This is a genomic window from Hanamia caeni (assembly GCF_003721595.1).
GTDB classification, from domain to species: domain Bacteria; phylum Bacteroidota; class Bacteroidia; order Chitinophagales; family Chitinophagaceae; genus Ginsengibacter; species Ginsengibacter caeni.
Genome location: NZ_RJJR01000013.1, coordinates 57672 through 115342 on the forward strand (window position 1 = coordinate 57672; position 57671 = coordinate 115342).

General features: G+C 39.8%; 51 protein-coding genes (1 of these 51 only partly in view). 21 read left to right on the plus strand and 30 right to left on the minus strand.

Annotation, left to right across the window (positions count from 1 at the left end):
- Positions 1–98 precede the first annotated feature (98 nt).
- Complete coding sequence (gene porK, locus EFY79_RS15095; RefSeq protein ID WP_123121561.1) at positions 99–1385, minus strand: T9SS ring complex lipoprotein PorK/GldK; 1287 nt, start codon at positions 1383–1385, stop codon at positions 99–101.
- Positions 1386–1963: 578 nt separating this feature from the next.
- Between porK and uvrA the strand changes: the two genes are divergently transcribed.
- On the plus strand, positions 1964–4876 hold the full coding sequence (gene uvrA / locus EFY79_RS15100) for an excinuclease ABC subunit UvrA (RefSeq protein ID WP_123121562.1): 2913 nt from the start codon (positions 1964–1966) through the stop codon (positions 4874–4876).
- On the opposite strand, the gene EFY79_RS15105 is transcribed toward uvrA, so the two are convergent.
- From EFY79_RS15105 to dtd, 6 genes are all read right to left on the minus strand, one after another.
- Positions 4864–5862, minus strand: a complete 999-nt coding sequence (locus EFY79_RS15105; protein ID WP_123121563.1) for a hypothetical protein — start codon at positions 5860–5862, stop codon at positions 4864–4866. The genes uvrA and EFY79_RS15105 overlap by 13 nt on opposite strands.
- Positions 5863–5937: 75 nt before the next feature.
- Positions 5938–6336 carry a GNAT family N-acetyltransferase gene (locus tag EFY79_RS15110; RefSeq protein WP_233578028.1) on the minus strand — a complete coding sequence of 133 codons (399 nt, stop codon included), beginning with the start codon at positions 6334–6336 and terminating at the stop codon, positions 5938–5940.
- 192 nt (positions 6337–6528) lie between these two features.
- Positions 6529–7800, minus strand: coding sequence for a replication-associated recombination protein A (locus tag EFY79_RS15115; RefSeq protein ID WP_123121565.1), 1272 nt, complete (start codon positions 7798–7800; stop codon positions 6529–6531).
- A gap of 24 nt (positions 7801–7824) precedes the next feature.
- Positions 7825–9069 (minus strand): hypothetical protein, encoded by a 1245-nt coding sequence (locus tag EFY79_RS15120; protein ID WP_158605224.1) that lies wholly within the window; start codon positions 9067–9069, stop codon positions 7825–7827.
- Positions 9070–9168: 99 nt separating this feature from the next.
- Positions 9169–9501 carry a nucleotide pyrophosphohydrolase gene (locus EFY79_RS15125; RefSeq protein ID WP_123121567.1) on the minus strand — a complete coding sequence of 111 codons (333 nt, stop codon included), beginning with the start codon at positions 9499–9501 and terminating at the stop codon, positions 9169–9171.
- Between the two features lie 81 nt (positions 9502–9582).
- Positions 9583–10035 carry a D-aminoacyl-tRNA deacylase gene (dtd, locus tag EFY79_RS15130; RefSeq protein WP_123121568.1) on the minus strand — a complete coding sequence of 151 codons (453 nt, stop codon included), beginning with the start codon at positions 10033–10035 and terminating at the stop codon, positions 9583–9585.
- Between the two features lie 184 nt (positions 10036–10219).
- Between dtd and EFY79_RS15135 the strand changes: the two genes are divergently transcribed.
- On the plus strand, positions 10220–13636 hold the full coding sequence (locus EFY79_RS15135; RefSeq protein WP_262684572.1) for a vitamin B12-dependent ribonucleotide reductase: 3417 nt from the start codon (positions 10220–10222) through the stop codon (positions 13634–13636).
- Between the two features lie 90 nt (positions 13637–13726).
- On the opposite strand, the gene EFY79_RS15140 is transcribed toward EFY79_RS15135, so the two are convergent.
- The 6 genes from EFY79_RS15140 to deoC form a co-directional block, all read right to left on the minus strand.
- Positions 13727–14581 (minus strand): ABC transporter ATP-binding protein, encoded by an 855-nt coding sequence (locus EFY79_RS15140; protein WP_123121569.1) that lies wholly within the window; start codon positions 14579–14581, stop codon positions 13727–13729.
- Positions 14582–14644: 63 nt separating this feature from the next.
- Positions 14645–15382, minus strand: a complete 738-nt coding sequence (locus tag EFY79_RS15145) for an MlaE family ABC transporter permease (RefSeq protein ID WP_123121570.1) — start codon at positions 15380–15382, stop codon at positions 14645–14647.
- A 13-nt stretch (positions 15383–15395) separates the two neighbouring features.
- Positions 15396–17741, minus strand: coding sequence for an NADP-dependent malic enzyme (locus tag EFY79_RS15150; protein WP_123121571.1), 2346 nt, complete (start codon positions 17739–17741; stop codon positions 15396–15398).
- A 79-nt stretch (positions 17742–17820) separates the two neighbouring features.
- Positions 17821–19020, minus strand: coding sequence for a M20 metallopeptidase family protein (locus EFY79_RS15155; protein WP_317128042.1), 1200 nt, complete (start codon positions 19018–19020; stop codon positions 17821–17823).
- Between the two features lie 102 nt (positions 19021–19122).
- Positions 19123–19554 (minus strand): hypothetical protein, encoded by a 432-nt coding sequence (locus EFY79_RS15160; RefSeq protein WP_158605225.1) that lies wholly within the window; start codon positions 19552–19554, stop codon positions 19123–19125.
- A 115-nt stretch (positions 19555–19669) separates the two neighbouring features.
- Entirely contained in the window at positions 19670–20332 is a 663-nt protein-coding gene (deoC, locus tag EFY79_RS15165; RefSeq protein WP_233578029.1) for a deoxyribose-phosphate aldolase, read from the minus strand.
- A 27-nt stretch (positions 20333–20359) separates the two neighbouring features.
- On the opposite strand from deoC, the gene EFY79_RS15170 reads away from it, so the two are divergent.
- The 7 genes from EFY79_RS15170 to EFY79_RS15200 all read left to right on the plus strand — a co-directional run bounded on the left by EFY79_RS15170 (position 20360) and on the right by EFY79_RS15200 (position 26169).
- Positions 20360–21736: a trans-sulfuration enzyme family protein gene (locus EFY79_RS15170; protein ID WP_233578030.1), complete on the plus strand. Its 1377-nt coding sequence runs from the start codon at positions 20360–20362 to the stop codon at positions 21734–21736.
- A 39-nt stretch (positions 21737–21775) separates the two neighbouring features.
- Positions 21776–22228 carry a GNAT family N-acetyltransferase gene (locus EFY79_RS15175; protein WP_199727553.1) on the plus strand — a complete coding sequence of 151 codons (453 nt, stop codon included), beginning with the start codon at positions 21776–21778 and terminating at the stop codon, positions 22226–22228.
- 88 nt (positions 22229–22316) lie between these two features.
- Positions 22317–23582 carry an NADP-dependent isocitrate dehydrogenase gene (gene icd / locus EFY79_RS15180; protein ID WP_123121574.1) on the plus strand — a complete coding sequence of 422 codons (1266 nt, stop codon included), beginning with the start codon at positions 22317–22319 and terminating at the stop codon, positions 23580–23582.
- A 52-nt stretch (positions 23583–23634) separates the two neighbouring features.
- The gene (locus EFY79_RS15185; RefSeq protein ID WP_123121575.1) at positions 23635–23844 is read left to right on the plus strand and encodes a type II toxin-antitoxin system VapB family antitoxin; all 210 of its coding nucleotides are present in this window, start codon (positions 23635–23637) and stop codon (positions 23842–23844) included.
- The gene (gene vapC, locus EFY79_RS15190) at positions 23822–24247 is read left to right on the plus strand and encodes a type II toxin-antitoxin system VapC family toxin (protein ID WP_123121576.1); all 426 of its coding nucleotides are present in this window, start codon (positions 23822–23824) and stop codon (positions 24245–24247) included. The genes EFY79_RS15185 and vapC overlap by 23 nt, the downstream gene beginning before the upstream one ends.
- Positions 24229–25467 carry an NADP-dependent isocitrate dehydrogenase gene (locus tag EFY79_RS15195; RefSeq protein ID WP_123121577.1) on the plus strand — a complete coding sequence of 413 codons (1239 nt, stop codon included), beginning with the start codon at positions 24229–24231 and terminating at the stop codon, positions 25465–25467. The genes vapC and EFY79_RS15195 overlap by 19 nt, the downstream gene beginning before the upstream one ends.
- A gap of 333 nt (positions 25468–25800) precedes the next feature.
- Positions 25801–26169 (plus strand): response regulator, encoded by a 369-nt coding sequence (locus tag EFY79_RS15200; protein WP_123121578.1) that lies wholly within the window; start codon positions 25801–25803, stop codon positions 26167–26169.
- Positions 26170–26210: 41 nt separating this feature from the next.
- On the opposite strand, the gene EFY79_RS15205 is transcribed toward EFY79_RS15200, so the two are convergent.
- From EFY79_RS15205 to EFY79_RS15225, 5 genes are all read right to left on the minus strand, one after another.
- Positions 26211–26828, minus strand: coding sequence for an ABC transporter ATP-binding protein (locus EFY79_RS15205; protein ID WP_123121579.1), 618 nt, complete (start codon positions 26826–26828; stop codon positions 26211–26213).
- A complete protein-coding gene (gene lpxA / locus EFY79_RS15210) occupies positions 26818–27615 on the minus strand; it encodes an acyl-ACP--UDP-N-acetylglucosamine O-acyltransferase (RefSeq protein ID WP_123121580.1) in 798 nt (265 codons plus the stop codon). Before lpxA ends, EFY79_RS15205 begins: the two co-directional genes overlap by 11 nt.
- Before the next feature lies 1 nt (position 27616).
- Positions 27617–29038: a bifunctional UDP-3-O-[3-hydroxymyristoyl] N-acetylglucosamine deacetylase/3-hydroxyacyl-ACP dehydratase gene (locus EFY79_RS15215; RefSeq protein WP_123121581.1), complete on the minus strand. Its 1422-nt coding sequence runs from the start codon at positions 29036–29038 to the stop codon at positions 27617–27619.
- 74 nt (positions 29039–29112) lie between these two features.
- Positions 29113–30165 (minus strand): UDP-3-O-(3-hydroxymyristoyl)glucosamine N-acyltransferase, encoded by a 1053-nt coding sequence (lpxD, locus tag EFY79_RS15220; RefSeq protein ID WP_123121582.1) that lies wholly within the window; start codon positions 30163–30165, stop codon positions 29113–29115.
- A gap of 44 nt (positions 30166–30209) precedes the next feature.
- Complete coding sequence (locus EFY79_RS15225; RefSeq protein ID WP_123121583.1) at positions 30210–31418, minus strand: HD domain-containing protein; 1209 nt, start codon at positions 31416–31418, stop codon at positions 30210–30212.
- Between the two features lie 133 nt (positions 31419–31551).
- Here EFY79_RS15225 and porX point away from each other — a divergent pair, with 133 nt between their 5' ends.
- Positions 31552–33117 carry a T9SS response regulator signal transducer PorX gene (gene porX, locus EFY79_RS15230; RefSeq protein ID WP_123121584.1) on the plus strand — a complete coding sequence of 522 codons (1566 nt, stop codon included), beginning with the start codon at positions 31552–31554 and terminating at the stop codon, positions 33115–33117.
- Positions 33118–33141: 24 nt separating this feature from the next.
- On the opposite strand, the gene EFY79_RS15235 is transcribed toward porX, so the two are convergent.
- Positions 33142–33738: a riboflavin synthase gene (locus tag EFY79_RS15235; protein WP_123121585.1), complete on the minus strand. Its 597-nt coding sequence runs from the start codon at positions 33736–33738 to the stop codon at positions 33142–33144.
- 97 nt (positions 33739–33835) lie between these two features.
- Here EFY79_RS15235 and rpsU point away from each other — a divergent pair, with 97 nt between their 5' ends.
- The 3 genes from rpsU to EFY79_RS15250 all read left to right on the plus strand — a co-directional run bounded on the left by rpsU (position 33836) and on the right by EFY79_RS15250 (position 35465).
- Positions 33836–34033: a 30S ribosomal protein S21 gene (rpsU, locus tag EFY79_RS15240; RefSeq protein WP_123121586.1), complete on the plus strand. Its 198-nt coding sequence runs from the start codon at positions 33836–33838 to the stop codon at positions 34031–34033.
- Positions 34034–34104: 71 nt separating this feature from the next.
- Positions 34105–35007, plus strand: a complete 903-nt coding sequence (locus EFY79_RS15245; RefSeq protein ID WP_123121587.1) for a tyrosine-type recombinase/integrase — start codon at positions 34105–34107, stop codon at positions 35005–35007.
- 158 nt (positions 35008–35165) lie between these two features.
- Entirely contained in the window at positions 35166–35465 is a 300-nt protein-coding gene (locus tag EFY79_RS15250) for an HPF/RaiA family ribosome-associated protein (RefSeq protein WP_123121588.1), read from the plus strand.
- Between the two features lie 62 nt (positions 35466–35527).
- Here EFY79_RS15250 and bshA read toward each other — a convergent pair whose 3' ends face one another.
- Positions 35528–36661, minus strand: coding sequence for an N-acetyl-alpha-D-glucosaminyl L-malate synthase BshA (bshA, locus tag EFY79_RS15255; protein ID WP_123121589.1), 1134 nt, complete (start codon positions 36659–36661; stop codon positions 35528–35530).
- Between the two features lie 148 nt (positions 36662–36809).
- On the opposite strand from bshA, the gene EFY79_RS15260 reads away from it, so the two are divergent.
- A complete protein-coding gene (locus EFY79_RS15260; RefSeq protein WP_123121590.1) occupies positions 36810–37586 on the plus strand; it encodes a TerC family protein in 777 nt (258 codons plus the stop codon).
- A gap of 24 nt (positions 37587–37610) precedes the next feature.
- Here the strand turns inward: EFY79_RS15260 and EFY79_RS15265 are convergent, their stop codons facing one another.
- A complete protein-coding gene (locus tag EFY79_RS15265; RefSeq protein WP_123121591.1) occupies positions 37611–38636 on the minus strand; it encodes a quinone-dependent dihydroorotate dehydrogenase in 1026 nt (341 codons plus the stop codon).
- 173 nt (positions 38637–38809) lie between these two features.
- On the opposite strand from EFY79_RS15265, the gene EFY79_RS15270 reads away from it, so the two are divergent.
- Positions 38810–39052 (plus strand): DUF6364 family protein, encoded by a 243-nt coding sequence (locus tag EFY79_RS15270; protein ID WP_123121592.1) that lies wholly within the window; start codon positions 38810–38812, stop codon positions 39050–39052.
- A complete protein-coding gene (locus EFY79_RS15275) occupies positions 39042–39470 on the plus strand; it encodes a type II toxin-antitoxin system VapC family toxin (protein ID WP_123121593.1) in 429 nt (142 codons plus the stop codon). Before EFY79_RS15270 ends, EFY79_RS15275 begins: the two co-directional genes overlap by 11 nt.
- Before the next feature lie 29 nt (positions 39471–39499).
- Here the strand turns inward: EFY79_RS15275 and EFY79_RS15280 are convergent, their stop codons facing one another.
- Complete coding sequence (locus EFY79_RS15280) at positions 39500–40480, minus strand: Gfo/Idh/MocA family protein (protein WP_123121594.1); 981 nt, start codon at positions 40478–40480, stop codon at positions 39500–39502.
- Between the two features lie 78 nt (positions 40481–40558).
- Entirely contained in the window at positions 40559–41614 is a 1056-nt protein-coding gene (locus EFY79_RS15285) for a phosphotransferase enzyme family protein (RefSeq protein WP_123121595.1), read from the minus strand.
- 119 nt (positions 41615–41733) lie between these two features.
- Here EFY79_RS15285 and EFY79_RS15290 point away from each other — a divergent pair, with 119 nt between their 5' ends.
- From EFY79_RS15290 to EFY79_RS15305, 5 genes are all read left to right on the plus strand, one after another.
- Positions 41734–43272, plus strand: a complete 1539-nt coding sequence (locus EFY79_RS15290) for an arylsulfatase (protein WP_123121596.1) — start codon at positions 41734–41736, stop codon at positions 43270–43272.
- A 284-nt stretch (positions 43273–43556) separates the two neighbouring features.
- On the plus strand, positions 43557–45995 hold the full coding sequence (locus EFY79_RS15295) for a glycoside hydrolase family 95 protein (protein ID WP_123121704.1): 2439 nt from the start codon (positions 43557–43559) through the stop codon (positions 45993–45995).
- Between the two features lie 119 nt (positions 45996–46114).
- Positions 46115–46546, plus strand: coding sequence for a formylglycine-generating enzyme family protein (locus EFY79_RS15300; RefSeq protein WP_262684594.1), 432 nt, complete (start codon positions 46115–46117; stop codon positions 46544–46546).
- A complete protein-coding gene (locus EFY79_RS21910; protein WP_262684596.1) occupies positions 46510–46620 on the plus strand; it encodes a hypothetical protein in 111 nt (36 codons plus the stop codon). The genes EFY79_RS15300 and EFY79_RS21910 overlap by 37 nt, the downstream gene beginning before the upstream one ends.
- A 38-nt stretch (positions 46621–46658) precedes the next feature.
- Positions 46659–48971, plus strand: coding sequence for a glycoside hydrolase family 20 protein (locus tag EFY79_RS15305; protein WP_123121597.1), 2313 nt, complete (start codon positions 46659–46661; stop codon positions 48969–48971).
- A 54-nt stretch (positions 48972–49025) separates the two neighbouring features.
- Here the strand turns inward: EFY79_RS15305 and EFY79_RS15310 are convergent, their stop codons facing one another.
- The 7 genes from EFY79_RS15310 to scpB form a co-directional block, all read right to left on the minus strand.
- Entirely contained in the window at positions 49026–49754 is a 729-nt protein-coding gene (locus EFY79_RS15310; protein WP_123121598.1) for a glucosamine-6-phosphate deaminase, read from the minus strand.
- 125 nt (positions 49755–49879) lie between these two features.
- Positions 49880–50926 carry a Wzz/FepE/Etk N-terminal domain-containing protein gene (locus EFY79_RS15315; RefSeq protein WP_123121599.1) on the minus strand — a complete coding sequence of 349 codons (1047 nt, stop codon included), beginning with the start codon at positions 50924–50926 and terminating at the stop codon, positions 49880–49882.
- Between the two features lie 6 nt (positions 50927–50932).
- The gene (locus tag EFY79_RS15320) at positions 50933–53290 is read right to left on the minus strand and encodes an SLBB domain-containing protein (protein ID WP_123121600.1); all 2358 of its coding nucleotides are present in this window, start codon (positions 53288–53290) and stop codon (positions 50933–50935) included.
- A 48-nt stretch (positions 53291–53338) separates the two neighbouring features.
- A complete protein-coding gene (locus EFY79_RS15325; protein WP_233578031.1) occupies positions 53339–54289 on the minus strand; it encodes an NAD(P)H-dependent flavin oxidoreductase in 951 nt (316 codons plus the stop codon).
- Positions 54290–54404: 115 nt separating this feature from the next.
- Positions 54405–55655, minus strand: a complete 1251-nt coding sequence (locus tag EFY79_RS15330) for an NAD(P)/FAD-dependent oxidoreductase (RefSeq protein WP_123121601.1) — start codon at positions 55653–55655, stop codon at positions 54405–54407.
- A gap of 67 nt (positions 55656–55722) precedes the next feature.
- Positions 55723–56934, minus strand: a complete 1212-nt coding sequence (lysA, locus tag EFY79_RS15335) for a diaminopimelate decarboxylase (RefSeq protein WP_123121602.1) — start codon at positions 56932–56934, stop codon at positions 55723–55725.
- 92 nt (positions 56935–57026) lie between these two features.
- Positions 57027–57671, minus strand: the 3' portion of a protein-coding gene (gene scpB, locus EFY79_RS15340) for an SMC-Scp complex subunit ScpB (protein ID WP_123121706.1). The gene runs 3 nt beyond the window's last position; the window shows 645 of its 648 coding nt (coding positions 4–648); its start codon lies beyond the right edge, outside the window; it ends in the stop codon at positions 57027–57029.

Consider the following 57671-nt stretch of genomic DNA (forward strand, 5'->3'; position numbering starts at 1 on the left):
AATGCCTATATTAATTACTTTTAAAATAACAATTAATACAGGCAGTAAAATGTTGAACTAAAATTTTTCTATGAAATATTATTTAATGATATTTTAATTTATTTTTTGCCTTTTTTGCTGGTTGCTGGCGGCAAGTCAATTACACAGCGGAATCCGATATATGACTTGGCCGTATCCTGATATTCGAAAGTGCGGGTGCTGGTACGAAGAAAAAATCCAACATCTTTCCAACTTCCGCCGCGAATAACTTTACGTTTCATTCGGGGGGCATCCTGGTCTTTTGCATTCCATCTTACGTCCGGGTTCATATCAGATTGAAAATTGTAGCTTCCTTCATAATAAAGAGATGATGTCCATTCTGCTACGTTTCCTGCCATACAGTATAGTCCAAAGTCATTTGGCCAGTAAGCATCCGCTCTTACAGTGTAAAATCCGCCATCTTCAGGATAATTACCTCTGCCTGGTTTGAAGTTTGCCAGTAAACATCCTTTTCTGTTTCTCAGGTAAGGGCCGCCCCATGGATATGGAGTTTGTGATCTTCCACCTCTTGCCGCATATTCCCATTGAGCTTCCGTTGGCAGCCTGAAATTAGTTTCAGTAGCTCTGTTCTTGCTGATCAAATAAGAATTTAAAGTTTCTGTTCTCCATTCGCAGAAAGCATTTGCCTGCTTCCAGTTTACGCCTACCACCGGATAGTTTCCAAATGCAGGGTGGTTGTAATATTGCTTGGCCATCGGCTCATTATACGAATATGCGAAATCTCTTACCCAAACCAATGTATCAGGGTAAATCGGAATGTCTTTCTTGATGATAAAAGTGCTACGTGGTACATTCGGATCCTTATTTCCTGCCGCTGCAGCATAATCAAAAGTTTCAGAATGATATACCAGCTTATTAGCGTCAATCTCTTTTTTACCAAATATCCGGTTGTCAGGGGTAACGATGATAGCATCAATTTTCTCTAATGTTGCTTTGTCGTTCCACTTGATGGTTTTCATTTTTGCCTGGTCTATATATTCATTTCCATCGGCGCCTTGTTTTACGAATCCCATTAATTTAGCTGCGATAGAATCACGAACGTAATTCGTAAACTGACGATATTCATTATTGGTAATTTCTGTGGCATCCATCCAGAAACCACTGATTGACACCTGTTTGTTTCGTGCTGTAAATGTGTAGTTCACATCTTCATCGCTTGGGCCCATGTGGAAAGTTCCCGGCGGAACGTAAATCATTCCGGGAGGTTTTGGTAAAATATACCGGCCTGCCGGAGCCACCCCATGAAGCTGGCCATCGTTAGGCAGTCCTTTGGATTTTCCAAATTTACCACAACCGGCCAGGATAACTGCTGCAATTAGCATTGAAGTGAGAAATGTAACTTTCATATTTTTTACATTGAAGGGTAAGGACAAATGTAGTGTTTATTAAGTTTTTTTGTTCGTCTTACCTGCCACTTCCCGGATATTTCCAAAGGAAGCGTGCAGTATTTAACGATGAGTAATTTTAATTATTGTAAAAATGAATCAAATTAATTTCAAATATTCTTTTTATTAATTGCAGTAACCCAAAAAACAATTATACGATACATTTTAATAAACGCCTTTCATATAATGGTTAGTTCTAAGCAGTCAAAGAAACAATAAAACTACGAAAAAACAATTGTAAAATACAACAGCTAAATTTTTTTTTCCAGTGTCCAACTTATTCCCGGGTTTCAGTGCATCAGGTTTTATATCTTTTACCGTTCAGCACATTTATTAGCTATTGGATTACAAATGTTTATCTCCTTTATATGATTGTCCGTATTCCGTTATAAGGATTTTTTAAGAAACTATTATTAACGTGAAAATAACAAAATAAGAATTCCCAATAAATGTTGCTTTACTGGAAAAATGTATTTAAAAAGAACTGTTAATGCTCTCAAATAAAGTGCCATTAAATTGTAAATTTGTCAGCCTCAATTATGGCCAATAAAAAGGAAACAGAAACAGCAGAAATTTTTACGGAGAACGAAAATATTGAAGTGTTTGGCGCCCGCGAACATAACCTCAAGAATATTGATATTGCTATCCCTAAAAATCAACTGGTGGTAATTACCGGAATTTCGGGTAGTGGTAAATCCTCCCTGGCTTTTGATACTATTTTTTCTGAAGGCCAGAGGCGGTACATGGAAAGTTTTTCGGCATATGCCCGCCAATTTCTGGGCGATATGGAAAGGCCGGATGTAGACAAAATCACGGGACTTTCCCCCGTAATTTCCATCGAGCAAAAAACCACGAATAAAAATCCCAGGAGCACCGTTGGCACTGTCACGGAAGTTTATGATTTCCTGCGGTTGCTTTTTGCCCGGATAGGCGAAGCCTTTAGCTACAATACAGGAAAAAAGATGGTAAAGTGGAGCGAGGAAGAAATAGTTGAAAATATCTTGCAAAGGTTTGACAGCAGCAAAATAACAGTATTAGCACCGCTCGTCAGAGGAAGAAAAGGGCACTACCGCGAACTGTTTGAAGAAATCCGCAAAAAAGGATTTTTAAAAGTACGTCTTGATGGAGAAATTAAAGACCTGGTTCCAAAAATGCAAACGGACAGGTACAAAATTCATGATATAGAAGTAGTGGTAGACCGGCTTGCGGCAAAAAAAGAACAAAGAGTTAGATTAAGCGAAAGCGTTCAGAAAGGATTACAACTCGGCAACGGGTTATTATTTTTATTGCTGAACGACGAAAATCAGGTCGTTCAATACAGCAGGCAGTTAATGTGCGAAGCATCAGGCATTAGCTACGAAGAACCTTCCCCCAATGCATTCTCCTTTAACTCTCCTTACGGCGCTTGCCCCACTTGTAAAGGGTTGGGAAATGTGTACCAGGTAAATATGGAAGCGATTATTCCTGATAATACGCTGAGTATAAACGAAGGTGCGATAGCCCCATTGGGAGAAGAACGGGAAGCTTTTGTTTTTAAACAGGTTCAGCAGCTTTCCAAAAAATATAAGTTCAGTTTAGACAAGCCTGTAAAAGATTTACCGGCGAAAGTTATGAATCTCGTTTTGTTTGGAAATGAGAATAAAAATAAACAAGACGATGCTGAAGGCTTTTCTTTCGATACTGATAAACCCTATTCGGATACCGATTATGAGGGAGTGGTAAATATGATAAACCGCTGGTTTCATTCAGATAATACCAGTGAGGGGATGAGAGGCTGGGTGGAAAAATTTATGATTCTTGAGAAATGCCCTTCATGCGGCGGGCAACGATTAAAGAAAGAAAGCCTCTGGTTTAAAGTGGACGATAAAAATATCGCCGAGCTTTCTGAAATGGACCTGGTAAAATTGCTCGGATGGTTTAATGGAATTGAAAAAAGGCTAACAGAAAAACAAAATATAATCGCAAGGGATATCCTGAAAGAAATCAGGGAACGGATTCAATTTCTGCTTGATGTCGGGCTGACGTATCTTTCCCTAAACCGCCCTACCAAAAGCCTTAGTGGTGGTGAGTCGCAGCGAATCAGGCTTGCTACCCAGATAGGATCGCAATTGCAGGGAATCACCTATATTCTTGATGAGCCAAGCATTGGCCTACATCAGCGGGATAACCATCAGTTGATAAAGGCGTTAAAGAATTTAAGAGATATCGGCAACAGCGTATTAGTGGTGGAACATGATAAAGATATAATGCTTGCCGCCGATTATCTTGTGGATATTGGCCCGGACGCCGGAAAGCATGGCGGAGAAGTGGTGGCCAAAGCAACTCCGCGCAATTTTCTGAAATTAGAAACCCTTACCTCTTCCTATCTCAACGGTGAAGTTGAAATCAAAATTCCTTCTTCGAGACGAAAAGGCAATGGCCATTCCCTTGTGTTGAAAGGCGCTTCAGGCAATAATTTAAAAGAGGTTACTGCTACATTTCCTCTGGGAAAATTTATTTGTGTTACCGGCGTAAGCGGCAGCGGAAAATCTACCCTCATAAATGAAACTTTATACCCGATACTAAGCGTTCATGCTTATAAGAGTAAAATGACTCCCTTGCCTTTTAAAAAAGTAGAAGGCCTGGAATATATTGATAAAGTAGTGGAAATAGACCAATCGCCCATTGGCCGCACTCCGAGGAGTAACCCAGCTACTTACTGTGGATTTTTTACAGATATAAGAACACTTTTTGCCGCGATACCCGAAGCAAAAATCCGTGGTTATAAACCCGGCCGTTTTTCATTCAATGTAAAAAGCGGCCGTTGCGATGTGTGCCAGGGCGGAGGAATGAGGGTTATTGAGATGAACTTTCTTCCTGATGTGTACGTTGAATGTGAAAAATGTAATGGCAAAAGGTATAACCGCGAAACGCTTGAAATACGATACAAAGGAAAATCTATCAGCGATGTTTTGGAAATGACCGTTGATGAAGCGGTCGAATTTTTTCAGAATGTACCTTATCTCTACAGAAAAATTAAGGTGTTGCAGGAAGTAGGCCTCGGGTATATTTCGCTGGGTCAAAGCGCGGTAACGTTAAGCGGCGGCGAAGCTCAGCGTGTAAAACTGGCTACCGAATTAAGTAAGAGAGATACCGGCAAAACTTTTTATATTTTGGATGAACCTACCACAGGTTTACATTTTAGGGATATCCAACACCTGGCTGATGTGCTTAATAAGTTGGTAGACCGTGGAAACACAGTGTTGGTAATTGAGCATAATATGGATATCATAAAAATTGCTGATCATATCATTGATTTGGGGCCCGAAGGTGGAGAAGCAGGTGGAGAAATTCTGTTTGAAGGCACCCCTGAAAAACTTCTTGAGATTAAAAGAAGCTTTACTGCTGAATTTTTAAAATCAGAACTTAAACCTGTCAAAAAACTCAAGGGTTCTGCTTATCAGAATGTGTGAGGGCATTTCATTCGTTCTGCTGCGTGCCTGTCATAGCTGTTTTCAAATATTGGCCCAAGGCGGAATCCAAATTTTAAAAAAGTAGTGAAATATGAATCGTTCTGATTCGGGTTTCCACGTTGCGTGCCCGGAGAATTGCGGGTAAGCCCCGGATTTACAATGGCAAACACTTTATCAGAAATCTGCCTGGCAACCGCCGCATCACGTGCGGTGAGGTATTTATTATACAAGTCGGGATTCACATACGTGGTGCTTACATCGTCGATATAATCTGTAAATGATTTTCTCAACAGGATTTCAAAACTCACATTCACCCTGTCTGAAATAAAATATTTTAGCCCTAAGCCCATCGGGATATTTATCTGGTTTAATGAATATTCCTTTCTTTCAGGATACTCGGCAAAGCCTTCTCCTTCGGTATGCAAAGGCCTTAGGTAATACCAAACTTTGTCACCGTATTGATCCGTTAAAGAACCTTGTGGATTGAAATGAAAATATCCCACTCCCAGAACTCCGTAAGGCAAAATGCGGGGTTTGAAATCAGGCTCGTATAAATTTAAAAGCAATGTCGGAAAAACTTCAAAAGCAACATATGCTTCAGCGATATTGGTTCTGAAATCCAGGTTTCTTTGTTTACGGTAAAGTTCATCGTTCCCTTCTGTATTGATAATATTGTCTTTTCCTGAAAGTTTTCCGTATTGCGCAGCAAATCGAATTCCTAACCATTCGTTAGGATAGCACGCGACAAAACCACCGGTCATTATTTGGGTTAATGGGAAATTAATGTCTTTTACAAATCTTTTGCCTTTTCCTCTATGGCCGCCGAGGTCGCCCAGGAAGAAGGAGGGGCCTACATTGAAACCCACTTCATAGCGAGCCTTTTCGCCACTGATGATAAAAGATTGTGAATAGCTTTGGCGTGAAAACAGGCAACTTATGATTAGTATGAAATACGCTGGCCAGATGCCTTGAATACGTTTTTTCATAGCTTGACTTGTTTTAGGATGAATGTTAACTGCCGGTTTTACTCCGGCAACGTCATCCCATAAACGGCCAACTATTTATTTTATTGCTTTGTTAACTTTTAGTACCATACGAATGTGCTCAATTCCATCTTCAAGGTAGATTTCACTTTGCTGAACAAAACCAAACGATTCGTAAAATTTTTTCAGGTAATACTGCGCGCTTACCTTGATGGCAGTTTGTCCGAATAGCGTGTAAATTTCACTGATTGATTTTTGCATCAATTCCTTACCTATGTTTCTTTTTCTAAACGAGGGAGACGTTAGCACCCGGCCGATTGATGCCGCATGATCATACGAAATTCCTTTAGCAAGGAGCCGCGTATAAGCGATCAGGTTTTCATCCTTCCAGGCCATGAGGTGGTAGGCTTTTAAATCTTTATCATCACAATCCTGGTATACACAATTTTGTTCAACTACAAAAACTTCGTTTCTCAATTGAAGTATTTTATAGAGTTCAAAATTGGTTAAGTCAGTAAAATATTTGCATTGCCAGGTAATCATATGGAATGGGAAATGGTGATGGAAATTCAAAATAAAAAATCCGGTTATTTATTAGTTTACTGTAAGCATTCGTTCGTTTGAATATCGGTTTAAAATAAAAAAATTCAATTATTTGTTCGTTCACTGTCAATAACCATATTTCTCTTTCCACCTGGCCTTCAAAAATTTTCTGATCTCTTCTTCCCTTGCATTTTTTCCGGGGTTGTATAAAACAGTGTTTTTTATTTCATCAGGAAGAAATTCCATATCGGCAAAATTGTTTTCAAAGTTGTGCGCATATTTATAATTTTTGCCATAGTCCAGGTTCTTCATCAGTTTGGTTGGCGCATTCCTGATAGCCAGGGGAACCGGCAGATCGCCAAATTGTTTCACCAATGATTCAGCTTTGCCGATGGCTGCTACGGCTGCATTACTTTTAGGAGAGGAAGCAAGATAGGAGGTGCATTGCGATAAAATGATTTTTGATTCAGGATAGCCAATCATATTTACCGCCTGGAAAGTATTAGTTGCTAAAACCAACGCCGTCGGATTGGCGTTGCCGATGTCTTCGCTGGCAAGAATCACCAATCTTCTCGCAATAAATTTTACATCTTCGCCGCCCTCGATCATTCGCGCCAGCCAATACACTGCTGCATTGGGATCGCTGCCGCGAATAGATTTGATAAAAGCAGAAATGATGTCATAATGTTGCTCTCCTTTTTTATCATAAAGCGCGACTTTTTGCTGCGCCGCACTGATAACCTGTTCGTCAGTTATTTCAATGTCTTTTTTTTCTTTTGATGAAAGCTGATCAACCGTTAATTCGAGAAGATTCAACAACCGCCGCGCATCGCCGCCTGATAAATTGATCAACGCTTCCGTTTCTTTGATTTCTATGTTTTGTTGGGAAAGAACGGTATCTTTTGTTATAGCTTCATTCAACAGTTTAATCAGGTCCTTTTTATCCAGTGGCTTTAAAATATAAACCTGGCAACGACTGAGCAAAGCGGAGTTCACTTCAAACGAGGGATTTTCAGTGGTGGCGCCAATCAGCGTAATTATTCCTTTTTCTACAGCGCCTAACAAAGCGTCCTGCTGGCCTTTATTGAACCGGTGAATTTCATCAATAAAAAGAATGGCATTTTCTTCATGCTTTGCTTTTTCTATCACTTCGCGCACTTCTTTTACGCCTGATGAAATGGCGCTTAAAGTATAAAATGGAACATGTAATGTATGAGCAATAATATTGGCAATCGTGGTTTTGCCAACGCCGGGCGGCCCCCAAAGGATCATTGACGGAATTTTATGATTTTCCAATGCGGTGCGCAACACACTTCCTTTGCCGGTCAAATGTTGCTGACCAATTAATTGGTCTAATGTCTCCGGCCTCAATCTTTCTGCTAATGGGGTTGTTGCCAATTATTGAATTATTAAATGATTGAATTAATTCTTAACCGAAAGGTAAGGCATCAAATCTTTCAGCGTTACAGGCTCATTTTTATCGTCAATCTCTATCACCACGCAATAACCATTTGCTCCACCGGCCTGTAGCAGGCCATTTACTAATTTTTCCTGGTCGCTTTCAATTCGTTTTCCATTCCAGATTTCTTTGGTACACAAGCAGCCTTCTGTCGGAGTTAAAGGATAATACGGCTTACCGGCATAATAGTTTGGATCAATGGTAGTTCCATGCGCAATAATTTCTGTGCGACCTGCAAGGCCCGCATAGTAAATCTCATACAAAGGCAGAAAATCGGTTAAGTTTTTGGGTATCAGCCGGCGATAATAATCAATAGACCAATTGGTATCTATAATATAATCGTTATCAAAATATTTTTGAAGGCTCAATTCAACCGGCATTCCCATTTGAACATTGGCTGTTGGCCCAATAAAATTTCCGGTGGAAACCTTAAAGCCATACATCCTGAAAATTCCCTGCGGCGTATTTCCATTGGTAAGGTATCCTGGCAGGTTGCTGATGCTGCGGGCCAATTGCGGAATAGAAAAAATATTTCCCAACGAATCTTTTACAAATGTTCCATCCGGCTTTCTTATAATTACCAAACCGGGATAATCACGGTTTTTTCTTTGTAAGCTGTACATCACCACCTGGTTGGCAAGAAAATCTTTACTGAAAATTTCAGGCAGCACTTTATCCATGGCCACAGGCTTTACTTTGTCGGGGGAAAGGCGTGTCATCAGCATATAAAGTATCGGATTTTTATAGGCTGTGTCGGTAAATTTTTTTAGCAGTATGTTAGAAACGTTTTCTCTTTCGTTTTCGCTACTATTTTGCCTAACCAGATACTCTGCGCACATTGCAAATATTTTAGGGTCGGGGGTTTTATTAAGCAGCGATATTGCTTCGTCTGTAAATGTTGCCGGGTAATTACTATAAACTACTTCCATTAGTGCGCGTTGAAAAGAAACGCTCCTTATTTCAATGCTGTCAAATGCCGATGCTAATTTGGTTTCAGTGAATGGCGTGCCATATTGCAAAACCTCCATGGCGGCAAAAGCTTCTTTCCAGTTTTCTTCCGTTGAATCGGTTAGCGGCAAACCAAGATTAGTGGAAATACTGTAATTGATAAGGCCTTCTTTCATCCTCGCCCGTGCTGCTTCCGTGGTGTATGAGGTATACAGAGGCACATTATATTGCGCTACAGACGCGGAATTTGTCACTATCAAAATAAAAAAGAATAAGAAGAATTTTCTGAACACGGCAAATGGTTTGGTCAAAAATTAAGAAAGAAATTGTTATCAAAAGTAAAATGAAGATGACTAAAACTACCGGTTTTTTAATTTGGAATTCTTGAGATGCCTTTGAGCGTCGCGTAAATTTTTTTTCTCAAAATTTTTTTCCAGCGCCTCAGTCAGATTCACGCCGGTTTGATTGGCAAGGCAAATTAAAACCCAAAACACATCGGCCAGTTCGTCCGAAATAGGTAAGTCTTTTTCATTTTCTTTAAAAGATTGCTCCCCATATTTTCTTACCATCAGCCGTGAAAGTTCGCCTACTTCTTCCATCAAAATTCCCAGGTTGGTAAGCTCGCTGAAATAACGGACGCCGGTGGTGGTAATCCATTTGTCAATATCTTTTTGCGCTTGTTCTATTGTCATATTTATTTGGTTGCACGAATTAATAAGATATAAATAAAAACCAGAAGTATTCCTGTAATTCGCTAAAATTAGTGTAATAAATTATTCCCTGTTCTTCGAATCGATTACAATCGTAACCGGACCATCATTCACCAAAGCCACTTTCATATCAGCGCCGAATTCGCCGGTACTTATTTTTTTCCCAAGGTCTTTTTCAAGTTGCTGAATCATTTTTTCATAAACCGGGATAGCAAGTTCCGCTTTGCTTGCCTTCAGATAAGAAGGCCGGTTTCCCTTTTTTGTTGAGGCCTGTAAGGTGAATTGGCTGACCAATAAAATCTCGCCGCCAATTTCTTTTACCGAAAGATTGGGAATTTTATTCTCATCATCAAAAATCCGCAGGTTGACTATTTTATTGCTGAGCCATTTTATGTCTTCTTCCGTGTCTGAATCTTCAATGCCTGCCAACACCAGTAAACCAACATTTATGGACGATTTTTGTTTTCCATCAATGGTTACAGAGGATTGGGCCACTCTTTGAATTACCACTTTCATTGTTTATAAATATTTTCAATGTATATAAAAAATTAATAATGCCAAAGTTTATTAAATCTGTGGTAAAAATTAATTTGTTCAAGGTGAAATCACTGCCTGTCAGGCTTATAAATTTATCCGATATCTTATCCACAGCCTGTTGACAATTATAGCCCGGTTTTTTCACTGATAAAAAATATTTTCGTTGTCCCGCGAAACAAAAAATAATTATAAACAAAAATACTTTTTAACCATGGCTAGAAAAAAACACACTCAGGCCGGCCTTCGTTTTCCCCGCCATTTCACAAAAGAAGGTATTTCTCCTTTTGAAATGTTTGAATATGATTACCGCACTTCGGTGATTAAAAACACAACAGGCGAAGTTGTTTTTCAAATGGATAACGTGGAAGTGCCGAAGCAATGGAGCCAGATTGCGACCGATATTTTAGCCCAAAAGTATTTCAGAAAAGCAGGCGTTCCTCAGCCGGATGCCCGCCTGAATGACGCAGTCGGACAGGGTAGCACAGGAAGAGAAACTTCCGTGAAGCAGGTGGCCCATCGTATGGCTCATTGCTGGCGTGTTTGGGGCGAAAGAAATAATTATTTTGCCACTAAAGAAGATGCGCAAATCTTTTATGAGGAACTGGTTTTTTGCATTTTAAATCAATCGTGCGTTCCCAATTCGCCTCAATGGTTTAATACAGGTTTGCATGAAGTATATGGCATCACTGGTAAGCCACAGGGCCATTATTTCGTGGATGCAAAAGATGGAAAATTAAAGAAATCCACTTCAGCTTATGAACGTCCGCAACCGCATGCATGCTTTATCCTGAGTGTGGAAGATGATTTGGTAAATGATGGTGGCATTATGGATTTGTGGGTGCGTGAAGCAAGGATTTTTAAATATGGAAGCGGCGTAGGAACGAATTTCAGCAGCATTCGCGGAGAAGGAGAAAAGCTCAGCGGCGGCGGTACTTCCAGCGGTTTGATGAGCTTTTTAAAAATTGGCGACCGCGCAGCGGGCGCCATCAAAAGCGGCGGCACCACAAGGCGCGCGGCCAAAATGGTTTGTCTTGATATTGACCATCCTGAAATTGAAAGCTTTGTAAATTGGAAACTGGAAGAAGAAAATAAGGTAGCCGCTTTAATTGCTGCGGGCTATCCCAGCGACTACGAAGGTGAAGCTTACAAAACAGTGAGCGGACAAAACAGCAATAATTCTGTTCGCATTTCAAACGAATTTTTTCATGCATTGGAAAAAAACGGCGATTGGCAATTAAAAGCAAGAAGCGATGGCCATACCATGAAAACCATCAAAGCCAAAAAACTATGGGACGAAATTAATTATGCAGCCTGGCGTTGCGCTGACCCGGGAACGCAATATGACACTACCATCAACGAGTGGCACACTTGTCCCGAAGGTGGAAAAATAAGAGCGAGCAATCCCTGCAGTGAATACATGTTTTTGGATAACACAGCCTGCAATCTTGCCTCAGTAAATCTTCGCAAATTCTTTAATGAAGACAACAATATTTTTGATGTTGACGGCTTTGAATATACCGTTCGTTTATGGACTACTGTTTTGGAAATTTCTGTGCTGATGGCGCAATTTCCAAGTAAAGAAGTGGCGCAATTAAGTTACGATTACAGAACGTTGGGTTTGGGATTTGCCAATTTGGGTAGCATGCTAATGGTGAGCGGCATTCCTTACGACAGCGACAAAGCGCGCGGCATTGCCGGAGCCATCACCGCGATCATGACCGGAATTTCTTATAAAACTTCTGCTGAGCTTGCCGAACAATTAGGCGCTTTCAGCAGGTATGAAGAAAACAAACAACACATGCTACGTGTGATGCATAATCATCGCGCAGCCGCTTACGATGCAACAGAGGCCTATGAAGGCCTTGAAATTAAACCCCAGGGCATCAACGCAAAAGACTGTCCTGATTATTTGCTAAAAGCGGCCACAAAGGCCTGGGATGATGCGGTTAAACTGGGAGAAAAATTTGGTTACCGGAATGCGCAGACTACCGTAATTGCACCTACCGGAACAATTGGCCTGGTGATGGATTGCGATACGACTGGTGTTGAACCTGATTTTGCTTTGGTGAAATTTAAAAAGCTAAGCGGTGGCGGTTATTTTAAAATTATCAACCAAAGTGTGCCCCAGGCATTGCGCAATTTGAAATATTCAGAAACGGAAATTGAGGAGATTGTAAACTACGCCAAAGGCCACGCTACTTTAAAAAATGCACCACATATCAATTTTGAATCGCTTTCAAAAAAAGGATTTACCTCCTCTGATTTACAAAAAATCGAATCCTCGTTGGGCGCAGCTTTTGAAATTGGTTTTGTATTTAATGTATTTACCCTTGGTGAAGAATGCCTGCAAAGGTTAGGATTTAAAGCAGGAGATTATAACAATTTTGAATGGAGTTTATTGAATGCATTAGGATTTTCTGATGACCAGATTGACGAAGCCAATGTGTATATCTGTGGCACCATGACTGTGGAAGGCGCACCTTATTTAAAAGAAGAACATTTGCCGGTTTTTGATTGCGCTAATAAATGCGGCGCAATTGGTGAAAGATATATTCATTACAGTGGCCACATCAAAATGATGGCTGCGGCGCAACCTTTCTTAAGCGGCGCAATTTCCAAAACCATTAATCTTCCAAATGAAGCTACAATTGATGAAATTAAAGAAGCGTATCTCTTAAGCTGGAAGCTTGGCTTAAAAGCGTGTGCGCTTTACCGTGATGGTTCCAAATTATCACAGCCACTCAGCAACAAAAGCGATAAGAAAAAGAAAGTTGAAGAAACCGAAAATGAAAATTCAGACCATGAAACTGCATTGGTAAATATGGGGCAACTCACTATTGACGACTTGCTGGAAGAGGTAAATAAAAGAGTTCAAAATAGTGAAGATACTTCGCTGAAGCGCCAACTGGCGATGATTGTGGAGCGCCGCACTTTGCCGGCAAAGCGAAGAGGGTTTACGCAAAAAGCAAAGATTAACGGGCAGGCGCTTTTTCTCAGAACAGGAGAATACAGCGATGGCACCTTAGGAGAAATATTCATCGACATGGCTAAGGAAGGCGCTACCATGCGAAGCATGTTGAACTGCTTTGCTATTGCCATTTCTATCGGTCTTCAATATGGCGTGCCCCTGGAAGAATTTGTAGAAAAATTCGTCTTCACACGATTTGAACCTTCCGGAATGGTTGAGCATCCAAATATTAAAACGACAACTTCTATTATAGATTTCATGTTCCGCTCTCTTGCGTATGAATATCTGGGAAGAAATGATTTGGTGCATGTACTGGACAAACCTGAGGTTGAAAACCTGGGTAATGAATCATGGGATGAAAATTCACCAACTATTGGCGAACGTATCCCTGAATTGAGCGATATCCGGGTGACCGGTAACACAGCAAAGCCTCAAAAGCCGCACAGAACTGAACATGTAAAAAAAACAAACACTGATTTGGACGCCGTGAACGCAGCCTCTAAAAACATGCAAAGCGATGCGCCTGCGTGCAATACCTGCGGACACATCACCATAAGAAGCGGCACCTGCTATAAATGCCTCAATTGCGGCAACAGTATGGGTTGCAGTTAGAAGATTTTTTACTCTGGGATTTTTTAAATGGCCTCCCTTTTCCAAGGCTGGCCATTTTATTTTTTGTATGTGCTCAAAAGGCTGAAAATTTTAGTCCTCCTTATTATCATCTCCAATTAACAAGTTAGCGCCTCCGTCGCGCATGATTTCGTCCATGTTGCGGTCATTATCTACAATGCCTTTTTCTTCGAGCATACGCATGTCTTTAGCATCCCGAAGAAATTCGGATGCAAAAATAAATTCATTGAGCTTTTGATTATTATTGAAAATAATGTCTTTGTTGGAGCCTTCCCATTCCTTTGTGCCGTGATAGAGATAAAGAATATTTTCGCCAATCTCCATCACGCTGTTCATGTCGTGGGTGTTGATAACAGTTGTAATATTATACTCTTTGGTAATTTCATGAATAAGCTTATCGATTACCATTGAGGTTTGTGGATCCAAGCCTGAATTGGGTTCATCGCAAAATAAATATTTTGGCCTCAATACGATAGCCCTTGCAATGCCTACTCTCTTTTTCATCCCCCCGCTTATTTCTGCAGGATATTTTTTATTGGTGCCCGTTAATTCTACTCTCTCAAGAACATCATTTACTCTTTCCATTTTTTTTTGAAGGTTCCATTTGGTAAACATGTCGAGAGGAAATTTGATATTCTGTTCTACAGTCATACTATCAAACAACGCCGACCCCTGGAAAAGCATTCCTATTTGCTGCCGCAATTCTTTGCGTTCTTCCTGTGCCATGCTGGTGAGATTATTGCCATCAAAAACAATTTCGCCTTTATCCACCTCGAATAAACCTACCATGCATTTTTGCAAAACCGTTTTTCCGCTTCCACTGGTGCCGATAATCAGGTTGGTCATGCCGGTTTGCATTACCGCGCTGATATCTTTAAGAATTTCTTTTCCGCCAAAGGATTTATAGATATTTTTTAATTCAATCATAACAGGAATTGTATCAACAGTAAATCAATAAATCATGTGATTTTTTATTCTCCTTTTTTGAAATTAAAGAATAAAAAAAGCGAGAATATAATCTGCAAATAATATAAGTATGCAACTTGTTATAACTGCTGCCGTACTTGCTCTGCCGATTTCCAATGAACCTCCTTTTACATTATAGCCATAGTAAGAAGAGACGCTGCTGATGATGAAAGCGAAAGAATAGGCCTTCACCAGCGCAAACCAAACATTTTTTGGAACGAAATCCAGAAGCAGCCCGCGGTCATACGTATCTCCTGACAAAATACCGCCCAGCGTGCTGGCCAGCCTGCCGCCATAAATTCCTAAAACCATCGCAAGGATTACCAGAAATGGAATGGTGATAAGCGCCGCCAGAATTTTAGGTCCGATGAGATAAGACTTTGTGTTGATGCCCATTATTTCCAATGCATCAATTTGTTCACTCACACGCATGTTTCCTAATTCGCCGGCAATCTTGCTTCCTACCACTCCAGCCAAAACGATACAAACGAGTGTGGGCGCAAATTCCAGGATAACCGTATCTCTTACCACCTGTGCGATGGTTTCTTTCTGAATCATGGGGCTTACTAATTGATAGGCCGTTTGCACCGCACTCACCGCGCCCATAAAAATTGAAATGATTGAAACAATCCAGAGCGAGCCCATTCCGATTTCTACGGATTGATGCATCAATTCTTTCCAATACATTTTAAAATTTTCAGGCCGTGTAAACATGCCTTTCAACATTAAAAGATAAGTACCGATTTCAGAAAACAGTTTCATTGTTTATTCCAGGTTATTTTGATTTGGCAAATCCGTTTTTTAATTTCCGGTTTAATTTTCCTGCCTCCATTTCTGATTTTAATTTGGTGCATTTCATTTGCGCATCCACTACTGCAATCAGCACCATGTTATAAATGCTGCGCACATGGCTGCCCAACTGAAGAATATGTACCGGCTTGTTCAGGCCTAATAAAACCGGGCCAATGGTTTCATATCCCACCACTTCCTGTAAAATATTATAGGTAACATTCCCGGAAGCAAGATTTGGAAATATCAAAACATTCACGTCTTTATCTACCAACTCACTAAACGGATAATTCTCTTTTAAAATTTCTTTATTAAAAGCGACGTTGGCCTGCATTTCGCCATCAATTACCAAATCAGGTTCAACCTGTTTCACTATGTCCCTGGCCTTAGCCACCAGTTTGGCTTCAGGCGAATTGCTGCTTCCAAAATTGGAATAACTAAGCATAGCAACATTTGGTGTTATGCCAAAATTCCTGACTTCCTTTGCCACCATTATGGCTATATTGGCCAACTCCTCTGCTGTGGGATTGAAATTAACCGTGGTATCCGCCAAAAACAGAGGGCCTTTTTTGGTCATAAGAATGTACATGCCCGCCACACTTTTAGAGCCTTCCTCCATTCCAATTATTTGCAATGCGGGGCGGATAGTGTCAGGATAATTTTTTGAAAGCCCAGATATCATTGCATCAGCTTCGCCTGTTTCTACCATCATGCATCCAAAGTAGTTGCGGTCTTTCATTATTTTTTTTGCTTCATAAGCATTAAATCCTTTGCGCTGGCGTTTGGCAAAAAATATGGCTCCGAATTCCATCCGCTTTTCATGTGTATTGTGATTTTTTGGATCAATAATTTGCATTTCAGAAATATCGATTCCACTTTCCCGGGCGATGGCTTCTATTTTTTCTTCATCTCCAATCAAAATGGGGAATGCCACTCCTTCATCCAATACCAATTGAGCAGTCTTCAATACTTTCTGATTTTCAGCATCAGCAAAAACTACTTTCTTAGGATTTTTCCTTGCCTTAGCTCCTATCATCCTTAACAAATGATTGTCAATTCCAAGCCGTTCATTCAATTGTTGCGCATACAATTCCCAATCTGTAATCGGCTGTTGCGCCACGCCGCTCTCCATGGCTGCTTTGGCAACTGCAGGCGCTACCTGCTGAAGCAGCCTGTTGTCCAGCGGTTTGGGAATAATATAATTTGGGCCAAAAAGAATTACTTTTTCATTGTAGGCCATGTTGACTAAATCAGGTACCGGCAGCCTGGCTAATTCGGCCAGGGCTTTCACCGCGGCGAGCTTCATTTCCTCATTGATGCGGGTAGCTCTTACATCCAGCGCGCCCCGAAAGATATAAGGAAATCCTAACACATTATTTACCTGGTTAGGATAGTCGCTTCTGCCTGTTGCCATTATCACATCCTTGCGGGCGCCTATTGCTTTATCGTAGGTAATTTCAGGATCGGGATTGGCCATAGCAAATACAATCGGATTTTTTGCCATGCTTTTAATCATTTCAGCAGAAAGAACATTTCCTACGCTAAGGCCGATAAATACATCGGCATCTTTCATTGCTTTTTCCAGGGTGAGGCTGGCATCTTTAGTATGAGCAAATTTTTTTTTCATTTCGCTCAAATCATCACGTGAAGAATGAATCACACCGGTTCTGTCAAACATTATAAAATTATCCGGGTTGGCACCAAGCGCTACATATAATTCAACGCAAGCCATAGCGGCAGCACCGGCACCGTTTACTACGAATCTTACTTTGCTGATCTTCTTTTTCTGAATTTCAAGCGCATTTAACAATGCAGCAGCGCTAATGATGGCCGTTCCATGCTGGTCATCATGCATAACGGGGATGTGTAAACGTTCTTTTAATTTTTGTTCGATATAAAAACATTCCGGAGCCCTGATATCTTCAAGATTAATTCCTCCAAATGTGGGCTCAAGTGCAGCAACAATTTCCACAAACTTTTCAGGGTCTGTTTCATTGATTTCAATATCGAACACATCAATATCTGCAAAAATTTTAAACAACACACCTTTCCCTTCCATAACCGGCTTGCCTGCCAGCGCCCCGATATTTCCCAGGCCTAACACCGCAGTGCCGTTACTGATAACCGCAACCAAATTTCCTTTCGCAGTATACTGATAAGCCGTTTCAGGACTTTGTTCTATTTCCAAACATGGAACCGCTACGCCAGGTGAGTAAGCTAATGATAAATCTCTTTGTGTTTTGGTGGCTTTGGTTGGGATTACCTCAATCTTTCCCGGCCTTCCCTTGGAATGATAATCGAGTGCTTCCTGCTTGCGGATGGTTTTCGCCATAATTAAATATTAAAACTTGGCTTCTCTTTAGGCCGAAAAATTTTATTCTAAAGTAAAGATAGTTAATGTTACAAATTCATTACAGGCTTGCGGCAAGCCACGCCATAATGCCTATGCCGGTTTCGATGGCGCTTTCGTCAATATTAAAAGTAGGAGTGTGTACGCCGGATGTAATGCCTTTTCCTGCATTGGCCACGCCTAACCTGAAAAAACAAGCGGGGATTTGATGAGAATAAAAAGCAAAATCTTCAGCGCCCATCCTCATTTCCGTTTCTCCTACAATTTCAGCGCCTGCAAATTCAATTGCTTTTCGTTTAGCATTCTCCGTTAGTTCCATGTTGTTAATTACAAACGGGTATCCCACATCAATCTTAACCTCAATTTCCACGCCTGAAATTTCAGCGGTTGCTTTGCCAATATTTTTTATCATTTCATGAGCCTTAAACCGCCATTCCTCATTCATCGCTCTGAAAGTGCCCATCAGATTCACTTCTGAAGGAATCACATTGGTAGTATTTCCTCCCTGGAAAGAAGTGATGGAAAGAACAGACGGATTGAACGGGTTGTTAAAACGGCTTATTAACTGTTGAAGATTTACAACTAATTGTGATGCCGCAAGGATGGTATCCGCAGTAAGATGCGGCGCGGCTGCATGGCCGCCTTTTCCTTTTACGGTGATGTAAATTTCATCCGCACTGGCCATCACCATGCCGCCCCTGAAACTCAGGTTTCCTGCTTCCAGGCCAGGATGAACATGCAGCGCCAAAATGGAATCAGGCTTTGGATTTTCCAAAACGCCTTCTTTGATCATGAGGCTGGCGCCGCCCGGATTTTTTTCTTCACCCGGTTGAAAAATTAGTTTGATGGTTCCTTCCCAATCTTCTTTTAATTCATTCAAAATCTTTGCCGCTCCAAGAAGGCAGGTGGTATGCACATCGTGGCCGCAGGCGTGCATTACGCCTTCATTTTTTGAACGGTATTCTATTTCATTTTTTTCTGTTATGGGCAACGCATCCATATCTGCGCGCAGGGCAATAATTTTTTTTGAAGGATTTTTCCCTTCGATAATTCCAACGACGCCGGTGGTTGCTATTACACTATGTTTAATTCCAAATTCTTTTAATTTCTGCTGCACAAATTTTGATGTCTCAAATTCTTTATAGCTCAGTTCAGGATGCGCATGAAGATGGCGCCGGATTTGAACAAATTCATCAAAGTCAGTTTTAGCCAGGTTCTGTATTTTTTCTTTCAACATGGGAGAAGGCTTAGTATCGGACAAATGTAAAAGAGTTTCGCTGAAGAAACTTTTTTCAAATAATTTAAACTATCAGTAGCTTTTATATGAATAAAAATCTGGCTTATTTATTAGTTTACTGCCCATCTATCTTTCGTCAGGGCCAACTTCCACAGGCTCCTCAATATAATAAACCGTAGCGCCGCCAAGCATATCGCTGATTTGCTTTCTGTAAATTTCAGCCTCGTCTTTTGTTTTAAAATTGCCAAATTTGATGCGGATATAAGGGCTTGAATACCACATATACGGCTTTTGCTCAGGAAATTTTCTTAAAAGTTCGGCCCGTATTTTAAAAGCATAATCTTTATCATTCGTATTCAACACCATCAGCCGATAGCCCATTACGGTATGGGGTTGCCTTTTATAATTAATCGCATTCAGCTCTGCCTCTTTTCGGGCAAGAATGTTCAGCCTGTAATCTTTAAACACAACCACCTTGTTTTGCGGAAGCGAATCATTCGATTGGGCAAAAGAAGAATTGCTGAAACCAATAAAAAATAAAATGAATAAATATTTCATGCCACTGAATAAATCAAAACGCAAATCTAATGTCATCCTTTGCTTTACAGAAATCACGAAACAGAAATTTTTGTTAGAATGATGATATCAGGAGTGATTTGGTTGCAATCTTTTTTTATTCCATTCCTTCCTTTACAATCTGCACACTGGCGCTGCAACCGATTCTGTTGGCCCCGGCATTGATTAATTCTTTTGCAAATGAATAAGACCGGATGCCGCCGCTGGCTTTGATTTTTATTGAATCAGCCAGGTGCGCTCTTATCAATTGCACGTCATGAATGGAAGCCCCTTTTTCTGCAAAACCGGTTGAAGTTTTTACATAATCTACTCCAGCCGCGCCATAAATATCACAGCATTTTATGATGTCTTCTTCTGTCAAAATACCACTTTCGATAATCACTTTAATCACTTTATTTTTATTCCTGACAATGGGCATTACCGTATTGATTTCATTGGCGATAAAATTCCAGTCGCCGTTTTTTATCGCTGAAATATTTACCACCATATCCAGTTCATCAGCGCCGTCAACAATGGCTAAAACAATTTCTGCCACTTTGGCTTCGATGGCGCAATATCCAAAAGGAAAACCGATAACGGTGGCGACTTTTATCCGGGATTCTCCCAAAAACTCTTTCGCTTTTTTTACATACAATGGTGGCACACAAACCGCAGCAAATCCATATTCTACGGCTTCTTTACAAACTTTTTCTACTTCACCAAGGGTGGTGGTTTGTTTTAAAATCGTGTGGTCAATATAAGGTGCAATATTCATTTTCATAATTCGTGTAGTTCATTTTTTAGAAAAATGAAGATAGGGATTTCATCCATTTTTTTGCCGATTGTTTCTGCTGACTTTTTTTCGTTCCCGGATAATGAAGAATTTGGTCATCCCTATGCGTCTTCTGCTTTTAACTACTTTTGCATCATTCTCAATTTCGGTTATATAAATTTTAAAATGTCTTCAGAAAAAAAACAATTGAAAGGATTTGGCTCTACAGCCATACACGCAGGGCACAAAACAGAAGGAAACAATCCACATCTGACGCCCATTTATGCAAGCAGCTCTTATGTTTTTGGAACTGCCGAAGAAGGAATGCGCCGGTTTAGCGGCGAAGAGCCCGGCTATATTTACAGCCGGTGGGGAAACCCAAGCCTGAAAGAGGCAGAAGATAAAATTTCCGCTTTGGAAAGTTTTGGATTGATTGAAAACGGCAAACCTTTACAATTAAAAGCCCGGCTGCATGCCAGCGGGATGGCGGCCATCAACACGCTGATGCTGGGAAATCTAAAAAGCGGCGACAAAATTCTTTCCCATTATTCTTTATACGGCGGCACGCAGGAGTTGATGAACCGCGTGCTTCCCGGATTGCAGATCGAATCTGAAATTATTGATCTGCGCGACCTTGGCAAAGCAGAAAAAGCGATAAAAAACGATCCGAAAATAAAATTGGTTTATTTGGAAACGCCCGCCAATCCTACGATTCAATGCGTAGATATCCAGGCGCTCACCCATCTCGCTAAAAATTATAACCTAATCGTGGCTGTGGATAATACATTTGCAACGCCTTATCTGCAGCAGCCTTTTAAATATGGGGTTGATTTTGTGGTGCATTCCACTACTAAATTTTTGAACGGACATGGCACTGCAATTGGCGGTGCGCTTATCGGAAGAGACATTGAGCTGATGAATACTAAACTGGAAAAAGTACATCGCCTGCTGGGCGGAAACAGTAATTCCTTCGATGCTTTTTTATTAACACAGGGAATGAAAACGCTGGAAGTAAGAATGGAAAGGCACTGCGCCAATGCGGTGAAGGTGGCGGAATTTCTTGAGCAAAGTAAGGCAATAAGCAAAGTAAATTATCTCGGCCTTCCTTCACATCCCGATCATGAAACCTCGCTTAAGCAAATGAGGCATCCGGGGCCGATGTTGAGTTTTGAAATGAAAGGCGGCCTGGAGGCTGGCAAAAAATTCATCAATAAATTACAAATGTGTGTAAGGGCCGTTTCTCTCGGAAGCTGTGATTCGCTCTTATCTCATCCCGCTTCAATGACGCATTATGGCGTGCCAAAAGCAGATCGTGAAAAATATGGAATCACTGATGGACTGATAAGAATGAGCGTGGGCATTGAAGATGTTGAAGATATTTTGAGTGATTTGGAACAGGCGGCCACCGATTGACAAAGAAAATTGATAATTGAAAATTACGGAAAAGTTATAATGGAGATCAACATTCGAAAAGCGGTAAAAGACGATTGCCGTCCAATGATGCAACTCATTCATGAACTGGCTGCTTACGAAAAAGCACCGGAGGAAGTGACTGTCAATTTTGATCACTTTGTTGAAAGCGGTTTTGGTGAAAATCCTGTCTGGTGGGCGTTTGTGGCAGAAGTTGATGAAAATGTAGTTGGCTTTGCTTTATATTATATCCGCTATTCTACATGGAAAGGACAGCGGCTTTACCTGGAAGATATCCTGGTAAATGAACCCTTTCGTGGAAAGGGAATTGGCAAATTATTGTTTGACCAGCTATTAAAAGAAGTAAAAGAGAAAAAGTTTTCCGGAATGGTTTGGCAGGTGCTTGGATGGAATGAGCCTGCCATTAATTTTTACAAAAAATATGCTGGTGTCAGTTTTGATAATGAATGGGTGAACTGCAGTTTACCCGGTTAGCCAGCAATTGCGGTTAAACGAAATAAAAATCAGCAAAGTTTGTTGGTTTACTGTGTTGGACAAATACGCTACGATAAAATTATAATTTATGGCAGATAAAATTCTGATGGATAAAAAAGGCAAATTGAATGTTACGGATCAGCCAACAATTCCATTTATTGAGGGCGATGGAATTGGCCCTGACATTTGGCAGGCGAGTGTACGTGTCTTTGATGCGGCGGTTGAAAAGGCTTATCATCGAAAAAAGAAAATTAACTGGATGAAAGTTTTGGCGGGTGAAGAAGCTTTTAATAAAACAGGAGAATGGATGCCAAAGTCCACGATGGATGCGCTTAAAGAATACCTCGTGGCAATAAAAGGCCCGTTAACCACGCCAGTGGGAGGAGGAATTCGAAGCCTGAATGTGATGCTGCGCCAGGAACTTGATTTGTACGTTTGCCTTAGGCCTATCAAATATTTTGAAGGAGTTCCGTCACCGATGTGGCAGCCGGAAAAAGTAAACATGGTTATTTTCAGGGAAAATACCGAAGATATTTATGCAGGAATAGAATATATGACCGGCACGCCGGAAGCAAAAAAATTGTTGGATTTTTTACAAAATGATTTGGGTGTAAAAAAAATTAGGTTTCCCGAAAGCACTTCATTCGGCATAAAAGTGGTGAGCAAAGAAGGCTCTGAAAGATTGATCCGCGCAGCTATTGAATATGCAATCGCAAATAAGCTTCCTTCAGTTACGTTGGTACATAAAGGCAACATCATGAAATTTACCGAAGGCGCTTTTAAAAACTGGGGTTATGAACTGGCACAGCGGGAATTTAAAAATGAAGTTTATACCTGGAACCAATGGGAAGCCACCAAAAAAGAACGAGGAGAAGCAGTGGCGAACGAAGATATGCGCATTGCTACAGTTGGAGGGAAAGTGATTATCAAAGATGCGATAGCTGATAATTTTTTGCAACAGGCATTGCTTGCCCCACAAGATTATTCCATCATCGCTACGCTAAATCTTAATGGCGATTATATCAGCGATGCATTGGCTGCTCAGGTAGGCGGCATCGGGATTGCGCCCGGGGCTAATATTAATTATTCAACAGGCCATGCCATATTTGAAGCAACGCATGGAACCGCGCCAAGATTTGCCAACACGAACAGCATGAATCCATCTTCATTAATTCTTAGCGGCGTGATGATGTTTGAATATTTGGGATGGAGAGATGCCGCTGACATGGTTACGAATGCAGTTGGGAAAACAATCAGAAATAAAACAGTAACGATTGATTTTTACAACCTGATGAAAGGAGGAACTTTGCTAAAAACCAGCGAATTTGCAGATGCAGTAATTAGGAATTTGTAAGCAACCGATGTGTATAGATTTGGGTATATTTGTGTATAAAAAATTTTAAACCATGCGGACAAATATTGAAATAGATGATAAACTTTTGGAAGAAGCGATTAAATTAACCGGGTCAAAAAGTAAGAAAGAAATGGTTAATCGGGCGTTGGAAGAGATAATCAGAACCGAAAAAATAAAAAAGCTCCGTTCACTAAGAGGCAAAATAAAATGGGAAGGAAATCTTGAAGAAATGAGAACTTATGATAAGTGGGACAATCATTGACACCAGTGTTTGGATTGATTATTTCAATACAATAACTAGTAACGAAACAAATACTGCCGATAAGCTTCTTGAAGACAAATCTGTTATCATTTTACCTGTAATCTTGCAAGAAATTCTTCAAGGCATAAGAGAAAAAGAAACCTTTGATTCTGTTAAAGGACTTTTACTATCGCTTGATTTCTTTCAGTTCAATGGAATAGAAACGGCCATTGATGCAGCATCATTGTATAGATTTCTAAAGACGAAAAGAGTCACGGTAAGAAAGCCTAACGATTGTTTAATAGCAGTAATTTGTATTAACAACAATATTCCACTTCTCCACAATGACAAAGATTTTGATAATATTGCAAAACATACTTCACTAAAAATTTATAAAACAGAAAAATGGCAAAAATTAAAGTAGCAAACCCGGTAGTAGAAATGGATGGTGATGAAATGACCAGAGTAATCTGGAAATTTATTAAAGAACAATTGATACTTCCTTATGTAGATGTGGATATAAAATATTTTGATTTGGGAATTCAACACCGCGAAGAAACGGATGACCAGGTGACAATTGATGCAGCTAATGCAATTAAAAAATATGGCGTGGGTATTAAATGCGCAACCATTACTCCGGATGAAGCGCGGGTAAAAGAATTTGGATTGAAGCATATGTGGAAAAGCCCTAACGGAACCATTCGTAATATTTTGGACGGTACTGTTTTCCGCGAGCCGATTGTGATGAAAAATGTGCCACGACTGGTTCCTAACTGGACAGCGCCGATTATTATAGGCCGTCATGCGTTTGGTGATCAATATCGCGCAACGGATACTGTTATTAAAGGAAAGGGGAAATTGACGATGACTTTCACTCCTGAAAATGGCGAACCACAAACTTTCGAGGTACACGAGTTCAACGGGGATGGCGTAGCAATGTGCATGTATAATGTAGATAAAAGCATCGAAGGCTTCGCAAGAAGTTGTTTCAATATGGCTTTAAATAAAAAATGGCCTTTATACCTTTCTACTAAAAACACCATTCTAAAAAAATATGACGGACGCTTTAAGGACATTTTTCAAACGATTTACGAAAATGAATTTAAAACACAGTTTGACGAAGCCAATATAACTTATGAACACCGGCTGATCGATGACATGGTTGCGAGCGCATTGAAATGGCACGGCAATTTTATCTGGGCTTGTAAGAATTATGACGGCGATGTGCAAAGCGATACTTTGGCGCAAGGCTTTGGATCGTTGGGTTTGATGACTTCTGTTTTAATAACTCCAGATGGGAAAACTCTTGAGGCAGAAGCCGCCCATGGAACGGTTACAAGGCATTACCGTGAACATGAGAAGGGAAATCCTACCTCAACAAACCCCATTGCTTCTATATTTGCATGGACAAGAGGCCTGGCCTTCAGGGGGAAAATTGATAATAATCAACAATTAATTCAGTTCGCTGATGCGCTGGAAAAAGTATGTATTGAAACAGTTGAAAGTGGTAAAATGACCAAAGACCTGGCCATGTGTATCAGTGGTAGCAAGGTTTCGCACGGTAAAGACTATTTATATACGGAAGAATTTTTGAAGGCCATCAATGACAATCTGAAAGAAAAATTAAATGAAATCACCGGATAGTGAATCTCATTACTTTTTTTTCACAAATTAGGAACAAAATTTGTAGCAAATTTTACCGGCGAATTACTTCTGGAATGCATGTATTCATTCGATAGAATCAGATATAGAATTAAAAAAGCTGGAGTTTGGACAAGAAATTATAACATTGTTCGTTATAGTTCTGAAATTGCTTTGACAAATCAACAAAAATATCTCTATTGATTTTTCCTAATATTTGCAATAAGGAAGGATTTATTAGCTTTAAAAAAGTTATTAGAATAATTTTTGGAGTTGACTATAAACGAGTTCTTTATCGCTCCACGGTTGTAAAAGCAGGTCAATCAAATATTTAAGATGTCCAAAATTCTAGTTGTTGACGATGATATTGATATATTATCCGTAATGGAAATCCTTCTTTCTATGAAAGGCTTTGACGTTGAAGTTACCTCAAGAGGTGAAAACACGCTTCCTAAAATTGAAAGCTTTAAGCCCGATCTCATATTGTTAGACGTCCTGATTTCAGGATATGATGGCCGTACAATTTGCAAACAATTAAAATCCAACCAGGCCACCTGCCACATTCCCGTAATCATGTTTTCCGCGCACCCCGGGGCTGCTGCTACTATTAAAGATTACGGCGCTGACGATTTTATTTCAAAGCCATTTGACGTAAATAACCTAATGCAGAAGGTAAATTATCAATTAAGCCTCCAATCCAATTGAAATTAAAATATTGATTATTTATCAGTTTACTGGGGTAGGAATCATTTATATATCCTTATGTCCAGTATTTCGTCGCAAAACGAATATTCATTCTTATCATTACTGCTTACGATAAGCAACCGGTTATGGCAAAATTTTTTAATCAGCTCGTGATACAGCAATATGCCTTCCTCATCAAGATTGGTCAGCGGTTCGTCTAACAAAATTATTGGTACATTGCTTAGAATGGCCTGTGCAATCTTTACGCGTTGCTTCATGCCGCTGCTATAGTACCTTATTTGCTTATGAGCCGCATTTTTCAGCCCTGAAACTTCGATTATTTTTTGAGTATCCAACCCTTCAAGCCAGCCTTTCATCTTTTGATGAAAAGTGAAAAACTCTGTCAAAGTCATCTCTTCAATTACTTCAAGGTAGGGAGCGGCAAAAGCAATTTTTTGAAAAATATTTTCGGAGACTATCGCTGTATCGTTTTCTACATAACTGATCTTTCCCTCATTAAAAATAGTCGCTCCTGAAATAATTTGCAAAAGGGTGGATTTGCCCGAGCCATTGGGGCCAATAATGGCATAATGTTTTTTAGCATGAAAATCAAAATCAAGATTACGGAAAATCCAATCGTGGTTGTAGCGTTTGCCTATTTTGGTAAGACTAATTTTCATCCATATTTTCTTTGGAAGAAACTTTTAAAATCCCCCGCTTGCTTGCTTTAATAAACCTGAGGATTTCAGCTTTTTCTTCTGAATCCGGCAAATCTTTTTCGATGATCTGTGTGGCCTGGCTTATGTTTAGCCCCCGCAGGTAAATATTTCTGTAGATTTCTGAGATGCTGTTTATTCTTTCAGACGAAAATCCCCGCCGTTGCAAGCCAACTGAATTGACTCCTACATAGCTCAAAGGGCTGCGGCCTGCCTTAATAAAAGGAGGCACATCCTTGATTATTTCAGTACCACCGGCAATATAAGTGTGTGCACCGATTTTAGAAAATTGAATGGCCGCGGCCATTCCGCCGATTATTGCATGATCGCCTATTTCAACATGACCGGCAAGTTGCACGGAATTGGCAATAATCACATGGTTTCCTATAATGCAATCGTGGGCGATATGGGAATAAGCCATCAGCAAACAATCACTGCCTACTACGGTTCTCCATTTATCTTTCGTTCCCCGGTTGATGGTAACACATTCTCTGATGGTGGTATTGTCGCCTATTTCAACCACTGTGTCTTCACCGTCAAATTTAAGGTCCTGTGGAATAGCGCCCACTACAGCTCCGGGAAAGATCTTACATCCTTTTCCTATGGAAACCTTTTCCATTATAACTGCATGTGACATTACATGAGTGCCATCTTTAATAATTACATCATTTCCAATTACTGCAAAGGGATTTACAATCACATCATTGCCTAATTGTGCATTTGGATGTATATGTGCGAGGGGGCTTATCATATTACGGATTGGGTCGTTTAACTATTTGAGCAATTAAAATGGCTTCAGTTACAATTTTATCACCAACATATACTGTTCCTTTCATTTCACAGATTCCACGACGAATAGGATGCAACAATTCCATTTTGAGTATCAAAGTATCTCCCGGAACAACCTTTTGCTTGAATTTGCAATTATCTATTTTAAGAAAATAGGTATCGTACTTGTCTTTTGTATTTTGAGGAATGGCGATAAAACCACCGGCCTGGGCAAGGGCCTCAGCAAGCAGCACGCCCGGCATCACAGAATTGCCTGGAAAATGCCCCTGAAAAAAAGGTTCATTATAGGTTACGTTTTTAATGGCTACCACATGGGTCTCTGTAAGTTCTATGATTTTGTCAACCATCAGGAACGGATAACGGTGCGGTAGCGTTTTTTCAATATCCTGTATATCTAGAACCGGAGGGATATTGGGATCATATTTTGGAATATCCTGCCTGAACTTGTATTTTTTAATGTGCTCCTTTATTTTTTTGGCAAATTTTATATTTGACGAATGGCCCGGGCGGTTGGCGATAATATGTGCCTTGAAGGGATAGCCTACGAGTGCTAAATCTCCTACTACGTCTAACAATTTATGACGTGCAGGCTCGTTTGGAAACCGAAGTGTTAGATTGTTCAAAATTCCCGCCTCTGAAACTTTTACATCATTCTTGTGAAAAATCTTCGAAATTCGCTTTACCTGGGCATCATCTACGGGCTTGTCTACAACCACGATGGCATTATTAATATCTCCACCCTTGATGAGATCGTTGTCAATAAGTTGTTCCAGTTCATGAAAAAAACAAAAAGTGCGGCTCGGAGCCACTTCGTGTTTAAAATCTTTGAGGTCTTTTAAGTCTGCATGCTGCGTTCCTAATACAGGTGAGTTAAAATCAATCAGGGCGTTGATTCGATACCCGTTGTAGGGTAGCGCTACCATTTCCACTTTTTTGTCTTCATCCACAAAAGAAATATTATGCTGAATCTTATAATAAATCTTTTCTGCGTCTTGTTTCTGAATTCCTGCTTTGGATAAATGGTCAATAAAAACCTGGGCGCTTCCATCCAGGATTGGCACTTCTTCCCCATTTATTTCAATCAGCGCGTTGTCTATTTGCATACCCATCAGAGCAGCCATCAGGTGTTCTATGGTTCCTATTCGCGCTCCGTTTGATTCTATAGTTGTACTTCTGTTGGTTTCAATCACATTATCCACATCAGCCTTAACAACAGGTTTGCCCGGCAGGTCAACTCTTTGGAAATTGATGCCGGTGCCAGGTTCAGCGGGTTTAATGTTTATTGTAACTGATTGCCCCGTATGGATTCCCGCTCCTGAAATAGTTACTGGTTCTTTAAGGGTATGCTGGAAATGATTCTCTTTAGAGTTAAACGATTGTCCCATGGGCACGAAAATATGAAAAGAAATTTTTTAAATAGTGAAAAGGGAACGAAAATTGAAATTTATGAGTGTTGCCATTAGCCGGTTATGTTTTCCTTCCTTAGCTGTTCTACGAGTTCTTCCAGGTTTTTAATTCTTTTTTCAAGATTTGGAAGATTTCTACTTAAGATTTGACTTCTTAGTGACTGAGTATAATCATAGGCAGGGGAACCAGTTACAGCAGTGTTTACCGTTTTAATAGATTTGGCCACCCCGCTTTGTGCGTTAATTTTTGTACCATCTGCAATCTGGATATGCCCTACAATGCCTGCCTGGCCCCCAATCATTACATTTTTGCCAATTTTTGTGCTTCCACTGATACCGGATTGAGCGGCTATCACGGTGTTCATTCCGATTTCTACGTTGTGGGCTACCTGTATCAGGTTATCGAGTTTCGCACCGGTTTTGATGATGGTTGACCCCAAAGTGGATCTGTCTATTGTAGTGTTGGCTCCTATTTCCACATTATCCTGGATAACTACATTTCCTATCTGGGGCACTTTTTTAAAACTGCCGTCCTTTTGAGGAGCATATCCAAAGCCATCACCACCAATTACACAACCTGCATGAATAGAAACATTTTTACCTATTTCACAATCATGATGAATTTTTACGCCCGGGTAAATAATGCTCTTGTCGCCGATGGTTACGTTATCACCCAAAAATACCTGGGGATAGATTTTGACATCTTTGCCGATTTTTACCTTTTCGCCGATGTAAGTGAATGCGCCTACAAATACATTTTCACCCAAAACTGCAGATGAAGAAATGTAAGAAGGATCCTGGATGCCGGTAAGATTGGCTTTAGCAAGTTCGGCATAAGCCGTAAGTATCACCGCAAAAGAAGAATACGCATCCGGCACACGAATCAAAGTAGACTGTAACTCTTTTTCTAATTCGAGTGAATCATTGATGATAATAACGGAAGCCTGTGTTGAATATATAAATTCTTCATATTTTGGATTGGCTAAAAAAGCAAGCTGCCCCTGCGTGGCTTCTTCCAGTTTACCAAAAGAAGAAACTGACACTTCCGGATCCCCTTCAATTGTTCCATTAATTAATTCAGCTATTTGTTTTGCGGTAAACTGCATCGGCCACACTTGTTTTGTGATAATAAAAATTTAAAATTAAGCCATTATGATAGATCAAGGTTTATAAAACAAATGTAAAATTTTTTTATGGTGCCTGACAAACTTTGATTTATTAGCGCATTGTCAACTTCAGAGATATCTTTTACTGTTCCGTTCTTAAACAGAATATTGATATGCTCCAGCTCATGATTATAGGTATTTATTTCACTGTTACCCGTAAACACCAGATACGAGCTTTCTTCTTCACTGATTCTTAAATATTCTTTGGCTATATTTATTTTTTGCGTTACCAAATCAGCGGGTACAGGATGTGTAAAATATTTCACCTTTAGCAACTTACGGTTCACGAGGCTTTTCGACAGAAGAGCTAATATCTTATCCCCGTGATTGGCCCATTCTTTAATGGAAAAAAAGACATCAAAATCATCTAATGAACAATAGTCGTTCAAAAGTTCGCCGATGTTTTCAGCATTACATTGGCGGTTTAAAAAGGTATTTAGCACTGCTGAAGGAGAGGTCGCCTTTACCTGTCTGGCTCTTTCAATAATTTTACCAAGCATTTTTTCTGCACACAACACAGTTTTATGCAAATACACCTGCCAATACATAAACCTGCGCGACACCAAAAACTTTTCAATCGAGTACACACCCTTTTCTTCTATCATCAATTCGCCCTCATGCACGGTTAGCATCTTAATTATCCGGTCGTACCCGATCATTCCCTCTGTAACGCCCGTAAAAAAGCTGTCCCTGATAAGATAATCCATACGGTCAACATCCAATTGGCCACTCACGAGCTGGTGAAGAAAAGTTTTGGAATAGTTGTTCGTGAAAATATCAATAGCCATTTGCAATTTCCCGTTAAACTGATTGTTCATTTTTTCCATTATCATCAATGAGATCTGCTCGTGGCTTACATCGTGAATCAAAATGTTTTCAAGTGCATGTGAGTAAGGCCCGTGACCTATATCATGTAAAAGAACAGCAATTTTTGTGGCCTGTTCTTCTTCAGGCGAAATGGCAATGCCTTTATTTTTCAATTCATGAATCGCATTGCACAGCAGGTGGAAAGCCCCCAAAGAATGATGCAGCCTGGAATGAACAGCTCCGGGATAAACCAATTCTGCAAAAGCCATCTGATGAATTCTGCGCAATCTTTGGTAATACGGATGAGAAATTATATGATAAATTAACTCGTCATCGATTGTTATGAATCCATAAACCGGGTCATTAATAATTTTTCTAAAAGCCATTTCTTTGGATTTGTTAAAAACACCTGCAATGGTAGCAAAGATAAATTTTGGGAGGGGAATAAATTATATTTGTAATAGTTCGAATCATTTGAAACCATACCCTTTTCCCCAAAGAAGGACAAATAAAAAGTTAATGAATAGTACAAAAATTTTATGGGTAGACGACGAAATGGAGAGCCTGAAATCTCAAATCATGTTCCTGGAAAACAAAGGGTATGATGTAAAGCCACTCAGTAACGGGCACGATGCGATTGACTATGTGAAGGACCATATTGTAGATGTAATGCTCCTTGATGAAAGCATGCCGGGTATTTCCGGCCTGGAAACTTTGCAGAAAGTAAAAGAAATCAATTCGCATATTCCTATTGTGTTGATCACTAAAAATGAAACGGAAAACCTGATGGACGAAGCTATTGGCTCTCAAATAACGGATTACCTGATAAAACCGGTAAACCCTAACCAGGTTTGGCTATCCTTAAAAAAAATTATTGATAATAAAAGGCTGGTAGCCGAAAAAACGACTTCCGCTTACCAACAGCAATTCCGCGAATTGTTTATGGCTTTAAATGATAATCCTGATTACAACGGTTGGATGGAGATTTATAAAAAGTTGGTGTATTGGGAACTGGAGATGAAAAAAAGCGACAGCCCTGAAATGCGTGAAGTTTTCCAATCTCAAAAAAACGAAGCTAATCTTGAATTCTATAAATATATATCCAAAAACTATTCAAACTGGGTAACGAAAGCTGCAGCAGACGGACCCATAATGAGCAATAACCTGATGAAATTTAAAGTTTTTCCTCATGTAGAAAAAGGTACGCCCACGTTTTTTATTTTGATTGATAACTTGAGATTTGACCAATGGAAAGCAGTGCAGCCCTTGTTTGCAGAAAATTTCAGGATTCAGGAAGAAGAAACTTTTTATTCCATATTACCAACGGCTACCCAATATAGCCGTAATGCAATTTTTGCGGGCCTGCTTCCTATTGAAATCGAAAAACAGTTTCCTGTTGAATGGAAAAACGATGATGAAGAAGGCGGGAAAAATCTGTATGAGGAAGCCTTCTTCCAGGCACAATTAAAACGGCTTCGCAAAGACGATTTAAAATATTCTTATACAAAAATTACCAATCACCAGGATGCGCAGAAGCTGGTAGATAATATTCATAACTACCTGACCAATGATATAAATGTTATTGTGTATAATTTCGTAGATATGCTTAGCCATGCCCGCACAGAAATGGAAGTACTGAAAGAACTGGCGGCCGATGAAGTAAGCTATCGAAGCCTTACTGCTTCATGGTTTGAACATTCACCGTTGCACCAGGCATTGAAAAAAATTGCAGATAAAAAAATCAATCTTATCCTGGCTACTGACCATGGAAGCGTACGGGTAAATACGCCTCAAAAAGTGGTGGGCGATAAGCAAACAACCGCCAACCTGCGCTACAAACATGGCCGAAACCTGAATTATGAAGCCAAAGATGTATTGGCATTCCGCGATCCGCGCCAGGCGGGGCTACCGGTTCCTAATGTAAATTCTTCTTACATTTTTGCGAAACAGGATGGTTATTTATGCTACCCGAACAATTACAATCATTTCGCTAATTATTACAAAAATACTTTTCAGCATGGCGGCATCAGCCTTGAAGAAATGATTATTCCCGTAATCAGGATGACCAGTAAATCTAACCCATAGTAAAGGCACAAATCATTCGATTTTTTATTTTCCGGGCTGGAATTTCGCGATGCGCGCTACATATTTGCCCAGCATATCAAATTCCAGATTTACCAGGTCTCCTTTTCTTAAAGTTCTAAAATTTGTATGGCTAAAAGTATAAGGGATAATGGCCACGGAAAACTGGTTATCTGCTACATCAAAGGCAGTAAGGCTTACGCCATTAATGCAAATGGAGCCTTTTTCAATAACAAGCGCGGCAAAAGAAATATCGAATTGAAACGTAAATAAAACGCTGCCATTTGAATCCGTTTTTTCCACACAAGTTCCGGTGCCATCTACATGCCCCTGCACAATATGTCCATCCAGCCTGTCACTAAGATGCATTGCCTGCTCCAGGTTTATCCAATCCCCCTTTTGCCAACTATCAGCGTTTGTTTTTTTTAAAGTTTCATCAATGGCAGTCACCTGGTGCACTTTCCCATTGATTTTTTCCACGGTAAGACAGATTCCGTTGTGAGAAACACTTTCATCCACCTGCAAATGCGGCGATAATTCGCTTTCAACAAAAAATGTTTTGTTGCTTCCGGATTTTGAAATTTCTTTTATCTGCCCCAGCGATCTGATAATTCCTGTAAACACCTGAATTGTTTTTTATAAGAAAATTAGAGATTTTTAAGTTAGGAAGTTTGAAAAATTATCTATCTTTGCCCTCCTTTAAAAAAAATAAGTAAATTCTATGTTGATAATTGATTCAAAAGATTGCGAAAATATCGATAAAGCGTTAAAGAAATATAAGAAAAAGTTTGAAAAAAGCCGTACGCTTCTTGAGCTTCGCGATCGCCAGTCTTACACCAAGCCCTCTGTAAAAAGACGTGGCGAGGTTTTGAAGGCTGTTTACAAGCAACAAATTGCCAGCGGTAAAATTGAAGTTTAAATAAAATTCAATTCTGAAAATAGTATATCCGGTGTGTTTAAGGTATTAACTTTACACTCACCGGATTTTTTATGCCATTTACAGAAAATAGTACGCTCAGGGAATTTTTAAATTATCTTTCTTTCCAAAAAAGGTATTCCCCAAATACGGTCATCTCTTATCAGAATGATCTTTCGGCTTTTTTTGATTTTGTATTGGAGGAATACAAAATATCGGAACTATCTGAAATCAGCACGTCAATTATCAGAACGTGGCTCGCCTTTTTAAAAGAAAATAAATACACTTCCAAAAGTATCAATCGTAAAATTTCGTCGCTGAAGGCTTTTTTTAAATACCAGTTAAAGTTGCAAAGAATCTCTGTTAATCCTGTATCAACCATCACCTCCTTGAAAGTAAGTAAACGGCTTCCTTCTTTTGTTGCAGAAAAAGACATCAGCACTTTATTGAACCATGATTTTTTTACCGATGATTTTGAAGGGAAAACAAGCTACCTGGTCTTCGAAATTTTTTATCAATGCGGCCTGCGGAGAAACGAGCTCATCCGTCTGAAAGAAAAAGATATCGATAATGGCTGCCGAACTATAAAAGTGCTGGGGAAAGGCAATAAAGAAAGAATAATCCCTGTAAGTAAAGGTTTGATTGATTCTATCGGGCAATATGTTTTAGCAAAGCGGCAGGAGTTTCCGGAGTTATCTTCAGATTGGCTGCTGGTTAATAAAAAGGGCAAGCCTCTCGACCCCAAATTTGTATATAATCTTGTAAAAAATAACCTCGCTTCAGTTTCCACTGCTGATAGAAAGAGCCCGCATGTTCTTCGCCACACCTTTGCAACTCACCTTACCAACAATGGCGCGCAAATAAATGCTGTAAAGGAATTATTAGGCCACAGCAGCCTTGCTTCTACGCAAATTTATACACACAACACGATAGAAAAGCTTAAAGAAGTGTATAAGCAGGCCCATCCAAAATCGTAGTAAAAGCATAAAAAATACTTTTTTTCATTTTGAAAAACCATTCTTAAAATGTAACTTCATACTGGTAAAAAGTTTATTTGGCCCGAAAATTTTACTGTCTTGAATACCTCTGTATTTTCCCATAATTATTTATTTCTCACTTATAAAATACGACTACTATGAACGTAAACATTCAAAGTCTGCATTTTGTGCCAGATTCTAAGTTGGTGGCATTAATTGAAAAAAAAGTCGCTAAGCTTTCACAGTTTCATGAACGAATAACAAAAGTGGATGTTTTCTTAAAACTGGATAATGTGGCGCACACTATTAAAGACAAGATTGCGGAGATAAAAGTACATGTTCCCAAGCATGATTTATTTGTAAAGCATTCCTCAAAATCTTTTGAAGAAAGTTTTGAATTTGCGTTGGATTCAGTAATCAACCAGATAAAAAGAAAGAAAGAAAAAATGGCAGCTTAATAAGTTAATTAAAATCAAAGTATGGCCTTCGTTTCATCGCGAAGGCCTTTTTATTTCAAAATTTATTTCATTACCGGCTCCAGCACTTTGTGGTATAATTCTTCATATTGAGGCACAATCGTATCGATGTCAAATTTCAAAGCCTGGGCCAATGCGTTTTTCTTCATTGTGGCGAAGCGCTTATCATCAGACAGGATTTTAATCGCTTTTCGGCTCATGTCTTCAATATCACCTACATTGCTGGTAAAGCCCGTCACGCCATCGATATTTATTTCAGGCAGTCCGCCTACATTTGTTGAAATTACCGGCACCTGCGATGCCATCGCTTCCAGCGCCACAAGACCAAAACTTTCATATTCGCTGGGTAATAAAAAGAGGTCAGATATAGCAAGGATTTCTTCCATTTGTTCCTGTCTGCCAAGAAAGCGGATGTCTGTGCGTGCGCAGGTTTTTCTGCATAAATCTTCAATAAACGAACGCTCCGGTCCATCGCCTACAAACAATAATTTAGAGGGAACAACCTTATTCACCTTTTCAAAAACATATACCACATCTTCTACTCTTTTTACTTTGCGGAAATTAGACGCATGCAATAATATCCGTTCATTATTGGGAGCAATCACCTGCTTAAATGGTGTGACGGGCTCTTTATTAAAGCGCTTGGCATCTACAAAATTGTAGATTACCTCTATTTCTTTTTCCATTTTAAAATTCTTGTAGGTTTCATCCCTCAGATTTTTGGAAACAGCCGTCACTGCTGCGCTTTCATTCATTGAAAACGTAACTACCGGTGAATAGGTTTTATCTTTTCCTACGAGGGTGATATCTGTGCCGTGCAAGGTGGTAATTACAGGAATATCAATTCCTTCTTTCAAAAGAATCTGCCTCGCCATATAAGCAGCGGAAGCATGCGGAATTGCATAATGCACATGCAAAAGATCTATTTTTTGATTGATAATTACATCTACCATTGTGCTGGCGAGCGCTGTTTCATAAGGTGGATAATCGAACAATGGGTAAGCAGGTACGCTTACTTCGTGATAAAATATATTGGTATGGAAACTTCCTAGCCTGACAGGTTGTTGATAGGTGATGAAATGAATATTGTGACCCTTTTCTGCAAGCGCTTTTCCTAACTCAGTGGCCAATACGCCGCTGCCTCCAAAAGTGGGATAACATACAATTCCGATGTTCATAAATTATTTTTTAAAATCTATGCAATTTACAAATCTTTCAGCCTGGTTTGTTTGCTGTGATATATTGTGTTTTTTATAGAATGTTTATGTTTGCGCAACCGAAAACTTAAATCGTTTCCGGTTTTTTTTATTAATAAATAAACAGTGAATGGGGCATTTATTAACGGCAGACAGCATCATCAGCTTTTTTATACTGGTACTTCTTGAAATTATTCTGGGGGTAGATAATGTGATTTTTGTAAGTATCATTATTAACAGGCTCCCGGCCGATAAGCACAGAAAAGCAAGGTTAGCCTGGGTAGTTCTCGGCTCTATAGTGAGGAGCGTTTTGTTATTGGGATTGGGCTGGCTGTTGTCTCAAAAGGGAAAAGCTGTGTTTACCATTTTTGATAAGGGATTCGATTTGGCCAGCCTTGTGATGCTTGCCGGTGGAATCTTCCTTATTTATAAATCAGTACATGAAATACATCAAAAGCTGGAAGGCGAAGATCCAAATGAAATCAAACCAAAAGCAAAAACGCTCAGTTTTTCAAATGCCGTATTCCAGATTGTGTTGGTAGACCTTGTCTTTTCTTTTGACAGTGTAATCACCGCAGGAGGTACGGCCAAACATGTGGAGATTATGATAGCCGCCGTGATTATCGCGATGATTATTATGTTTACGTTCAGTCCTTATATTGCTGCCTTTATTTATAAACATCCCACGTTCAAAATGCTGGCGCTTTCTTTTTTAGTGATGATTGGCCTCAGCCTTGTAATTGAGGGCTGGGCGGCGGAAAAGGCGGAAGACCTTCATCTCAAAAATTATATTTATTTCGGAATGGCTTTTTCTTTCATCGTGGAAGTGCTAAACATGGTGATGCTGAAAAAGCAAAAACGGAAAATAGTTCATTTCGACGAGCCGGAATACCCTGCAACGAAGTAGATCTTCACAATAATGAATGGAGATTTACTTTAAGATCTTTTTCACGATTGCGGGGCCTTCATAGATAAATCCTGTCCAAACCTGGACGAGATCGGCGCCGGCATTAAACTTTTCTTTTGCATCTTTTGCAGAAAATATCCCGCCGCTGCTGATGAGTGGAATCGTTCCTTTTGTTTTTTGATGAATATAATTGGTAATCCTGTTTGCTTCTTCCCTTAAAGGTTTTCCACTTAATCCACCAGGTCCGATTTTATCAATTTCTTTTTGATGAGTGATTAAATTTCTCCTGCTGATAGTGGTGTTTGCTGCCACCAGCCCATCGAGTTTTATTTCAATTGCCAGGTCGATAATATCATCGAGGTTATGCTGGTCAAGATCCGGAGAAATTTTTAAAAGTAGCGGCTTTTGAATATTCTTTGTTTGATTGACTTGTTGAAGATTCGTAAGTATTTTTTTTAAAGAATCTTTTTGTTGCAAATCTCTTAGCCCTGGTGTATTTGGCGAACTAACATTTACTACAAAATAATCTACGACGTCATGCAATTCATTAAAACAAATTTCATAATCTTTCCAGGCATCCTCATTAGGCGTAATTTTATTTTTACCAATGTTGCCGCCAATGATTAGCCTGCTGTTTTTATTTTTGATCCTGAATTTGCCAATTCTTTCTGCAGCAGCGCTCACCCCTTCATTATTGAAGCCCATCCGGTTGACAAGGGCTTTATCTTTTGGTAGCCGGAACAGGCGGGGCTTTGGATTTCCGGGCTGTGGTAAAGGAGTAACTGTTCCAATCTCAACAAATCCGAAGCCTAATAACTCAAGTTCATTGAGGTATTTGGCATTTTTATCAAAACCTGCCGCAAGGCCGACAGGATTTGGAAATGTGATTCCGAAAACTTCTTTTGAAAGATTGTCCCCCACTGAAAAATAGCGTTTGAAAATCCATTTTATCAATGAAAACCTGCAAAAAACACGCAAAACATTCATCGAAAAATAATGAACCTTTTCCGGGTCAAAACAAAATAATATGTTGCGGAGGATGGGATACATTCGGGCCGCGAAGATATGAATTGGATTATTCCAATCCAGTAAAAAGACAAATAAGCAAATTTTTATTCGCTGAATGGGGCGGTTTGTTATTCAACGTCTTTATTTGAAATAAAAAGACCATCAGGCGTATAAATTAAAATTAGGCGTATCTTTAAGAACAGAAACTTTTTGTTATGACAGTCAAGCTTAATCTTACCATAAATGAATCAGTGGCGCGCAGAATAAAATCGTATGCCAGTCGCAAGAATACTTCCGTATCCAGAATTGTTGAAGAGCAATTAGAACAAGTGCTTAAATCAGAAAAGAAAGATGATTCGTTTCGAAAATTTTTGGATAAATATGCGGGATCGATTAAAGGTGGAACTAATTATGATGAAGCCAAAGATGAATACTTAAAAAAGAAATATGGCTTATAAAGTATTTGTGGATACCAATATTGTTTTAGATATTTTCCATCGCGACAGGCCTTTCTATGAAGATGCGGTACAATTGTTTTATTATCTTGATGATAACAGATTTAGCGCGTTTTATTCCGAAAGCGTTCTAACGACGATGGCGTACGTTTTGAGAAAGACAATGACATCAAATGAAGTGAATAAAGCCATTATCAATTTGAACAGGAAAATTGCGTTTCTTCCATGCATTTCATCATTACCCGCAAAATCTTTGCTGTCAAATCCACCGGATTTTGAAGATGCATTGCTTTACGAAATAGCGTTGCATCATCACCTTGATTATTTCATTACTTCCGACAAAAAAGATTTTAAGCTGATTCAAAACCCAATACTGCCGGTAATAAATGCAAAAGAGTTTAATAAGATAATAGCGGATTGACTAACCATTTTATAAAAAAAAATATTATATTATTTTCTGGTAAAATCATCTAATAATTTCATCACTACGGCGCCATCTTCGGCGCTGGACGGATTAGGTGCTTTATCCAAAAAGTAATTTACAACTTCCTGTATCAGCGGTTGCTGCACATGTTGAAGCGGTTCAAATAATATTTCTTCTGTAATGCCATTTTTTTGAATGACTATCTTCTTATGTTCAAAAATGGGAAACGAAAGCTTTCCTTCCGATCCATAAATTTCACAGACGTCTTTTTCCAATTCTTTCGTAATATTAAAATTCCACGTTCCACTAAAAAGAAGCCCGGATTTGAATAAAATATTACCTGAAACCATATCATCTGCATCATACAATTTATCCTGGTTAGCCGCAAATCCTGTAGCCTTTTCAATCTCTCCAAAAAACCAATACATTAAATCCAACTGGTGAGGCGCAATGTCGTGAAACAAGCCTCCACCGGCAATTTGAGGATTTACACGCCAAGACACTTTTGGGATAGATAACGCTTCTTTCTCAAGTTGTTTTTTATAAAATTCCAGCTTAACAAACCGTGGAATTCCAATCACTTTTTCATTCAATAATTCTTTTACTTTTTTAAAAAGAGGTTGCCCGCGCCGATAATGTGCAATGGAAACTTTTACATTTTTTTCGGCCGCAACCCTGGCAATCATATTTGCCGATGCATAATTCAATGCGACAGGTTTTTCAATATATACAGGCTTGCCGGCGTTAATGGCAGCCATCGCATATTGCTCGTGGGAAGAAGGAGGTGTAGCGATATAAATCGCATTTACTTCTCCATCATTTATCAATTTATTCGCATCGTCGTACCATTTTGAAACGCCATGCCGGTGCGCATAATCTTTTGCTTTTTCTGCATCGCGGCGCATCACGGCAACTAACGAAGAATTTTCTACTTTATTAAATGCCGGGCCGCTTTTTATTTCTGTTACGTCGCCGCAGCCAATCATTCCCCATTTTATATTTTCCATTTACAAATATTTTTATTGAGCAAATTTTTTTACAGTAGACAAACAAATGAATGCAAATTTTGTTTCGTTTGAGATTGCTTATTTATTCATCAGCCTCAGCAACGCTTCTTCTTTTTCAATCAATCTTTGCAGCAATGCCATTTGATTTCCGGCGCGCACAAAATTTTGTCCATCATATTTCGCACCGTAGTAAATATCATTATTCAAATGATCGGTGAGGAACCGCAATGCCTGCATATAAATCATAAATTTTCCGGAATACAGAAAATGATTTTTTTCAGCGGGATTGAGTTCATTTTTCATTTCACTCATATATCCTTTCCAGATAGCACTATAATAATCATCCCTGATTTCTATTTTTGAAAAATCTTTTTCCTCCTCGTTTGCCGGCGAAAGATAGGTGCGCAGCATATCACCCACATCACTTATAAAATAGCCAGGCATCACGGTATCAAGATCAATCAGGCAAATGCCCTTGTCATCATCGTCAAATAATACGTTGCTGATTTTGGTATCATGGTGAGTAACGCGCAATTTAAAATCCGGATCCTGCAAAATTTTTTCATAAGTAGCTACAATGTTTTTATTTGCTTTGGACTGATCAATCAGGGTAGCTGCTTCTTTAATTCGCGCAGGGTTGCCGTTTTGTAGTGAGTTTAAAAATTGTTCATACCTCAGCGTGAGATTATGAAAATCAGGCAATGTAATTTGCAAATTTTCAACGGGGAACCCTGATAGCAGTCTTGTAAATTCTCCAAATTGTTTTGCCGCTTCAAAAGCCTGTTCTGGTTTTTCAACGGTGGCTATAGTATGTGAATTGGCTACAAAAAAGCCAAGCCTGAAATATTCTTTTTCCGTGGTGATCACCATTTCTTTACCGCTGTTTGTTTTTATAAATGCTGCGAAAGAATATTGAGGGAAATGTTTCTTTAAATAATCTTCCAGCAGGCGAACGTTTGACGCGATTGCCTCCGGGTTTTTAAAAACAAAATGATTTATTTTTTGTAAAATATAATCCTGCTCATTGGTTTTTATTTTCCATGTGGCATTTATCAGGCCTTTGTTTATGGGCTCTATCTTAGCACTGCCCATATTTATATCATACGCTGAAAGAATTTTTTCTAGTGAACCCATGACGTTTTTTTGATTACAAATGAGGATTAAAAATAAACATGAAAATTCAAACGATTATCTTTATTACAAATCGGGATTTTAGCTGCATTCTTTTTTGGAAATATTGAAAATTAAAAACTATGGCGTATTCAAAATCTTTTTTTATTTTCTTTTTTGGAATTTGCCCGCTTTTTATTTCTGCACAAAAAAAAGCTGCTTCCAAAAATGACAAGCCTAATATCGTTTACATTCTCGCTGATGATATTGGCTATGGCGATCTCGGACCTTATGGTCAGCAAAAAGCGGAAACACCCAATATTGATGCGTTAGCCAGGGATGGAATGCTGTTTACACAATATTATGCGATGCCGGTGTGTGCACCGTCGCGCTACTCATTAATGACCGGCTACAATGCAGGCCACTCCTATATTCGTGGTAATGATGAATGGACGCAAAGAGGCGATGTGTGGAACTTTGAAGCAATGGAAGCCAATCCTTCTTTAGAGGGACAATGGCCTATTCCTGATTCAACCGTTACGATTGCAAAGTTGTTGCAGAAGGCAGGCTATCGCACCGCGCTCGTGGGCAAGTGGGGGCTTGGAGGCCCGATGAGCACAGGCATTCCAAACAAACAGGGGTTTGATTATTTCTATGGTTCATTGTGCCAGCGGCAGGATCATCAGTATTACCCCGGGCATTTATGGGAAGATGTTTATCGCGTGCCACTCAATAATAAAATACAGGATCCGAATATAAAATTTCCTGCCAGTCTTGATGCGCTCAACATTAAAAATTACAGTGCTTATACACAGGAGGATTACGCGCCTGATTTTATGATACAAGCCGCTTTAAATTTCATAGATAAAAACAAGGCTTCACCATTCTTTCTTTATTTTCCTGACCCGCTACCACATGCTTCCATGCAGGCGCCTGAAAGATGGGTAGCATATTATCATAAAAAATTTGGAGAAGAGAAGCCATTTGGTGGTGGAAGCTATGTGCCCTGCCGTTATCCGCGGGCAACACGCGCAGCAATGGTTTCGCTTTTTGATGAACATGTAGGCCAGATTGTTGCCAAATTAAAACAGGCAGGCATATACGAAAATTCCATTATTATTGTTTCGAGCGACAATGGAGCGTCCAACGAAGGCGGCGCAGATTGTGAATTTTTCAATAGCAACCGGCCTTTTAAAAATGAATTGGGATGGGGCAAAGGTTTTTTATATGAAGGCGGTATCAGGGAACCGTTTATTGTCTCATGGCCCGGAAAAATAAATCCAGGAACAAAAAGCGACCTGATTTGTGCAGCATGGGATGTATTGCCGACGTTATGTAAAATCACAAACATTGAAAGCCCTGCAGGCATTGACGGGATTAATTTTTTACCCACATTATTAGGACAAAGCGAACAGCAAAAACATGCATTTCTTTATTGGGAATTTCCTCAATATGGCGGCCAGCAGGCAGTACGATTGGGAAAATGGAAGGCCATCCGCCTCGATGTGCTCAAAGGGAATATGCAATTAAAATTATTTGATCTGGACAGCGATATTAAGGAACAGCATGACATTGCAGCGCAACATCCGGGAGTGATACGGCAAATCGAAGACATAATGAAAAAGGAACACCGCACTGCTGAAGTGAGTTCTTTCAGAATGAAAGCAATAGACGACAAATAGCTTTGCGGTTATTTTTTCAAATCGCAAAATTTTTTGTCTTCATTGTGATTTCAAATTTTGAATACTTGCATAGCGAACCATAATGAATTGAATTCAAAGAATGTGAAAAATAAAAATCAGGATTATTTATTTGTTTACTGTTTTGTGTTTAGAGGATAAAGAATGTACAGAAAAAATGACCTGAAAATAAATTCATTTTCTATGATGCTTTGTAAGCAGATTTAAGAAACTGAAAAAGTTTAATAATTATGCCCGGTGATTTTTTTATTTTTAAGAAAAATCAAATGTTGAAATTTTGTGTCTTTATTTTCATTTTGTTGACTGCAAATGCTTTATTTGCGCAATCTGATTTGCAATTGCGATTTGATTCACCCGCTAAACAGTTTACAGAATCTGTTCCCTTAGGCAATGGGACGCTGGGTGCGATGGTATTTGGAGGCACCAATGTGGAGCGGATTGTATTGAACGAAAAATCAATGTGGTCCGGAGGCGTGGAGGATCCCAATCGCCATGACGCGCATAAGTATTTGCCCGAAATTCAAAAATTATTGCAGGAAGAAAAGAATGAGGAAGCACAAAAATTATTACAACAACATTTCGTTTGCGCAGGCAAAGGTTCTGGCTTTGGAAATGGTGCACATGTAAAATATGGCAGCTATCAGATCTTGAGCGATCTCTTTATAAAATGGAATGATACCAATTCTGTTGTTACAAATTACTCAAGGAGATTAGAATTAGATAAAGCGATCGGCATTGTTGAATGGCGAAGAAATGGCATTCAATTTAAAGAAGAAATTTGGGTAAGTGCGCCGCAAAAGGTGATTGTGATTCGGCTTTCAGCAGACAAGGAAAATTCATTGAATTTTATTTTGGAAATGAAAAGAAAAGAGAGAGCTTCTTTTTCATCTGCATCACATTCGATAACCATGAAAGGCCAATTGGACGGTGGTGATGGCGACGCAGGAATCAACTTTGCTGCCTATGCTAAAGTGATTACTCCCAAAGGAAACGTTTTGCCAATAAATGGTGGACTCACGGTGAATGCAGATAAGCAGTGTGTTATTATCATAAGCGCCCATACGGATTTAAATTTGCCAAATGTAGAACTGAGAGGCCCCGCACCGCTTCCGATAGCAATGAAGCGTGTGAAAACTGCGGCTGTAATTCCAATTGAAACGTTGCTGCAAAATCACATCACCGATTATCAATCTTTATTCAACCGCTGTTCATTGCAATTCACTTCAAGAGAAAATGATTCAATAAAAAATATGACGACTGAGAAGAGGCTGATTCGCTATGCAAATGGATTAAGCGATGTAAACCTGCCGTCATTGTATTTTAATTTCGGGCGTTATCTGTTGATATCAAGTTCACGAAATAAAGGTCTTTCCTCGAATTTGCAGGGCTTATGGGCTGAAGAATATCAAGCACCATGGAATGGCGATTATCATTTGGACATCAATGTTGAAATGAATTATTGGCCAGCCGAAATTACTAATCTTGCCATGTGTCATCTGCCCTTAATAGAATTTGTAAGCGAATTGGTAAAGCCCGGCCATCAGACTTCAAAAGCTTATTACAATGGCAAGGGCTGGGTGGCTCATGTGATAAGCAATCCATGGAAGTTTACTGCACCGGGCGAAGGCGCCGATTGGGGCTCTACACTTACGGGCGGATCATGGCTATGCGAACATCTTTGGGAACATTATATTTTTAATCCGGATAAAAAATACCTCGAAAAAATTTACCCGGTTTTGAAAGGAGCGGCGCTTTTTTACACCAGCATATTGATAACCGATCCAAAGACAGGCTGGCTCGTAACAGCTCCCTCCAATTCGCCTGAAAATACTTATATCTTACCAAACGGCTTTCACGGCCAGACTACCATGGGGCCGACAATGGACATGCAAATCGGAAGAGAACTTTTGAGCAATACGATTGCTGCGGCAACTATTTTGGGTGTTGATAAAAAATGGTCTGACAGTTTATCGGAAATAAAATCAAAATTAGCGCCGAACCAGATCAGTCCTTCCACCGCGGGCATACAGGAATGGATTCGTGATTATAAAGAAGCGGATCCGCACCACCGGCATGTTTCGCAATTGTATGGCCTGTATCCGTATGATGAGATAAACAGGGAAACCCCTGGATTGCAACGCGCCGCTGTGAAAACTTTACTGCGGAGAGGCGATGAAGCCACCGGCTGGTCAAGGGCGTGGAAAATCAATTTTTGGGCAAGGCTTGATAGTGGTGATCATGCTTTGAAGTTATTCAAAGGTTTGTTGCAACCGGCTTTTCAATCATCGCAAATTTCAATGACTGATGGCGCAGGCACTTATCCTAATTTGTTTTGCGCGCATCCGCCTTTCCAGATTGATGGAAATTTTGGAGGTACAGCGGGCATCGCGGAAATGCTGTTGCAAAGCAATGGAAAGAATAATGTCATCCGTTTTTTACCTGCTCTGCCAACTGACAATGACTGGCAAAATGGAAAGATAACGGGCATGTGTACACGCAATGGATTTACTGTTGATTTCAATTGGGAAGATGGTAAGGTAAAAGAAGCAACCATAATTTCTAAATCGGGAAACGATTGCTTTGTTCAATTGCCTGCAGGCCTACAAATCTTTGATGTAGCCGGAAAGAAGACAGTGAAGAGGTTTTTGGGAAACGGAATCTTCCAATTCCAAACTAAGAGGGCGCAAAAATATTACATACGATAATTGTAAAACTGGTTTAATAGTTGTAAAATGATGTAATGAATTTAGCGAATTTGGTGACAATTTTTTAAATCAATACAACCATATTTTAAAATTTATTGCGATTGATATAAAGAGGAGCAGTGCCACGCATCAGTTGGGCAGGAAAGCGCTTGTCTACAGAAGCAGAATGGGAATATGCGGCAAGGGGCGGATTGAAAAATGAAATTTATCCCTGGGGAAATGAATCGGTTAATGATGGCAAGGCTAAAGCAAATTCGTGGGGTGGAAAATTTCCTTATTACAATGATAACAGGGATGGTTACACGAAATTAGCTCCGGTAAAATCATTTGCGGCCAATGGTTATGGGTTATACGGTATGGCCGGAAATGTTCGGGAATGGTGTAGCGATTGGTATGATGCCGATTATTATCAATTACTTAAAGATGCGGTTGCTATGGATCCTTCAGGGCCTCAAAAAAGTTTTGATCCGCAGGATCCTATACGCCTAAAAGAAGTTTGCGGGGAGGAAGTTTCTTGTGCAATGATACCTACTGTAGTGGCTACCGTATAGCTCGTCGCATGAAAAGTAGTCCTGACAAGGGTTTGGAACACACAGGTTTCCGCTGCGTAAGGGATGCCGGTTAAATTAAATTGTAAAAATTTTCAAAAATAAATTTTATAGCATGCAGCTAACAAAAAGATGGAGCGTTGTTTTGATTTTGTTATTCCCTTTATTTGGAATAGCTCAAAAGCAAGTCAATATCATCCCTAAACCATTAAGTCTTATCGTTGAAGAAGGACATTTCACGATTGATAAAAACACGGGAATTATATTTAATTCGAAGGAAAAGGATTTGCATCATGCAGCCATTTTTTTCAATTCATTTATTAAAAATGTTTCCGGAATTTCTTTGCCTTTTAATGTCAAAAAAAATAAATTCATAATTTTTGAAATAAAAAAAACGGCAAAGATTGGGAACGAAGGTTATCTTCTTGATGTGTCTCCATCATCCATAAAAATTGTTGCTAATACAAAGGCTGGGATTATTTATGGAATGCAATCACTTTTTCAAACGCTGCCGCAAGTTCGCACCAACGCAACATTAGAAGTGCCTTGCATGAAAGTTACAGATTATCCGGCATTCAAATGGCGCGGTATGCACCTTGACGTTTGCAGGCATTTTTTTTCTCCTGAAATGGTTAAAGAATATATTGATCTTTTGTCGGAATATAAATTCAATACTTTTCACATGCATCTTACAGACGATCAGGGTTGGAGGCTTGAAATAAAAAAATATCCGAAGCTTACCTCAGTAGGTGCGTGGCGGGCAGACAGGCGTGGCATCCCATGGAGTGAATCTCAGCCGACGCAGCCGGGAGAGCCCACAACATATGGCGGTTATTACACACAAGACCAGGTGCGCGATATTGTAGCTTATGCAAAAGATAGAAATATTACCATCGTTCCTGAAATAGAAATGCCCGGCCATTCAGAAGCTGCCATTGCAGCGTACCCGTGGCTTTCGTGTACACAACAAGCTCAGACTACCATTACGGGCGGCGTTTACCCACGGGATGTTCAAACAAGCTATTGCCCCGCCAATGACAGTGTCTTTACTTTTTTAGAAAACGTGTTGACAGAAGTAATGCAATTATTTCCATCAAAATATATTCATGTTGGCGGTGATGAGGTTGATAAAACTCCGTGGAAAAATGATCCGCGTTGCCAGGCTTTGATGAAGAAATTGGGATACACGGATGTGGATCAGTTGCAAAGTTATTTTATCAGGAGAATCGAAAAATTTTTAATAGCTCATCATCGTAAACTGATTGGGTGGGATGAAATATTGGAGGGCGGTTTAGCGCCTGAGGCGACCGTGATGAGCTGGCGCGGCGAAAGTGGAGGGATAAAAGCAGCCAAAATGAAACACGATGTAGTGATGACTCCGGGCACGCCTCTTTATTTCGATCATTACCAGGCTGGCCCTGCCGGTGAACCCCCTGCAATCGGTGGTTTTAATACGTTGAAAATGGTGTATGATTATTACCCCATCCCCAAAGAATTAGATTCAACCGATGCTCAATATGTGTTGGGTGCCCAGGCCAACGTTTGGGCCGAATTCATTGCGAGCCGTCAACATTTGGAGTATATGGTTTTGCCAAGAATGCTGGCGCTTTCGGAAATTTTGTGGACGCCAAAAGATGAAAAAAATTATGTAGATTTTTATAATCGCCTGCAAAATCAATTCAGGGCATTTGATCAAAAAGGCTTTAATTATTGTCCGGGCAATTTTACTGTGGCTATCAAACCGGTTTCTGAAAATGGAAAATTATCCGTCACACTTTCATCTGAAATTCCGGGAAGTGAAATATATTATACCACCGATGGAGCCGATCCGAATGCAGGAAGCAATAAATATATAAATCCTGTTAACATTGATTCATCTGTTACCGTAAAGGCGGTTATTGTTGAAAATGGAAAAGTAATGGGTGTGAAACCTGCAGAGCAAAAATTCGTTATGGATAAGGCCATTGGAAGAAATGTGGCTTATGTTAATCTACCGAGTAAATATTATCCGGCAGACGGGCCAAATACTTTGACGGATGGCGTTAGAGGCACCACCTCACCCGGCAAGTTCTGGCATGCATTTGACGGAGACGATCTCATAGCAACTATAGATTTAGACCAACCCACTTCAGTTCACCAAATTATAATTGGATGTCTTCAGAGTTATAATGATTGGATTTTTTTACCGCAATCAGTTACTTATGAAATATCTAATGACGGTACGAATTTTACTAATCTTGGAACAGTAAAAAATGATATTTCTCCGGATGAGAAAAATGCAGTGATAAAAGATTTTACCCTTGATTTTCCCGGGCGAAACGCAAGATATATTCGTGTGACTGCAAAGAACATTGGTGTTTGCCCTAAAGGCCATCCGGGAGAAGGAAAACCCGCGTGGATATTCGCCGATGAAATCATGGTGCAGTAAAAAAACTTTTAGGCAGGTTTTTTATTTTGGGAGTGGTTAAAAAAAGCGGGGTAGCTATTTTTTTAAAAGGCTTGCTGCTTCAGCATCCGCATACACACTAAAGTTTGGATGATTTCGTAAAAAACTTGCAGGAAGTTTTTCAGAAATATCTTCCTCCAAAACCTGCTTCAGAATTGAAGCTTTCTTACCTCCACTTACCACCAGCATTACGTTTTTAGCTTCCATCAAATTGGCAATTCCTAATGTGAGGCCACCGCTGATTTCTTTTTTTTCTTTAAAATATTTTTGTCCTACCTGTTGAGTAACCGGATCAATTTCAGCAACATGAGAATGTAAGGCTGGGGAAATGCCCGGCTCATTCATTCCGACATGGCCATTCATCCCAAGACCAACGATAGCAAGATCAATCCCGTTCAAACCAAGAATGGTATCATCAATTTTCCTGCATTCCTCCCAGGGGAATTGGGCTTTCCCGTCAAAAAATGAGATTTTATTTTCATCAATTTGTAAGGGGTTAAATAATTGTTGATCGAGGTAAAAACGGCAACTGCCCTCGTCTTCACCATTCATTCCTGACCATTCATCCAGGCCAATAAACCAGAGGTCTGAAATATCAGTTTTATTCTTTTGAATGATAGAAACAAGTTCTGAATACAGGCACTTAGGCGAATCACCCGATGCGGGGCTCAACACAGTTTTTGTTTTAAGCGAAATGATTTGCATTACTTTTTTTGCGGCTTCGGCCGACATCTTTTCATACGTATCATAGATAAATAACTCCATGGCTTTTTGCTTAAAAGTAAAATCAAAAAATTTACCGGGCTCAAAAAAATTAATTGGCCTTTTTTGTGCTTTTACTGGCTTGAAGTGGTTGGATAACGGTAATGGCTACATGTAAATCGAGAAGCCTACGCTGCCATTTGCCTCTTGCGGCTAACAGGCGGAACTTCCTGTCCATAAATTGCTTTACTTATTTCTTCCCTGGCATACCTGGCAAAGACCCGGAAAGAAAAATACATGAAGGAGAGTAGCAGCCCAATTAAAAATCCAATAATTCCATAAAGTATGGGAGACCTTTTCTGCACGTCGTATGGCGGATCGGGAGCATCTAATACCTTAATAACAGGAGTAGCCTTTTGTAATTTGTAGGCAGCATTTTGTTGGTTGGCAACGGCTATAGCGTATTGCTGGCGAAGCATTTGTTTTTCGGTAATAAGATTTTCAGTTGGCACTTTAAATTCCATTTTGTTCGTATTGGTGAACAATGTTTTTTGGTCAATTGCTATCAGTTTGCGGTCTTTTGAGTGCATCACATTTCTTAGCGAATCCACTTTCCTGCTTGCAAATTCGAAATCTCTTTTTGCCTTTTCGCGCTTTAGATCGATATAGAAAGTTGAAATTTTGTCAATAAAACCATAACTGACGGTTTTTACAAGGGCCGAGCTGCGTCCTGTGTAGTTAAGCACAAAACTGTTGTTCTTGTTAATAGTGGCTGCCAGGTTATCTTTAAAAATCTTCATCACGATAGCAAGCATACTATCCTGACTTTGGGGAATTTTTATTTCAGACTCCATAAAACTGCGATGTGCATTTATATCGCGCAGCAATAGTTCACCAATAGTTTTATTTCCTGCCGAAGAATCTTTAATCAAAGCCACCTGTTCCCGGGTGGCGCGGCTTAGCGCCAGTTCAATAATATTTACTGAAGCTTCATCAGAAAAAGGATTGCTTGAATTATCTCCACCGCTGAATAGTGCACTCAGGGCCGAAGATGTTGCATTGTTATCGTTAGATGCGGTTAATGGAAAAATTATTGCGGTGGAAGTGTAAGTAACGGGAGTTTTTAAAGCGAAAATGGAGAGAATAATTGCGAAAAGCACAGCGGCACAAGCTATTAAGATTTTGTGTTTTTTTAACCTGGTAAAAATTTCAATTGTCAATTCCTGCGACGTCATAGCATGCTATAGTTTTGTGATGAGATAAACCAGTGCAATAGGAATTGCACTTATAAATCCCTGGGTGATTGATGAAGACAGCCCCTTGCCTTCAGGCCGCACAGGAACAGTGATTACACTGCCGGGCCTTACTTTAGGGTAAAGATGAAAAAATCCGAGGTTGCGCGTTTTTTCACTCTTGCCGTTTGCGCGCGTTACATAAATTCTTTTTCTCCATGGCCTTTCTGAAAAGCCGCCCGCTTGGTTTACGTAATAGCCCACGTTGGGGTGATCTTTATCATAATAGATTTTCAACTGGTTTTGAACCGCGCCTTTTACTGCAACCACAGGGTTGGTTTCAGGAATAAAAACGACATCGCCTTCCTGCAGTATCAGGTCAAACTTTGAACCGGGATTATCAATTGCATTTTGCAAATCGATACTGATGGGTTCGGAAGAAGATGCAAGGCTATCAGTAGCCTGGCCCTGCATTCGTTTGCGGTAAAGAATCGCGCCTTTGGCATTGGAATTCTCTTTCAGGCCTCCGGTTCGTGCCATCAAGGAAGACAACCTTTCATTTTCACTAAGCTTCGGATAAATGCCCGGGTATTTTACCTGTCCTTCGACTTTAATATTTTGCTGTAATTGAAAACGGGGATTTTTTCTTACAAAAACCTGGTCGTAAGGCTTGAGAACGATATTTTCAGTAACTGAGTCAAGATCAAGATCCTGATCAATTGAATACGTTTTTACAACAGTCCTGGTAGGAACCAATCCTTTTTGTGAAGAATCAATATCCACAATACTTGAAACTTCAATACTGCCAAATTCTGCCGTAGGTTTAAGGCCGTTAGCGAAATACAACAAATCCTTCAGTGTCATGCCCCCGTATTTTTCATAATTGCCAGGCTTACGTACTTCACCATCGATGGAAATCAATTGCCTGTCTGAGAATTGGTTCTTATTAAAAACTTCAATTACATCATTCGGGTCAACCGGAATATTGTATTTACTACGGTCATTTTTATTAATGTCTGAAAGGCTTATATCAATTTTATCAGCCTTTACATTGGTAGAATCTCCGGCGCCTTTATAAATATATGCCCTGTCAAGATAGGAGTTTGGTGTCACGCCTCCGGCACGGTTTATAACGTCAAACAACCGATCGCCTTTTTTAACTTCATACACATTTGGGTAAGCCACTTCACCCTTGACTATTACCTTATTTGTAAGCCCCGGGTGGATGGCATTTACCAAAATGATATCACCATCGTACAATGGCTCTTCATGTAAGCCGTTTCTATCGCCCTGTACGGCTTTATTGAGGTTGATAGTTTTGATGGTTTGCTTTTCGTTTACGTTGCGTATTATCATTCCACCTGTAGCATAAGCATCGGAAGTAAAGCCACCGGCGAAGCCAAGCAGTGCATCAAGGCCTTCGCCGCGCTTAAGCTGGTAATACATTGGCCTTTTAAACTGGCCGCTTGCCAGCACTTTTTTATCATAGAAAGGAACGATGATAAAATCATTATTTTCAAGATAAAGGTGCTTTCCAAAATCTCCGGTGCTTAGATATTTATAGACATCAATCGAATCTATTATAGCTCCGCGGCGCGAAATCAAAATCTTGCGGAGGTTTCCATATTTTGTGACTCCGCCAGCCATTGCCACAATATTTAACGCATTAGTGAATGCGGAAACCACTTTTGGACCGGGATTGCCTACGTTGCCCGAAACCTGCACCACGATTGATCGTGGCTGCCCAAGCGAAACAGAAATGTTAGTCGATTTGGGAATTACTTTTTTAAATCGTTCAAAAATTATGGATTTGGCGTTTGCAAATGAAAGTCCCTGCACAGTAATTTTTCCGAGTCCCTGCGGGAAAATGGATCCGTCACGGCCAACAATATAATCCTGCTCAAAATCGGCGCCGCCCCAAAGTGAAACGATAATGTGATCGCCAACACCTACAGGATAGTCAGGAGGAGGCGTACTCAACTCTGAAAGCTGCATTATCTGGCTGTTTTGAAAAATATTGCTTCCATAAACAGACTGCGGGCTCAGAAACGAATTTTTTATGTTATCTCTTTGGGTGCTGTCTTTAATTACTATATCAGTTTTTTCCTGGCTTGCATCCGGTAAATTGTCTTGAAGTTTATGCACATCTTCACCTGCCTTTTGCTTTTGCTGGTTAAAATCCTGCAGAAAATTTATTAATTCAGAAGGAGAGGCGTTTTTTAATGCATTTGGATCTATCTGGAGATCTTCTTGTTCAGTTGGAAGCTGGGCAAAAGCTGTACTGCAACATAACAACGAAATAAATACGATGCTAAGAAGCCGCAACCAAAATGTATGCAAGGCGAGGCCTTTTGTTAGGGGAGTCATTAGGCGTTCATGTTGTGTATAATTAACAAGAACGCCTAATTGTTCTTTTTATTTTAATGGGTTTTCCAACGCCTCATTGAATTGCAGCCATATTTCCCGGACGATATCCGCTGCGGGTTTTATATCTTTTATTAAGGCACTCACCTGTCCTATCTCCAATTCGCCCTGGTCTAAATCACCTTCAAACATTCCTTTTTTCGCTCTTCCTTTTCCTAACAGCTTTGTTAGTTCTTCCACTGACGCGCCGTTTTGGACCGCTTTTACAATATCGTTATAGAACCGGTTTTTCATAATCCTGACGGGCGCCAGCTCTTTTAAAGTTAAGACAGTATCTCCTTCCGCAGAATGGATTACGGCATTTTTAAAATTGAAGTGAGAAGAGGCTTCTTCACTGGCAACAAACCGGCTTCCGATTTGAACACCTTCTGCCCCCAATACCATTGCCGCCAGCATTTGCCTGCCCGTTGCAATGCCTCCGGCAGCTATCACCGGTATCGATACAGCAGAGGCAACCAGCGGAATTAATATCATGCTTGTCGTTTCTTCTCTTCCATTGTGGCCGCCGGCTTCAAATCCTTCTGCAATCACGGCATCGCATCCGGCCCTTTCTGCTTTTTCTGCAAATTTTTTGCTGCTTACCACGTGAATAACCGTTATGCCATGGCCTTTTAAAGCCGGCGTATAGAGCCCAGGATTTCCGGCGGAAGTAATTACAATTTTAATTTTGTGACGAAAGACAATTTCGAGGTGGTGTTCAATATCAGAATAGAGAATCGGAATATTTACGGCGAACGGTTTATTGGTAGCAGCCTTGCATTTGATTATATTTTCTTCAAGAATGTGGGGATACATGCTGCCGGAACCTATGACGCCGAGCGCGCCCGCGTTACTGACGGCACTGCATAAACGCCAGCCACTTGCCCAAACCATACCCGCCTGGATGATGGGATACTCAACTCCCAATAATTTGGAAACACGGTTATTGATTAACTGGTACAAAATCTAAAGTTCTTTTCAGCAAGAAATTTAATATAAAATACCAGGACATACGAAATGTTTTTTCAGAATGCTGCACAGAATAGGAATAGGGAATTTTTTTTAAAATGGCTGCCTGTTATTTAAACCTTTCGATTTGAAAAGCGCTTATATCGATTGGCGTGCTCATTTTCTCAATTAAATCACTTATAATCTGGCCGCCGGCAGCACCTTCTGAAATACCCAGCATGGCATTTCCCCCATTAATAAAAAGATTTTCAATTTTTTTTGAGTTTCCTATGTAGGGCAGGCCGTCAGGAGATACAGGCCTTAAGCCGGTCCAGACTTTATCTTCCGGAGGAAAGTCTATTTGTAATCCGGGATAAAATTTTTTAACCGAGTTGTAAATTCCTTCCATCCTTTTCACTAATACTTTATGATTATTTCCACTAAATTCCATGGTGCCGCCAATCCGTAATTGATTTTTCCACGGGGTTACAGCGCATCTGCCATCTACCAAAATGGCAGGAAAATGGATATTCCTTTCGACATAATCATAGGTGTAGCTATAACCTTTTCCTCCTTGTATTAAGAGATTGATGCCGGCTTTTGCCGCCAACTCAGACAACCATGAACCGCCGGTTAAAACAAACTCGTCTGCGCTGAAATTTCCCTTGTCCGTTATGACCGTTTCTATTTTATTATGATTTTTTAAAAGCCCTGCAACTTCGGTATTTAATTGAAATTTCACACCCTTTTGTTCAAGGAAGCGCTTCATTGCAGCCATAAACTTCCCGGGATGAATATGGGCGTCATCTTTAAATAAGAGTGCGCCAAAAATGTCCAGTTCCACATCCGGCTCTTTTTTCTGAAGCTCTTCGCGATTATAAACTTCTACTTCCAGCCGGAATTTTTTTGCCGGCTGCATCAATTTCAACTCCTCTTCAAATGCTTTTTGAGAATGACACATCATCATGCATCCTTTTTCGTCCATTTCGAAAACATCGCCTAATTCATCCCTGATTTCATTCATCAACCGGCGGCTCAGGTTCAGTAATTCGCTTAAATACGGCGCATTTTTTTGAACAGTTTTAGCATTGCTGCTCTTGTAAAACAGCAATGCCCACCTGAGGAATGATAAGTCGAGCCTGGGTTTGATATAAAAAGGGCTGCTGCTGCTCAGCATGTATTTAAGACCTTCCGAAATTATGCCGGGAGAGGCTAAAGGAATAAAATGGCTCGGAGATAAAAAGCCCATATTCCCAAACGAGCAATTGTCGGTAATATTTCCACGGTCTATTACCGTAATGTCAAATTTGTTTCTTTTTTGCAGATAGTAAGCAGTACAAAGCCCATTTACACCGCCTCCCACTATGATTATTTTCTTCATAACTTTTATGCGAAATAGCTAAGGAACTACAGTAAACCCATAAATAACCTGAAAAATAATTCCGTCTTCAGAGTGTTACCTGGTTTCTTAACAAGTCTTCAAAATTATCCCTTCTTCTTATTAAAATCGCTTTGCCGTCCTTTACCATTACCTCAGCGGGCTTTAACCTCGAATTAAAATTAGATGACATTTCAAAACCGTAAGCTCCGGCATTATAAAACACCAGGTAATCATTTTCCCTGATTTCTGAAATATGGCGGTCTGTGGCAAATGTATCGGTTTCGCAAATATTGCCTACTACGGTGTAAGGCTTTTTGGCGCCGGATTCATTACTCAGATTTTCAATTTGATGGTAAGCATCATAAAACATGGGCCGTATCAAATGGTTGAAGCCGCTGTTCACTCCGGCAAAAACCGTGGTTCCTGATTCTTTCAGCACATTTACTTTGGTAATGAAATAGCCTGCCGAACTTACCAGGTATTTGCCGGGCTCAAACCATATTTGTAATGGTTTTTTGGATTGGTAGGAAAAATTCGAGAAAGATTCTTTTACTTTTTGCGCCAGGAGAGGAATGTCTGTTTCTGAATCGCCCTCTTTATAAGGAACTTTAAAGCCGCCGCCCAAATCGACAAATTCCAGCTCTTTAAAAAGAGGTATAATTTCGAAGAGTTTTTTTATTCCTTTCACAAAAACATCCACATCTTTTATTTCACTTCCTGTATGAATATGCAAGCCACGAATAAAGAGATGGTATTTGTTTGCACAATCTATTATCTTTTGAACGTCGCCGACCGGGATCCCAAATTTGCTTTTATCGTGGCCGGTAGATATTTTTAGATTGCCGCCAGCTAAAATATCGGGCCGGAGGCGAACGCCCACAGGATAAGAATGGCCAAATTTTTTTCCAAACTTTTCCAGGTTAGAAAGGCTGTCTATATTGATGTGGACACCAAGATGCTGCGCCTCTTCAATTTCGTCAAAAGCAATGCCGTTGGAGGTATATAAAATTTTTGATGGCTCGAAACCCGCGTGCGAAGCAAGCTTTACTTCATTGATGGAACTGCAATCTACATTTGCCCCCAATGACTTTACATAGCGCAGGATATTAATATTCGTAAGCGCCTTACAGGCATAAAAGATTATCACATTCTGCCCGGAAAAAGCCTCTGTTAGTTTCCGGTATTGGCTGGCTATTTTTTCAAGATGATACACATAAACCGGAGTTCCAAATTCATCCGCAATTGCAGTCAGTTGAGCCGTCGATAAATCCTTTGACATTGTATTCGAAATAAAAACTGTTTAGTAATGGAATGAAAATAAAAATAAAGATACTGTGAAATGCTATAACGGAATGGCGGAAATGATAGCGTTTATCCTTCATCAATAGTATTTCCGGCATTATTAACCTCGTTTTCACTTGTGGTTTTTGACTCCTCTTCTTTCTCAATCCGGGTGGCTTCAACAATTTCATTGTCTAATACCTCTTTAATTTTTGGAAGATCACTTGCAGAATTGATTCCAAAATAATCCATAAAATTTTTCGAGGTGCTGTAAAGCAAAGGTTTTCCAACGGCATCTTCCTTCCTTCCTGAAATCACTACCAGTTCCTTTTCCAATAATTTTTGAACGGCATAATCACAATTCACTCCACGGATCAATTCAATTTCAGATTTGGTTACCGGTTGTTTATAGGCAATGATAGAAAGGGTTTCAATGGATGCAACCGACAATTTTTTCAGGAATTTATCGCCGTTAAGCTGGGCAATTGTTTTATGGAATTCAGGCTTTGTCAAAAACTGCCATCCGCCACCGCTTTCCACCAATCCAAATGCATAAAATTCAGCATCGTATTTTTCTTTAACAGCGTGAACCGCGGCTTCCACCTGATCTTCTGTTGCCCGATCTTCAATAAATCCTAATGCATTATTGACTAATTCAACAAGTTCTGAAATTGCCAATGGTTTATCACTGGCAAATATGAGCGCTTCAATATGTGGAATGATCAACGATAGTTC

Excerpts from the sequence above, each read along its gene's own strand:
- porK (WP_123121561.1), bottom strand. The coding sequence starts at position 1,385 with ATGAAAGTTACATTTCTCACTTCAATGCTAATTGCAGCAGTTATCCTG.
- uvrA (WP_123121562.1), top strand. The coding sequence starts at position 1,964 with ATGGCCAATAAAAAGGAAACAGAAACAGCAGAAATTTTTACGGAGAAC.
- EFY79_RS15105 (WP_123121563.1), bottom strand. The coding sequence starts at position 5,862 with ATGAAAAAACGTATTCAAGGCATCTGGCCAGCGTATTTCATACTAATC.
- EFY79_RS15125 (WP_123121567.1), bottom strand. The coding sequence starts at position 9,501 with ATGACAATAGAACAAGCGCAAAAAGATATTGACAAATGGATTACCACC.
- dtd (WP_123121568.1), bottom strand. The coding sequence starts at position 10,035 with ATGAAAGTGGTAATTCAAAGAGTGGCCCAATCCTCTGTAACCATTGAT.
- EFY79_RS15140 (WP_123121569.1), bottom strand. The coding sequence starts at position 14,581 with ATGATTGAATTAAAAAATATCTATAAATCCTTTGGCGGAAAAGAAATT.
- EFY79_RS15145 (WP_123121570.1), bottom strand. The coding sequence starts at position 15,382 with ATGAAACTGTTTTCTGAAATCGGTACTTATCTTTTAATGTTGAAAGGC.
- EFY79_RS15150 (WP_123121571.1), bottom strand. The coding sequence starts at position 17,741 with ATGGCGAAAACCATCCGCAAGCAGGAAGCACTCGATTATCATTCCAAG.
- EFY79_RS15160 (WP_158605225.1), bottom strand. The coding sequence starts at position 19,554 with ATGAAATATTTATTCATTTTATTTTTTATTGGTTTCAGCAATTCTTCT.
- deoC (WP_233578029.1), bottom strand. The coding sequence starts at position 20,332 with ATGAAAATGAATATTGCACCTTATATTGACCACACGATTTTAAAACAA.
- EFY79_RS15170 (WP_233578030.1), top strand. The coding sequence starts at position 20,360 with ATGAAGATAGGGATTTCATCCATTTTTTTGCCGATTGTTTCTGCTGAC.
- EFY79_RS15175 (WP_199727553.1), top strand. The coding sequence starts at position 21,776 with ATGGAGATCAACATTCGAAAAGCGGTAAAAGACGATTGCCGTCCAATG.
- icd (WP_123121574.1), top strand. The coding sequence starts at position 22,317 with ATGGCAGATAAAATTCTGATGGATAAAAAAGGCAAATTGAATGTTACG.
- EFY79_RS15185 (WP_123121575.1), top strand. The coding sequence starts at position 23,635 with ATGCGGACAAATATTGAAATAGATGATAAACTTTTGGAAGAAGCGATT.
- vapC (WP_123121576.1), top strand. The coding sequence starts at position 23,822 with ATGATAAGTGGGACAATCATTGACACCAGTGTTTGGATTGATTATTTC.
- EFY79_RS15195 (WP_123121577.1), top strand. The coding sequence starts at position 24,229 with ATGGCAAAAATTAAAGTAGCAAACCCGGTAGTAGAAATGGATGGTGAT.
- EFY79_RS15200 (WP_123121578.1), top strand. The coding sequence starts at position 25,801 with ATGTCCAAAATTCTAGTTGTTGACGATGATATTGATATATTATCCGTA.
- EFY79_RS15205 (WP_123121579.1), bottom strand. The coding sequence starts at position 26,828 with ATGAAAATTAGTCTTACCAAAATAGGCAAACGCTACAACCACGATTGG.
- lpxA (WP_123121580.1), bottom strand. The coding sequence starts at position 27,615 with ATGATAAGCCCCCTCGCACATATACATCCAAATGCACAATTAGGCAAT.
- EFY79_RS15215 (WP_123121581.1), bottom strand. The coding sequence starts at position 29,038 with ATGGGACAATCGTTTAACTCTAAAGAGAATCATTTCCAGCATACCCTT.
- lpxD (WP_123121582.1), bottom strand. The coding sequence starts at position 30,165 with ATGCAGTTTACCGCAAAACAAATAGCTGAATTAATTAATGGAACAATT.
- EFY79_RS15225 (WP_123121583.1), bottom strand. The coding sequence starts at position 31,418 with ATGGCTTTTAGAAAAATTATTAATGACCCGGTTTATGGATTCATAACA.
- porX (WP_123121584.1), top strand. The coding sequence starts at position 31,552 with ATGAATAGTACAAAAATTTTATGGGTAGACGACGAAATGGAGAGCCTG.
- rpsU (WP_123121586.1), top strand. The coding sequence starts at position 33,836 with ATGTTGATAATTGATTCAAAAGATTGCGAAAATATCGATAAAGCGTTA.
- EFY79_RS15245 (WP_123121587.1), top strand. The coding sequence starts at position 34,105 with ATGCCATTTACAGAAAATAGTACGCTCAGGGAATTTTTAAATTATCTT.
- EFY79_RS15250 (WP_123121588.1), top strand. The coding sequence starts at position 35,166 with ATGAACGTAAACATTCAAAGTCTGCATTTTGTGCCAGATTCTAAGTTG.
- bshA (WP_123121589.1), bottom strand. The coding sequence starts at position 36,661 with ATGAACATCGGAATTGTATGTTATCCCACTTTTGGAGGCAGCGGCGTA.
- EFY79_RS15260 (WP_123121590.1), top strand. The coding sequence starts at position 36,810 with ATGGGGCATTTATTAACGGCAGACAGCATCATCAGCTTTTTTATACTG.
- EFY79_RS15265 (WP_123121591.1), bottom strand. The coding sequence starts at position 38,636 with ATGTATCCCATCCTCCGCAACATATTATTTTGTTTTGACCCGGAAAAG.
- EFY79_RS15270 (WP_123121592.1), top strand. The coding sequence starts at position 38,810 with ATGACAGTCAAGCTTAATCTTACCATAAATGAATCAGTGGCGCGCAGA.
- EFY79_RS15275 (WP_123121593.1), top strand. The coding sequence starts at position 39,042 with ATGGCTTATAAAGTATTTGTGGATACCAATATTGTTTTAGATATTTTC.
- EFY79_RS15280 (WP_123121594.1), bottom strand. The coding sequence starts at position 40,480 with ATGGAAAATATAAAATGGGGAATGATTGGCTGCGGCGACGTAACAGAA.
- EFY79_RS15285 (WP_123121595.1), bottom strand. The coding sequence starts at position 41,614 with ATGGGTTCACTAGAAAAAATTCTTTCAGCGTATGATATAAATATGGGC.
- EFY79_RS15290 (WP_123121596.1), top strand. The coding sequence starts at position 41,734 with ATGGCGTATTCAAAATCTTTTTTTATTTTCTTTTTTGGAATTTGCCCG.
- EFY79_RS15295 (WP_123121704.1), top strand. The coding sequence starts at position 43,557 with ATGTTGAAATTTTGTGTCTTTATTTTCATTTTGTTGACTGCAAATGCT.
- EFY79_RS15305 (WP_123121597.1), top strand. The coding sequence starts at position 46,659 with ATGCAGCTAACAAAAAGATGGAGCGTTGTTTTGATTTTGTTATTCCCT.
- EFY79_RS15310 (WP_123121598.1), bottom strand. The coding sequence starts at position 49,754 with ATGGAGTTATTTATCTATGATACGTATGAAAAGATGTCGGCCGAAGCC.
- EFY79_RS15315 (WP_123121599.1), bottom strand. The coding sequence starts at position 50,926 with ATGACGTCGCAGGAATTGACAATTGAAATTTTTACCAGGTTAAAAAAA.
- EFY79_RS15320 (WP_123121600.1), bottom strand. The coding sequence starts at position 53,290 with ATGACTCCCCTAACAAAAGGCCTCGCCTTGCATACATTTTGGTTGCGG.
- EFY79_RS15330 (WP_123121601.1), bottom strand. The coding sequence starts at position 55,655 with ATGAAGAAAATAATCATAGTGGGAGGCGGTGTAAATGGGCTTTGTACT.
- lysA (WP_123121602.1), bottom strand. The coding sequence starts at position 56,934 with ATGTCAAAGGATTTATCGACGGCTCAACTGACTGCAATTGCGGATGAA.